46 protein-coding genes and 3 rRNA genes (2 of these 49 cut by a window edge) are annotated in these 57,671 nt (G+C 71.9%); 13 read left to right on the forward strand and 36 right to left on the reverse strand.

Features of this window, described 5'->3' with window-relative positions:
* The 11 genes from PZB77_RS13180 to PZB77_RS13230 all read right to left on the reverse strand — a co-directional run.
* On the reverse strand, positions 1-1,030 hold the 5' portion of the coding sequence (locus tag PZB77_RS13180; protein WP_275492789.1) for an acetoin utilization protein AcuC. The gene continues 143 nt to the left of window position 1, outside the view; 1,030 of the gene's 1,173 nt are visible here — the first part of the coding sequence; the start codon lies at positions 1,028-1,030; its stop codon lies off the left edge, out of view.
* Positions 999-2,204, reverse strand: coding sequence for an MFS transporter (locus PZB77_RS13185; protein ID WP_275492790.1), 1,206 nt, complete (start codon positions 2,202-2,204; stop codon positions 999-1,001). The genes PZB77_RS13180 and PZB77_RS13185 overlap by 32 nt, the downstream gene beginning before the upstream one ends.
* A 41-nt stretch (positions 2,205-2,245) precedes the next feature.
* A complete protein-coding gene (locus PZB77_RS13190) occupies positions 2,246-2,890 on the reverse strand; it encodes an HAD family hydrolase (protein WP_275492791.1) in 645 nt (214 codons plus the stop codon).
* A gap of 71 nt (positions 2,891-2,961) precedes the next feature.
* Positions 2,962-3,078 (reverse strand): 5S ribosomal RNA (gene rrf / locus PZB77_RS13195).
* A gap of 74 nt (positions 3,079-3,152) precedes the next feature.
* Positions 3,153-6,278 (reverse strand): 23S ribosomal RNA (locus tag PZB77_RS13200).
* A 297-nt stretch (positions 6,279-6,575) separates the two neighbouring features.
* Positions 6,576-8,101: ribosomal RNA gene (locus PZB77_RS13205) — 16S ribosomal RNA — on the reverse strand.
* Together the 16S, 23S and 5S rRNA genes form the textbook arrangement of a ribosomal RNA operon.
* An 872-nt stretch (positions 8,102-8,973) precedes the next feature.
* The gene (gene proC / locus PZB77_RS13210; protein ID WP_275492792.1) at positions 8,974-9,783 is read right to left on the reverse strand and encodes a pyrroline-5-carboxylate reductase; all 810 of its coding nucleotides are present in this window, start codon (positions 9,781-9,783) and stop codon (positions 8,974-8,976) included.
* A gap of 97 nt (positions 9,784-9,880) precedes the next feature.
* The gene (locus PZB77_RS13215; RefSeq protein WP_275492793.1) at positions 9,881-10,672 is read right to left on the reverse strand and encodes an ABC transporter permease; all 792 of its coding nucleotides are present in this window, start codon (positions 10,670-10,672) and stop codon (positions 9,881-9,883) included.
* Entirely contained in the window at positions 10,669-11,490 is an 822-nt protein-coding gene (locus PZB77_RS13220; RefSeq protein WP_275492794.1) for an ABC transporter ATP-binding protein, read from the reverse strand. Before PZB77_RS13220 ends, PZB77_RS13215 begins: the two co-directional genes overlap by 4 nt.
* Positions 11,491-11,786: 296 nt before the next feature.
* The gene (locus PZB77_RS13225) at positions 11,787-12,293 is read right to left on the reverse strand and encodes a hypothetical protein (protein ID WP_275496045.1); all 507 of its coding nucleotides are present in this window, start codon (positions 12,291-12,293) and stop codon (positions 11,787-11,789) included.
* A gap of 121 nt (positions 12,294-12,414) precedes the next feature.
* Positions 12,415-12,831: an SH3 domain-containing protein gene (locus PZB77_RS13230; RefSeq protein WP_275492795.1), complete on the reverse strand. Its 417-nt coding sequence runs from the start codon at positions 12,829-12,831 to the stop codon at positions 12,415-12,417.
* A 124-nt stretch (positions 12,832-12,955) separates the two neighbouring features.
* Here PZB77_RS13230 and PZB77_RS13235 point away from each other — a divergent pair, with 124 nt between their 5' ends.
* Positions 12,956-15,217, forward strand: a complete 2,262-nt coding sequence (locus tag PZB77_RS13235; protein WP_275496046.1) for a PQQ-binding-like beta-propeller repeat protein — start codon at positions 12,956-12,958, stop codon at positions 15,215-15,217.
* A 111-nt stretch (positions 15,218-15,328) separates the two neighbouring features.
* Here the strand turns inward: PZB77_RS13235 and ilvD are convergent, their stop codons facing one another.
* The 4 genes from ilvD to PZB77_RS13255 form a co-directional block, all read right to left on the reverse strand.
* Positions 15,329-17,179, reverse strand: a complete 1,851-nt coding sequence (gene ilvD, locus PZB77_RS13240; RefSeq protein WP_275492796.1) for a dihydroxy-acid dehydratase — start codon at positions 17,177-17,179, stop codon at positions 15,329-15,331.
* A 222-nt stretch (positions 17,180-17,401) separates the two neighbouring features.
* Positions 17,402-18,061 carry a TetR family transcriptional regulator gene (locus PZB77_RS13245; RefSeq protein ID WP_275492797.1) on the reverse strand — a complete coding sequence of 220 codons (660 nt, stop codon included), beginning with the start codon at positions 18,059-18,061 and terminating at the stop codon, positions 17,402-17,404.
* Entirely contained in the window at positions 18,058-18,882 is an 825-nt protein-coding gene (locus PZB77_RS13250; RefSeq protein WP_275492798.1) for a sugar phosphate isomerase/epimerase, read from the reverse strand. The genes PZB77_RS13245 and PZB77_RS13250 overlap by 4 nt, the downstream gene beginning before the upstream one ends.
* A gap of 202 nt (positions 18,883-19,084) precedes the next feature.
* Entirely contained in the window at positions 19,085-20,032 is a 948-nt protein-coding gene (locus PZB77_RS13255) for a Ppx/GppA phosphatase family protein (RefSeq protein WP_275492799.1), read from the reverse strand.
* A gap of 110 nt (positions 20,033-20,142) precedes the next feature.
* On the opposite strand from PZB77_RS13255, the gene PZB77_RS13260 reads away from it, so the two are divergent.
* Entirely contained in the window at positions 20,143-20,952 is an 810-nt protein-coding gene (locus tag PZB77_RS13260; RefSeq protein WP_275492800.1) for a maleylpyruvate isomerase N-terminal domain-containing protein, read from the forward strand.
* A 113-nt stretch (positions 20,953-21,065) separates the two neighbouring features.
* Positions 21,066-21,914 (forward strand): hypothetical protein, encoded by an 849-nt coding sequence (locus PZB77_RS13265; RefSeq protein ID WP_275492801.1) that lies wholly within the window; start codon positions 21,066-21,068, stop codon positions 21,912-21,914.
* A gap of 175 nt (positions 21,915-22,089) precedes the next feature.
* Here PZB77_RS13265 and PZB77_RS13270 read toward each other — a convergent pair whose 3' ends face one another.
* Both PZB77_RS13270 and PZB77_RS13275 read right to left on the reverse strand, forming a co-directional pair.
* A complete protein-coding gene (locus PZB77_RS13270; RefSeq protein WP_275492802.1) occupies positions 22,090-24,246 on the reverse strand; it encodes a hypothetical protein in 2,157 nt (718 codons plus the stop codon).
* A gap of 293 nt (positions 24,247-24,539) precedes the next feature.
* On the reverse strand, positions 24,540-25,403 hold the full coding sequence (locus tag PZB77_RS13275; protein ID WP_275492803.1) for a class I SAM-dependent methyltransferase: 864 nt from the start codon (positions 25,401-25,403) through the stop codon (positions 24,540-24,542).
* A gap of 107 nt (positions 25,404-25,510) precedes the next feature.
* On the opposite strand from PZB77_RS13275, the gene radA reads away from it, so the two are divergent.
* On the forward strand, positions 25,511-26,923 hold the full coding sequence (radA, locus tag PZB77_RS13280; protein WP_275492804.1) for a DNA repair protein RadA: 1,413 nt from the start codon (positions 25,511-25,513) through the stop codon (positions 26,921-26,923).
* An 80-nt stretch (positions 26,924-27,003) separates the two neighbouring features.
* Positions 27,004-28,128 (forward strand): DNA integrity scanning diadenylate cyclase DisA, encoded by a 1,125-nt coding sequence (gene disA / locus PZB77_RS13285; RefSeq protein WP_275492805.1) that lies wholly within the window; start codon positions 27,004-27,006, stop codon positions 28,126-28,128.
* Between the two features lie 130 nt (positions 28,129-28,258).
* Here the strand turns inward: disA and PZB77_RS13290 are convergent, their stop codons facing one another.
* Positions 28,259-29,104, reverse strand: a complete 846-nt coding sequence (locus PZB77_RS13290) for a hypothetical protein (RefSeq protein WP_275492806.1) — start codon at positions 29,102-29,104, stop codon at positions 28,259-28,261.
* A 242-nt stretch (positions 29,105-29,346) separates the two neighbouring features.
* Between PZB77_RS13290 and PZB77_RS13295 the strand changes: the two genes are divergently transcribed.
* Entirely contained in the window at positions 29,347-30,252 is a 906-nt protein-coding gene (locus tag PZB77_RS13295; RefSeq protein ID WP_275492807.1) for an A/G-specific adenine glycosylase, read from the forward strand.
* Between the two features lie 124 nt (positions 30,253-30,376).
* Here PZB77_RS13295 and PZB77_RS13300 read toward each other — a convergent pair whose 3' ends face one another.
* Positions 30,377-31,081, reverse strand: coding sequence for a M23 family metallopeptidase (locus tag PZB77_RS13300; RefSeq protein WP_275492808.1), 705 nt, complete (start codon positions 31,079-31,081; stop codon positions 30,377-30,379).
* Positions 31,082-31,557: 476 nt separating this feature from the next.
* On the opposite strand from PZB77_RS13300, the gene PZB77_RS13305 reads away from it, so the two are divergent.
* Together PZB77_RS13305 and PZB77_RS13310 are read left to right on the forward strand one after the other, a co-directional pair.
* Entirely contained in the window at positions 31,558-31,917 is a 360-nt protein-coding gene (locus PZB77_RS13305) for a trypco2 family protein (RefSeq protein WP_275492809.1), read from the forward strand.
* Positions 31,914-35,219, forward strand: a complete 3,306-nt coding sequence (locus PZB77_RS13310) for a serine protease (protein ID WP_275492810.1) — start codon at positions 31,914-31,916, stop codon at positions 35,217-35,219. Before PZB77_RS13305 ends, PZB77_RS13310 begins: the two co-directional genes overlap by 4 nt.
* An 85-nt stretch (positions 35,220-35,304) precedes the next feature.
* Here the strand turns inward: PZB77_RS13310 and PZB77_RS13315 are convergent, their stop codons facing one another.
* The gene (locus PZB77_RS13315) at positions 35,305-37,833 is read right to left on the reverse strand and encodes an ATP-dependent Clp protease ATP-binding subunit (protein WP_275492811.1); all 2,529 of its coding nucleotides are present in this window, start codon (positions 37,831-37,833) and stop codon (positions 35,305-35,307) included.
* A 473-nt stretch (positions 37,834-38,306) separates the two neighbouring features.
* On the opposite strand from PZB77_RS13315, the gene PZB77_RS13320 reads away from it, so the two are divergent.
* Complete coding sequence (locus tag PZB77_RS13320; protein WP_275492812.1) at positions 38,307-38,990, forward strand: SCO3374 family protein; 684 nt, start codon at positions 38,307-38,309, stop codon at positions 38,988-38,990.
* Here the strand turns inward: PZB77_RS13320 and PZB77_RS13325 are convergent.
* From PZB77_RS13325 to PZB77_RS13370, 10 genes are all read right to left on the reverse strand, one after another.
* Entirely contained in the window at positions 38,969-39,310 is a 342-nt protein-coding gene (locus tag PZB77_RS13325; protein ID WP_275492813.1) for an Lsr2 family protein, read from the reverse strand. The genes PZB77_RS13320 and PZB77_RS13325 overlap by 22 nt on opposite strands.
* Positions 39,311-39,466: 156 nt before the next feature.
* Positions 39,467-40,036 (reverse strand): amino-acid N-acetyltransferase, encoded by a 570-nt coding sequence (locus tag PZB77_RS13330; protein WP_275492814.1) that lies wholly within the window; start codon positions 40,034-40,036, stop codon positions 39,467-39,469.
* A gap of 9 nt (positions 40,037-40,045) precedes the next feature.
* Entirely contained in the window at positions 40,046-40,561 is a 516-nt protein-coding gene (locus PZB77_RS13335) for a BlaI/MecI/CopY family transcriptional regulator (RefSeq protein WP_275492815.1), read from the reverse strand.
* Between the two features lie 625 nt (positions 40,562-41,186).
* Entirely contained in the window at positions 41,187-41,366 is a 180-nt protein-coding gene (locus PZB77_RS13340) for a hypothetical protein (RefSeq protein WP_275492816.1), read from the reverse strand.
* 94 nt (positions 41,367-41,460) lie between these two features.
* Positions 41,461-42,045, reverse strand: a complete 585-nt coding sequence (locus PZB77_RS13345) for a hypothetical protein (RefSeq protein WP_275496047.1) — start codon at positions 42,043-42,045, stop codon at positions 41,461-41,463.
* Between the two features lie 160 nt (positions 42,046-42,205).
* Complete coding sequence (locus PZB77_RS13350; protein ID WP_275492817.1) at positions 42,206-43,003, reverse strand: type III pantothenate kinase; 798 nt, start codon at positions 43,001-43,003, stop codon at positions 42,206-42,208.
* Complete coding sequence (gene nadC / locus PZB77_RS13355; RefSeq protein ID WP_275492818.1) at positions 43,003-44,049, reverse strand: carboxylating nicotinate-nucleotide diphosphorylase; 1,047 nt, start codon at positions 44,047-44,049, stop codon at positions 43,003-43,005. Before nadC ends, PZB77_RS13350 begins: the two co-directional genes overlap by 1 nt.
* A 64-nt stretch (positions 44,050-44,113) precedes the next feature.
* Positions 44,114-45,796: an L-aspartate oxidase gene (locus PZB77_RS13360; protein WP_275492819.1), complete on the reverse strand. Its 1,683-nt coding sequence runs from the start codon at positions 45,794-45,796 to the stop codon at positions 44,114-44,116.
* Entirely contained in the window at positions 45,793-46,836 is a 1,044-nt protein-coding gene (panC, locus tag PZB77_RS13365) for a pantoate--beta-alanine ligase (protein WP_275492820.1), read from the reverse strand. Before panC ends, PZB77_RS13360 begins: the two co-directional genes overlap by 4 nt.
* Positions 46,833-47,891 (reverse strand): DUF2520 domain-containing protein, encoded by a 1,059-nt coding sequence (locus PZB77_RS13370; RefSeq protein WP_275492821.1) that lies wholly within the window; start codon positions 47,889-47,891, stop codon positions 46,833-46,835. The genes panC and PZB77_RS13370 overlap by 4 nt, the downstream gene beginning before the upstream one ends.
* A 183-nt stretch (positions 47,892-48,074) precedes the next feature.
* Here PZB77_RS13370 and PZB77_RS13375 point away from each other — a divergent pair, with 183 nt between their 5' ends.
* Positions 48,075-49,220 carry a beta-eliminating lyase-related protein gene (locus PZB77_RS13375; RefSeq protein ID WP_275492822.1) on the forward strand — a complete coding sequence of 382 codons (1,146 nt, stop codon included), beginning with the start codon at positions 48,075-48,077 and terminating at the stop codon, positions 49,218-49,220.
* Between the two features lie 32 nt (positions 49,221-49,252).
* Here the strand turns inward: PZB77_RS13375 and PZB77_RS13380 are convergent, their stop codons facing one another.
* Positions 49,253-49,429, reverse strand: coding sequence for a hypothetical protein (locus PZB77_RS13380; RefSeq protein ID WP_275492823.1), 177 nt, complete (start codon positions 49,427-49,429; stop codon positions 49,253-49,255).
* A 104-nt stretch (positions 49,430-49,533) separates the two neighbouring features.
* Between PZB77_RS13380 and PZB77_RS13385 the strand changes: the two genes are divergently transcribed.
* The gene (locus PZB77_RS13385; RefSeq protein ID WP_275496048.1) at positions 49,534-50,646 is read left to right on the forward strand and encodes a DUF5937 family protein; all 1,113 of its coding nucleotides are present in this window, start codon (positions 49,534-49,536) and stop codon (positions 50,644-50,646) included.
* A 44-nt stretch (positions 50,647-50,690) separates the two neighbouring features.
* Here PZB77_RS13385 and PZB77_RS13390 read toward each other — a convergent pair whose 3' ends face one another.
* Together PZB77_RS13390 and PZB77_RS13395 are read right to left on the reverse strand one after the other, a co-directional pair.
* A complete protein-coding gene (locus PZB77_RS13390; RefSeq protein ID WP_275492824.1) occupies positions 50,691-51,362 on the reverse strand; it encodes a response regulator transcription factor in 672 nt (223 codons plus the stop codon).
* 72 nt (positions 51,363-51,434) lie between these two features.
* On the reverse strand, positions 51,435-52,634 hold the full coding sequence (locus tag PZB77_RS13395) for a sensor histidine kinase (protein WP_275492825.1): 1,200 nt from the start codon (positions 52,632-52,634) through the stop codon (positions 51,435-51,437).
* Positions 52,635-52,789: 155 nt separating this feature from the next.
* Here PZB77_RS13395 and PZB77_RS13400 point away from each other — a divergent pair, with 155 nt between their 5' ends.
* Both PZB77_RS13400 and PZB77_RS13405 read left to right on the forward strand, forming a co-directional pair.
* Positions 52,790-53,761, forward strand: a complete 972-nt coding sequence (locus tag PZB77_RS13400) for an SAM-dependent methyltransferase (RefSeq protein ID WP_275492826.1) — start codon at positions 52,790-52,792, stop codon at positions 53,759-53,761.
* Positions 53,762-53,829: 68 nt separating this feature from the next.
* Positions 53,830-54,972, forward strand: a complete 1,143-nt coding sequence (locus PZB77_RS13405) for an NADH-quinone oxidoreductase subunit D (protein WP_275492827.1) — start codon at positions 53,830-53,832, stop codon at positions 54,970-54,972.
* Between the two features lie 60 nt (positions 54,973-55,032).
* On the opposite strand, the gene PZB77_RS13410 is transcribed toward PZB77_RS13405, so the two are convergent.
* The 3 genes from PZB77_RS13410 to PZB77_RS13420 form a co-directional block, all read right to left on the reverse strand.
* On the reverse strand, positions 55,033-56,157 hold the full coding sequence (locus PZB77_RS13410; RefSeq protein WP_275492828.1) for a hypothetical protein: 1,125 nt from the start codon (positions 56,155-56,157) through the stop codon (positions 55,033-55,035).
* 211 nt (positions 56,158-56,368) lie between these two features.
* On the reverse strand, positions 56,369-57,346 hold the full coding sequence (locus PZB77_RS13415; RefSeq protein ID WP_275492829.1) for an ABC transporter substrate-binding protein: 978 nt from the start codon (positions 57,344-57,346) through the stop codon (positions 56,369-56,371).
* Positions 57,347-57,458: 112 nt separating this feature from the next.
* Positions 57,459-57,671, reverse strand: partial view of an ABC transporter permease gene (locus PZB77_RS13420; RefSeq protein WP_275492830.1) — the 3' portion only. The gene runs 465 nt beyond the window's last position; the window shows 213 of its 678 coding nt (coding positions 466-678); its start codon lies beyond the right edge, outside the window — the gene reads right to left on this strand; the stop codon is at positions 57,459-57,461.

The raw sequence follows: 57,671 nt of genomic DNA on the forward strand, positions 1-57,671 counted from the left end.
GGCCGGTGAGTGCGTACACCTCGTCCCGCCAGGACGCCGGGACCACCGTCTCCGGGTCCACCGGCCGGTGCGCGGCGATCCCCACGAGGTGGGTCCAGGAGCGCGGCACCACGTCGACGACCGCGTATCCGCCGCCGCCCAGCGCCACCCACCGGCCGTCCTGCGCGTACGCGTGCGCGAGGTCGTGGCAGGCCTCCATGACGGCCCGCTGGGCGTCGAGCGAGACCGCCAGATGGGCGAGGGGATCCTCGGCGTGGGTGTCCGCCCCGTGCTGGCTCACGAGCACCTGTGGCCGGAACTCGGCGATCAGCTCCGGCACCACGGCGTGGAAGGCCCGCAGCCACCCCGCGTCGCCCGTCCCGGCCGGCAGGGCCACGTTGACCGCCCCTCCCTCGCCGGCCGGCCCGCCGGTCTCCTCGGGGAAACCGGTGTGCGGGAAGAGCGTGCGCGGGTGCTCGTGCAGCGACACCGTCAGCACGCGGGGGTCGTCCCAGAACGCGGCCTGGACGCCGTCGCCGTGGTGGACGTCGACGTCCACGTAGGCGACGCGCTCGGCACCGAGCTCCAGCAGCCGGGCGATGGCGAGCGCCGGGTCGTTGTAGACGCAGAAACCGGCGGCGGCCCCGGGCATGGCGTGGTGCAGCCCGCCGGTGAAGTTCACCGCGTGCGCGCTCTCGCCCCGCCACACCGCCTCGGCCGCTCCCACGGAGAGCCCGGCGATGAGCGCGGAGACCTCGTGCATCCCGGCGAAGGCGGGGTCGTCCAGGGTGCCGAGGCCGTACGCGGGGTCGGCACCGCGGGGATCGGCCGAGGCGGCCCGTACCGCCGCCACGTAGTCCGCCCGGTGCACGAGCCGCAGCGTGGACTCCCCGGCCGCCTTCGCCGACGTCACGTCCACGGCCGTGTCCAGCCCGAACGCCCGTACCAGCCCCATCGTCAGGGCGAGCCGGACCGGATCCATCGGGTGGCTCTCCCCGAAGTCGTATCCCTCTACTGCGTCATCCCACATCAACTGTGCGCGGCCGCTCATGCCCGCCACCGTATCGGGCACCGTCCCCGGCGAACGACCGGGCGTACACGAGCGTCACCAGCACCAGGACCATCGGCACCAGCATCGCCCCGCGGTAGCTCCACGCGTCGCCGAGCGCCCCCACGAGCGGCGAACCGACGAGGAAACCGACGTAGTTGAAGACGTTCAGCCGGGCGACCGCGACATCGCTGGCGCCGGGGAACATCCGCCCCGCCGCCGCGAAGGTCTGCGGCACGATCACGCAGAGCCCGAATCCGAGCAGGGTGAAACCGGCCATCCCGGTCCAGGGATCGGGCGCCACCGCCACCACCCCGAACCCGGCGGCCGCCAGCACCGAGCCGAACCGCACCACGGCCTGCGCCCCGACCCGCCGCACCCCGTAGTCCCCCACGGCCCGCCCCAGCAGCGTCGTCACCATGTAGACGTTGTACGGGACCGTCGACAGCTGCTCGGAACTGCCCAGCACGTCCTGGAGGTACTTGGCGCTCCAGTTGGAGACCGTGGAGTCACCGATGTACGCGAAGCACATGACCAGGCAGAGCGGCAGCAGCAACCGGAACGGCACCGACGGGGAGGCCGCCCCGCCGTTCCCGGCGGGGGCGAGCTCCTGTGCCGTGCCCTCCGCGTACCACCGGCTCCCGATCAGTGCGGCCGGCGGCAGGACGACGACCGCCGGGAGGTAGGAGACGAGGAGGGAGAGGTCCCAGTGCGCCCCGGCCCAGGAGAGCGAGGCCCCGAGGATCCCGCCGAGGCTGAACGCGGCGTGGAAGCCGAGCATGATGCTGCGGCCGTACGCCCGTTGGAGGCTGACGCCCATCATGTTCATGGAGGCGTCGAGCGCCCCCACCGAGAGCCCGAAGAGAGCGAGCGCGACGGCCGCGTGCCACACCGCGTCGCCCGCCCCGACCGCGAGCAGGGCCAGCATGACGAGCGGCTGCGCCACCCGCAGGACGGTCCCGGGCCGCACCCGCGCGACCACCTTCTCGGTGAGCACGCTGCCGACCCCGGCGAGGATCGGCACGGCGGCGAGGAAGACGGGCAGCAGCCCGTCGGATATCCCGTACTGGTCCTGGATGGCGGGGATACGCGTCACCAGCAGTGCGAAGGTCACCCCTTGCACGAAGAAGCTGAACGCCAACGAACCCCTGCCGTGCCGCAACCGCGCTTCTGTCATGGCGGGAGCGTAGAGCCGGGAGCTACCCAGGGGTAGATGGATCAGGCGAGCAATGTGGGCAGCTGCGCCATGTCGGAGAAGTGCCCGGTCACTCCGGTGAGCCGGTCCGCCGGCATCATCGAGGTGAAGCCGTAGACGTCCATCCCCGCTGCCCGGGCCGCTTCGACGCCGAGCGGGCTGTCCTCGACGACGACGCACCGCTCGGGGGCGACGCCCATCGAGCGCGCCGCGTGGAGGAACAGGTCCGGCGCCGGCTTCCCGCGGCCGACGTCCTCCGCGCTGAAGATCCACTCCTCCTCGAACCACTGGTCGAGCCCCGTCTTCCTCAGGCTGACGCGGATCCGCTCGTGACTGCTGGAGGAGGCAACGCAGTAGGCGACTCCGTCCGCGACCAGTTCGCCCAGCACGTCTTCGACTCCGGGGACGACGACGAGCTCTTCCTGGAAGGCCGCGAACAGCCTGGCGTTGAGCGTCGTCTCGAAGTCGTCGGGCAGCTTCCCGCCCGTACGCTCCAGGACCAGGTCGTGCACCCGGTGCACGGCGGACCCCATGTAGTCGCGGAGGGATTCCTCGTACGAGGTGGGGTGACCGAGCTCGGTGAGGTACGCGGCGAGGATCGTGTTGGAGATCGGCTCACTGTCGACGAGCACGCCGTCGTTGTCGAAGATGACCAGTTCGTAGCGCATGGTTCGAGCCTAGACGCTCAGAACGCAGAAAACCCCCGTGCCACAAGGCACGGGGGTCTCCCGGAAAAATTGTTCGGCGGCGTCCTACTCTCCCACAGGGTCCCCCCTGCAGTACCATCGGCGCTGAAAGGCTTAGCTTCCGGGTTCGGAATGTAACCGGGCGTTTCCCTAACGCAATGACCACCGAAACACTATGAAATCAACCAACCGGAAAAACACAGCGGATTGTTATTTCAGAACAACACAGTGGACGCGAGCAACTGAGGACAAGCCCTCGGCCTATTAGTACCAGTCAGCTCCACCCGTTACCGGGCTTCCACATCTGGCCTATCAACCCAGTCGTCTACTGGGAGCCTTAACCCCTCAAAGGGGGTGGGAATACTCATCTCGAAGCAGGCTTCCCGCTTAGATGCTTTCAGCGGTTATCCTTTCCGAACGTAGCCAACCAGCCATGCCCTTGGCAGGACAACTGGCACACCAGAGGTTCGTCCGTCCCGGTCCTCTCGTACTAGGGACAGCCCTTCTCAATATTCCTACGCGCACAGCGGATAGGGACCGAACTGTCTCACGACGTTCTAAACCCAGCTCGCGTACCGCTTTAATGGGCGAACAGCCCAACCCTTGGGACCGACTCCAGCCCCAGGATGCGACGAGCCGACATCGAGGTGCCAAACCATCCCGTCGATATGGACTCTTGGGGAAGATCAGCCTGTTATCCCCGGGGTACCTTTTATCCGTTGAGCGACAGCGCTTCCACAAGCCACTGCCGGATCACTAGTCCCGACTTTCGTCCCTGCTCGACCCGTCGGTCTCACAGTCAAGCTCCCTTGTGCACTTACACTCAACACCTGATTACCAACCAGGCTGAGGGAACCTTTGGGCGCCTCCGTTACTCTTTAGGAGGCAACCGCCCCAGTTAAACTACCCATCAGACACTGTCCCTGATCCGGATCACGGACCGAGGTTAGACATCCAGCACGACCAGAGTGGTATTTCAACGGCGACTCCACAACCACTGGCGTGGCCGCTTCAAAGTCTCCCACCTATCCTACACAAGCCGAACCGAACACCAATATCAAACTGTAGTAAAGGTCCCGGGGTCTTTCCGTCCTGCTGCGCGAAACGAGCATCTTTACTCGTAGTGCAATTTCACCGGGCCTATGGTTGAGACAGTCGAGAAGTCGTTACGCCATTCGTGCAGGTCGGAACTTACCCGACAAGGAATTTCGCTACCTTAGGATGGTTATAGTTACCACCGCCGTTTACTGGCGCTTAAGTTCTCAGCTTCGCCGACCCGAAAGTCAGCTAACCGGTCCCCTTAACGTTCCAGCACCGGGCAGGCGTCAGTCCGTATACATCGCCTTACGGCTTCGCACGGACCTGTGTTTTTAGTAAACAGTCGCTTCTCGCTGGTCTCTGCGGCCACCCCCAGCTCATGGAGTAAATCCAATCACCAGTGATGGCCCCCCTTCTCCCGAAGTTACGGGGGCATTTTGCCGAGTTCCTTAACCATAGTTCACCCGAACGCCTCGGTATTCTCTACCTGACCACCTGAGTCGGTTTAGGGTACGGGCCGCCATGAAACTCGCTAGAGGCTTTTCTCGACAGCATAGGATCATCCACTTCGCCACAATCGGCTCGGCATCAGGTCTCAGCCTTAATGTGTGACGGATTTGCCTACCACACGGCCTACACCCTTACCCCGGGACAACCACCGCCCGGGCTGGACTACCTTCCTGCGTCACCCCATCGCTTACCTACTACAAGTCTGGTTCATCGGCTCCACCACTACCCTCAACTCCGAAGAGATCGGGCCGGCTTCACGGACTTAGCATCGCCTGATTCAGTACTGGGCGTTTCAAAGCGGGTACCGGAATATCAACCGGTTGTCCATCGACTACGCCTGTCGGCCTCGCCTTAGGTCCCGACTTACCCTGGGCAGATCAGCTTGACCCAGGAACCCTTAGTCAATCGGCGCACACGTTTCTCACGTGTGTATCGCTACTCATGCCTGCATTCTCACTCGTGAACCGTCCACAACTCGCTTCCGCGGCTGCTTCACCCGGCACACGACGCTCCCCTACCCATCCACACAGGCGTTGGCCCTATATGTGTGAATGACACGACTTCGGCGGTACGCTTGAGCCCCGCTACATTGTCGGCGCGGAATCACTTGACCAGTGAGCTATTACGCACTCTTTCAAGGGTGGCTGCTTCTAAGCCAACCTCCTGGTTGTCTCTGCGACTCCACATCCTTTCCCACTTAGCGTACGCTTAGGGGCCTTAGTCGATGCTCTGGGCTGTTTCCCTCTCGACCATGGAGCTTATCCCCCACAGTCTCACTGCCGCGCTCTCACTTACCGGCATTCGGAGTTTGGCTAAGGTCAGTAACCCGTTGGGGCCCATCGCCTATCCAGTGCTCTACCTCCGGCAAGAAACACACGACGCTGCACCTAAATGCATTTCGGGGAGAACCAGCTATCACGGAGTTTGATTGGCCTTTCACCCCTAACCACAGGTCATCCCCCAGGTTTTCAACCCTGGTGGGTTCGGTCCTCCACGAAGTCTTACCTCCGCTTCAACCTGCCCATGGCTAGATCACTCCGCTTCGGGTCTAGAGCGTGCAACTCAATCGCCCTGTTCGGACTCGCTTTCGCTACGGCTTCCCCACACGGGTTAACCTCGCTACACACCGCTAACTCGCAGGCTCATTCTTCAAAAGGCACGCAGTCACGACTGCATGTGCAAGCACATACAGCGACGCTCCCACGGCTTGTAGGCACACGGTTTCAGGTACTATTTCACTCCGCTCCCGCGGTACTTTTCACCATTCCCTCACGGTACTATCCGCTATCGGTCACCAGGGAATATTTAGGCTTAGCGGGTGGTCCCGCCAGATTCACACGGGATTTCTCGGGCCCCGTGCTACTTGGGTGTCTCTCAAACGAGCCGTTGATGTTTCAGCTACGGGGGTCTTACCCTCTACGCCGGACCTTTCGCATGTCCTTCGCCTACATCAACGGTTTCTGACTCGTCTCACAGTCGGCAGACTATGAAAGAGAGATCCCACAACCCCGCATGCGCAACCCCTGCCGGGTATCACACACATACGGTTTGGCCTGTTCCAGTTTCGCTCGCCACTACTCCCGGAATCACGGTTGTTTTCTCTTCCTGAGGGTACTGAGATGTTTCACTTCCCCTCGTTCCCTCCACACTGCCTATGTGTTCAGCAGTGGGTGACAGCCCATGACGACTGCCGGGTTTCCCCATTCGGAAACCCCCGGATCAAAGCTAGGTTGACAGCTCCCCGGGGACTATCGTGGCCTCCCACGTCCTTCATCGGTTCCTGGTGCCAAGGCATCCACCGTGCGCCCTTAAAAACTTGGCCACAGATGCTCGCGTCCACTGTGCAGTTCTCAAACAACAACCAGCCACCCGTCACACATCACTACGTGATGCTTCACCGGGACCGGACTGAAGGCAGCCTTTCGGCCGTACCCTCAGATACCCAACAACGTGCCCGACACGATCGATCCATCATTACTTTCCACGCCGAAGCAGTACTCGCAACAACCAACCAACCGTGCCGAATAGTCAACGTTCCACCCATGAGCAACCAGCACCGAACATTCGCCGGTGTACTGGCCTCTGACCCAGCCGAAACCGGGTAAGAAATGCTCCTTAGAAAGGAGGTGATCCAGCCGCACCTTCCGGTACGGCTACCTTGTTACGACTTCGTCCCAATCGCCAGTCCCACCTTCGACAGCTCCCTCCCACAAGGGGTTGGGCCACCGGCTTCGGGTGTTACCGACTTTCGTGACGTGACGGGCGGTGTGTACAAGGCCCGGGAACGTATTCACCGCAGCAATGCTGATCTGCGATTACTAGCAACTCCGACTTCATGGGGTCGAGTTGCAGACCCCAATCCGAACTGAGACCGGCTTTTTGAGATTCGCTCCGCCTCGCGGCATCGCAGCTCATTGTACCGGCCATTGTAGCACGTGTGCAGCCCAAGACATAAGGGGCATGATGACTTGACGTCGTCCCCACCTTCCTCCGAGTTGACCCCGGCAGTCTCCTGTGAGTCCCCATCACCCCGAAGGGCATGCTGGCAACACAGAACAAGGGTTGCGCTCGTTGCGGGACTTAACCCAACATCTCACGACACGAGCTGACGACAGCCATGCACCACCTGTATACCGACCACAAGGGGGGCACCATCTCTGATGCTTTCCGGTATATGTCAAGCCTTGGTAAGGTTCTTCGCGTTGCGTCGAATTAAGCCACATGCTCCGCTGCTTGTGCGGGCCCCCGTCAATTCCTTTGAGTTTTAGCCTTGCGGCCGTACTCCCCAGGCGGGGAACTTAATGCGTTAGCTGCGGCACCGACGACGTGGAATGTCGCCAACACCTAGTTCCCAACGTTTACGGCGTGGACTACCAGGGTATCTAATCCTGTTCGCTCCCCACGCTTTCGCTCCTCAGCGTCAGTAATGGCCCAGAGATCCGCCTTCGCCACCGGTGTTCCTCCTGATATCTGCGCATTTCACCGCTACACCAGGAATTCCGATCTCCCCTACCACACTCTAGCTAGCCCGTATCGAATGCAGACCCGGGGTTAAGCCCCGGGCTTTCACATCCGACGTGACAAGCCGCCTACGAGCTCTTTACGCCCAATAATTCCGGACAACGCTTGCGCCCTACGTATTACCGCGGCTGCTGGCACGTAGTTAGCCGGCGCTTCTTCTGCAGGTACCGTCACTTTCGCTTCTTCCCTGCTGAAAGAGGTTTACAACCCGAAGGCCGTCATCCCTCACGCGGCGTCGCTGCATCAGGCTTTCGCCCATTGTGCAATATTCCCCACTGCTGCCTCCCGTAGGAGTCTGGGCCGTGTCTCAGTCCCAGTGTGGCCGGTCGCCCTCTCAGGCCGGCTACCCGTCGTCGCCTTGGTAGGCCATTACCCCACCAACAAGCTGATAGGCCGCGGGCTCATCCTTCACCGCCGGAGCTTTTAACCCCGTCCCATGCGGGACAGAGTGTTATCCGGTATTAGACCCCGTTTCCAGGGCTTGTCCCAGAGTGAAGGGCAGATTGCCCACGTGTTACTCACCCGTTCGCCACTAATCCACCCCGAAAGGCTTCATCGTTCGACTTGCATGTGTTAAGCACGCCGCCAGCGTTCGTCCTGAGCCAGGATCAAACTCTCCGTGAATGTTTTCCCGTAATCGGGATCACAACACGAGAGCGGAACGACCAGGTCGGAATATGACCGGTCGTTCACAGCGTCCTCGCTGTTGTTGCCCACCGGACCGTTAAGTGCCGGCAGGACTTTTCAAAGGAACCACCAACCTGCCGAAGCAGGCCGGGGTATCAACATATCTGGCGTTGACTTTTGGCACGCTGTTGAGTTCTCAAGGAACGGACGCTTCCTTCGGTCCCGTTTCACCGGGGCCCTCCGGGCGCTTCCCTTCGTTCTTGCGTTTCCGACTCTATCAGACGCTTTCGTGTCTGTTTCCCGGTCGAAGCGGGAGGAACATTCTCGCTTTCCAGTTCTTCGCTTTCGCGTTTCCCTTTCCGGCGAGTCCGACTCTATCAGAACGTTTCCGGCCTGATTCCCAGTCAGTGGGGCTTGTCCTCGGGGCCGTTCGGCCCTTCCGACGAGTGAGACATTAGCGGATTGCCGGCCCCCGATGCCAATCGGGGCTGTTCTCTCGAACGCGCGATCCTCATTTCACACAACCACGCGGAAAGGCGCCCGACCGAGAGTCGGGGCCTCGTTGTGTGGTGGTGCGGAATGGCTGTCCGGGGACCGACCGGGGTCGGCGCTCACGTCGGACAACTCGGAGCACAATACGGAGCGGGCAGCTACGTGTCAACCCCGGGCCGGAGGCGGCGTCAACGCCTGATCGGGGGCTGTCGGACGGTCTGTCGGACGGCCGTACCGGATGGCCGCACCCACCGGTCCCCGCGTCCGGCCGTCCCGCGTCGTTCCGCGTCCCCCGTGCGGCACGACGGGGCCCGGCCTCCCGCTTGCCGCCGTACGGATCAGGCAACCGGATCAGGCGACCGGATCCGCCGTACGGGTCAGCCCTGGCCGGAGGCCAGCTCGCGGCTGCGGTCGCGGGCCGCTTCGAGGGCGGCGATCAGGGCGGCCCGCACGCCGTGCTTCTCCAGCTCGCGGATGGCGCTGATGGTGGTGCCGGCCGGGCTGGTGACGGCCTCGCGGAGCTTGACCGGGTGTTCGCCACTGTCGCGGAGCATCACCGCGGCGCCGATGGCCGCCTGCACGATCAGGTCGTGGGCCTGGGCCCGCGGCAGGCCCAGGAGGATGCCGGCGTCGGTCATCGCCTCGACCAGGAAGTAGAAGTACGCCGGGCCCGAGCCGGAGAGCGCGGTCGCCGCGTCCTGCTGGGACTCGGGGACGCGGAGTGTCTTGCCGACCCCCCCGAAGATCTCCTCGGTGGTGACGAGGTGGTCGCCGGTCGCGTGGCTGCCGGCCGAGAGGACGGACATCCCCTCGTCGACGAGGACGGGGGTGTTCGGCATGACGCGGACCACCGGGGTGCCGGACGGCAGCCGGTCCTCGATGAACGCCGTGGTGATGCCGGCGGCGGCGCTGATGACGAGGCGGTCGGCGGTGAGGTGGGGGGCGAGCTCGTCCAGCAGAGCTCCCATGTCCTGCGGCTTCACCGCGAGGATGAGGATGTCCGCGCTCTTGGCCGCCTCGGCGTTGCCGACCGGCTCGACTCCGTAACGGCTGCGCAGTTCCTCGGCGCGCTCGGCCCGGCGGCTGGTGACCAGCAGGTCCGCCGGGCGCCAGCCGGCTCGGATCATCCCGCTGAGGAGCGCCTCGCCGATCTTGCCGGTACCGAGGACTGCGACTGTCTGGGTCATGCGGTTCACCCTCCGGGCTGTGCTCACGGTTCTCGGCACGCGGTGTGCTCCGGGTTTCGTCCCGTGCTCGTCGCCGTCATCCTCGCACCGGCCCCGTTCAGGCGGTGCGGCGGCGGAGGGTGGCCGCACCGAGGCCGAGGACGAGCAGGGCGCTGCCGCCGACGACGGCGAGGTCCCGGACGAAGTCGCCGGTGGCCTCGGGGTGGTGGAGCACCTGGTTCATGCCGTCGACGGCGTACGACATGGGGAGGACGTTCGACAGGGCCTCCAGGACCGGGTGCATCTGGTCGCGGGGAGCGAAGAGTCCGCAGAGCAGGAGCTGCGGGAAGATCACGGCCGGCATGAACTGGACGGCCTGGAACTCGGAGGCGGCGAACGCCGAGACGAAGAGGCCGAGTGCCGTGCCGAGCAGCGCGTCGAGCAGCGCCACCAGCAGGAGCAGCCAGGGCGATCCGACGACGTCGAGGCCGAGGAGCCAGACGGAGACGGCCGTGGCCAGCAGGGACTGGACCAGGGCGACGGCGCCGAAGGCGAGGGCGTAGCCGGTGATCAGGTCGCCCTTGCCGAGTGGCTGGGCGAGGAGGCGCTCCAGGGTGCCAGAGGTCCGTTCGCGCAGGGTGGCGATCGAGGTCACCAGGAACATCGTGATGAGCGGGAAGATGCCGAGCAGCGAGGCACCGACGGAGTCGAAGGTCTGCGGGCTGCCGTCGAAGACGTGGCGGAGCAGGGTGATCAGGACGACGGGGATCACCAGCAGCAGGGCGATGGTGCGGGGGTCGTGCCGGAGTTGGCGCAGCACCCGGCCGGCTGTGGCGACCGTGCGCGCCGGGGTGAGGGGCTTGGCGGGCGACGGGGCGGGGGTGGCGGCGGGAAGGGTGTCGCTGCTCATCGCGGGGTCTCCTCGAAGGGCGGTTCGGGCCGGGCTTCGTCGACGAGGCGGAGGAAGGCTTCCTCCACGGTGGTGCTCGCGGTGCGGGTGCGCAGTTCCTCGGGGGTGCCGGTGGCGAGGAGGGCGCCTTCGCGCATGAGGAGCAGCCGGTGGCAGCGCTCGGCCTCGTCCATGACGTGGGAGGAGACCAGGATCGTGGTCCCCCGGTCGGCGGCGAGGGTGTGGAAGAGGTTCCACAGGTCGCGGCGGAGGACGGGGTCGAGGCCGACGGTCGGCTCGTCCAGGACGAGGAGTTCGGGCTCCCCGAGCAGGGCGACGGCGAGCGAGACGCGGCTGCGCTGGCCGCCGGAGAGGCGGCCGGCCAGGACCTCGGCGTGGGAGGCGAGGTCGACGTCCTCGATGGCGCGGGCGACGGCGGCGCGGCGGGTACCCCGGTGGGCGCGGCCGGGGAGGAGGACGGCGGCGAAGTAGTCCAGGTTCTGCCGGACGGTCAGGTCGGTGTACACGGAGGGAGCCTGGGTGACGTAGCCGACCCGTGAGCGGAGGCCTGGGTGGCCGGCGGGGGTACCGAGGACGTCGAGGACACCGGTGACCTGGGCCTGGGTGCCGACGAGGGCGCGCATCAGGGTGCTCTTGCCGCAGCCGGAGGGGCCGAGCAGACCGGTGATCCTGCCGGGTTCGACGGTGAAGCCGAGGTCGCGCAGGACGGTGCGGTCGCCCCGTACGACGGTGAGGCCCGCGGCCCGTACGGCGGCGGGCGGCGGGCCGGGATGCGGTGGTGCGGGGGCCGCTCCGGTGGTGCGCTCCATATTCATCATGTGATGAATATGGAGCGTCGCGGATCCCGCGTCAAGACGTGCGGAAGCCCGGGGTCCCTGGGGATCCCGGGCTTCGACCGTGCGGCCGGAGGGCGTCGTACGCGGGGGCGGTGGGCGTCGTACGCGGGGGCGGTGGGCGTCGTGCGCGGGGGCGGTGGGCGTCGTGCGCGGGGGCGGTGGGCGTCGTGCGCGGGGGCGGTGGGCGTCGTGCGCGGGGGCGGTGGGCGTCGTACGCGGGGGCGGTGGGCGTGCGGCGTGCCACGCGAGCGGGGGGTGCCCGCGCGCGGGCGGGCGTCCTACGGGCGCTTACGGGTCTTGCGCACGGCCGGGTTCCCGGTGCGGGTCGTGCGGCGCTTGGCGTACCGGGCGAGGGCGGTCTCGTACTCGGTGCGCAGCACGCCCTCGCCGGGCGCTTCGCGGAGCGAGCGGACGAAGTAGGCGAGCAGGGAGCCGATGAAGCCGATCGTCTTGAGGCCCCGCAGGCTGTCCTCGCGCCCCGGGTCCGCGGGACGGCTCCGGAAGCCCTCCCAGGTCTTGCGGTACGCGACGGCGCTGCAGACGGCGAACATCAGCACGACCAGGATGTTCAGGGAGTTGCCGGTCCCGGCGATCTCCAGGCCGTCGAAGGCGAAGCGCAGGACGACGCAGGAGGCGACGGCGGCGGCCAGTGATCCGGCGGCGACGCCGACGCGCCGCAGCGCGTACCGGCCGTCGTGGTCGACCCAGGTCGTGCCGAAGAAGCGGAGCGGCTCGGGCTGCGGACCGGGGGCGGTCGCGCCGTGCGGGCCCGTACCGGTGGGCAGCGGCCCGGGGGCCGGGGGTCCGGCGGGCGGGGCTGCGGTGGTGTCGCTGTTCTCGCTCACGCCGTCGATTATTCCGCGCGGTCCGGCCGGTGGGCCGACCCACCGGCCGCCGGTGGGTCGCTCAGGCGCAGCGGGTGGCGACGTACCCGTCGCTGCCGGTGTGCACGTACGCGTCCGAGACGAACTCGCCGTTCGCGATGCAGTCCCAGAGGTTCGAGGAGCCGTACGGGCCGGTGACCCGCTCGCCGGCCTTCTGGCAGTAGATCGGCACGATCGCGCCGTAGGGCATCAGCCGGATGACGCCGTACGAGGTGCCCGGTCCGTTGCGGACATAGACGCGGTACCCCGGTGCGACCGGGTAGCGGCCGACCTCGTAGGTGGCGCCGAGCGTCGCGGCGCCGACCGGCTCGACGCTCAGGGTGGCGGCGGTCGCCGGCACGACCGGTGCCGGGCCGGCCTCCACGACGACCGGCTCCGCCGGCGCGGCGCCGACGTCCGTGGGCGCGGGTGCTTGGACGGTGTTCTCTTCTACGGCCATGAGGCCCTCCCCCGGGTCGGATCGGTACAGGTGACGCGCAGGCTAACAACCCTTGCGCGGCAAGGGTGAAGCATCGAATAAGCTCCGTGCGTCGCGCTTGCGGTCGAACACACGGGGGTGGGTGATGGCACCGCTGCGGGAAGCCGGTCCGGGTCCGGAAGCGGAACATCCCGAGTACGCCGGCCGGTACCGCCTGGAGGCGCGCCTCGGCGAGGGCGGCATGGGCGTGGTCCACCTCGCCACGTCCGCGTCGGGCCTTCCGCTGGCGATCAAGATCGTGCACCGGCAGTACGCCGCCAACCCCGAGTTCCGGGCGCGTTTCCGGCAGGAGGTGGGGGCCGCCCGGCGGGTCAGCGGAGCCTTCACCGCGCCCGTCGTGGACGCCGATCCGGACGCCCCGCTGCCCTGGATGGCGACGCTGTACGTCCCCGGGCCGACGCTCGCCGCCCAGGTGAAGCGGAACGGCCCGATGAACCCGGCACAGCTGCGGCGGCTCACGGCCGGGCTCGCCGAGGCGCTGCGGGACATCCATCGGGCGGGGGTCATCCACCGCGATCTGAAGCCGAGCAACGTGCTGCTGCCGGACACCGGGCCGAAGGTCATCGACTTCGGGATCTCCCGCCCGTACGACAGCGAGCTGCGCACCGAGACCGGGAAGCTGATCGGTTCGCCGCCCTACATGGCGCCCGAGCAGTTCCAGCGGCCGCGGGAGGTCGGGCCGGCCGCCGACGTGTTCGCGCTCGGCGCGGTGCTGGTCCACGCGGCGACCGGGCGGGGACCGTTCGACTCGGACAGCCCGTACCTGGTGGCGTACCAGGTGGTGCACGACGAGGCCGACCTGACCGGGGTGCCGGCCGACCTCACCGCGCTCGTCGGCCAGTGCCTGGCGAAGGACCCCGCGCTGCGGCCGACGCCCGACGAGATCATGGCGGCGCTGCTGCCCCCGTCGTACGACGCGGCGGCCTTCGTCCCCGCGCCACGGCGGCCGGCCCCGGCGGAACCCGCGGAAGACGGCCCGGCGCCGCTCCCGCACGCCACCGCCCCGGAGCGCGACACGCCGGAGGCGGGTGCACCTTCCGGTGAGCCGCTCTCCGGGCCCCGGTCCGCCGGTGCGCCTCCCGGCACCGAGTCGACGCACGTACGGGACGCGCCCTCGGCGCCCCGGCGGTTCCGGTCGCGGCGCGCCGGGTGGGTGGCGGCCTGCGCGGCGCTGCTGACCCTCGCGACCGGGGGCGCGGTCTACGCGGTGGTGGGTTCGGGTGCCGCGACCGGCCCGGTGACGGAGGCGGGCGGCGGTGCCCCCGGCGCGGCGGCCTTCGCCCCGTGGCGGACCGCCCTGGCGGGGGCCGCCGGCTCGACCCCGTACTGCTTCACGGCCCCCGCCTCCGCGGGCGGCGACGCGGCGCTCTACTGCTCCGCGTCCGGTTACGGCACCGCCCGCATCGACCCCGCCGACGGGCACCTCCTCTGGACGCACCGGGACTCCTCGCGGAAGGCGCAGGCCCAGGCGCCGGGGAGCGGTCCGGTCGTGGTGGCCGAGCCGGGCGTGGCCCTGCGGGCGTACGGCGCCCGGGACGGCGAGCGGGTCTGGTCGATCGGCGCGCCCACCTCCTTCGGCGTCCCCCGGAGCGCCGGGGAGACGCTGCTCCGGGTCGGTGGCGACGGCACGGTCGAGGGCATCGACACCGCGACCGGGTCGCTCCGCTGGAGCCACCGCTTCACCGGGCACGCGCTGCCGTCCCTCGGCATCCACGATCCGGCGTCCGGCCTCTCCTATCTCTACGAGGGCGCGGCGGACGGGTCCACCACCCTGGTGACGGCGCTCGACGCGGAGAGCGGCGGCGTCCGGTGGCGACGGCGGCTCGACGGGGCGCTGACGCCCGTCGGCGCCTCGGACGGATCGCTGGTGCTGAAGGCGGCGGGGGCGAGCGCGCTGACGGACGCCCTGGTGCGGTACGACCCCGGGACGCGGACGGCGGAGCGGATCGCACTGCCGTTCCGCATGGGCGAACCGAACGTGGTCGTCGACGGCGACACCGCGTACCTGCTGGCCCCCGGCGGCACCCTGGTGGCCCTCGCCATCCGCCCTCCGGCCGGCGGCGGGAGCGCCGAGCGGTGGCGGCTGGAGACCGCGGTGGGGCTGACCTCGTCCCCCGTACTGGCGTCGGGCGACCGCCTGTACTTCTCGGCGGCGGACGGCCGGCTGCTCGCGGTGGACACCCGGCGGGGCACGCTGCTCGGGCAGACGGCCCCCCGGCTGCGGGAGGGGAAGCTCGAACTGGCCTCCTGGCTGCCCGCACCCGCCCCGTCCGGCCGGTGGGTCGTCGGGACGGCACCGGACGGGTCCGTCTTCGCGGTGGACGGCCGCGATCCGGCCGCCTGGTGAGAACGGCCGGCCCCGGCGGGGGCGGTGGACGCAAGGCCGCCCGGCCGCCCCTCGCGGGGTGACCGGGCGGCCTTGCCCGTCCCGTGCGTCCAGCCGCCGGGCGGGGCGGTGTCAGCCGAGCTTGGAGACGTCGCGCACGGCGCCCCGGTCGGCGCTGGTCGCCATCGCCGCGTAGGCGCGGAGCGCGGCCGAGACCTTGCGCTCGCGGTTCTTCGGGGCGTACACGCCGTTCAGCGCCTCGCGCCGGGCCGCCAGTTCGGCGTCCGGGACGAGCAGCTCGATGGAGCGGCTCGGGATGTCGATGCGGATCCGGTCACCGTCCTCGACCAGCGCGATCGTGCCGCCGGACGCCGCCTCGGGGGAGGCGTGGCCGATCGACAGACCCGAGGTGCCGCCGGAGAAGCGGCCGTCGGTGACCAGGGCGCACGCCTTGCCGAGCCCGCGGCCCTTGAGGTAGGAGGTCGGGTAGAGCATCTCCTGCATGCCGGGGCCGCCCTTGGGGCCCTCGTAACGGATGACGACCACGTCGCCCTCCGCGATCTGCTTCAGCAGGATCTTCTCGACGGCCTCCTCCTGCGACTCGCAGACGACGGCCGGGCCCTCGAAGGTCCAGATCGACTCGTCGACACCGGCGGTCTTCACGACACAGCCGTCCACCGCGAGGTTGCCCTTGAGGACGGCGAGGCCGCCGTCCTGGGAGTAGGCGTGCTCGACGGAGCGGATGCAGCCCCCGGCGGCGTCCGTGTCGAGGGTGTCCCAGCGCTCGGACTGCGAGAAGGCGGTGGCGGAGCGGACGCAGCCGGGGCCCGCGTGCCACAGCTCGACGGCCTCGGGCTCCGGCGAACCGCCGCGCACGTCCCAGCTCTTGAGCCATTCGGCGAGGGACGCGGAGTGGACGGAGTGGACGTCCTCGTTGAGGAGTCCGCCGCGGTGCAGCTCACCGAGGATGGCGGGGATGCCGCCGGCGCGGTGGACGTCCTCCATGTAGTACGTGCGGTTCTTGGCGACGTTCGGCGCGACCTTGGCGAGGCAGGGGACGCGACGCGAGATCTCGTCCATCTCCGGCAGCCCGAAGTCGAGCCCGGCCTCCTGGGCGGCGGCGAGGAGGTGCAGGATCGTGTTGGTGGAGCCGCCCATGGCGATGTCGAGGGCCATGGCGTTCTCGAACGCGGCGCGGCTCGCGATGGCGCGGGGCAGGACGGTGGCGTCGTCCTGCTCGTAGTGGCGCTTGGTGATCTCGACGATCGTGCGGCCCGCGTTCTCGTAGAGGGCGCGGCGGGCGGTGTGGGTCGCGAGCGTCGAGCCGTTGCCGGGGAGGGCCAGTCCGATCGCCTCGGCCAGGCAGTTCATGGAGTTGGCGGTGAACATGCCGGAGCAGGAGCCGCAGGTGGGACAGGCGTTCTCCTCGATACGGAGCATGTCCGCGTCGGAGATCTTGTCGTTGACCGCGTCGGACATGGCGTCGACCAGGTCGAGGGTGCGGACCGTGCCGTCGACGAGGGTGGCCCGGCCGGACTCCATGGGCCCGCCCGAGACGAAGATCGTCGGGATGTTGAGGCGGAGGGCCGCCATCAGCATGCCGGGCGTGATCTTGTCGCAGTTGGAGATGCAGATCAGCGCGTCGGCGCAGTGCGCCTCGACCATGTACTCGACGGAGTCGGCGATCAGGTCGCGCGAGGGCAGGCTGTAGAGCATCCCGCCGTGGCCCATCGCGATGCCGTCGTCGACCGCGATCGTGTTGAACTCGCGCGCCACCGCGCCCGCGGCGTGGATCGCCTCGGAGACGATCCGGCCGACGGGGGCGAGGTGGGTGTGGCCCGGGACGAACTCGGTGAAGGAGTTGGCGACGGCGATGATCGGCTTGCCGATGTCCTCGCTCGCTACGCCCGACGCCCGCATGAGGGCGCGCGCGCCCGCCATGTTGCGACCGTGGGTGACAGTGCGGGACCTCAGCTGCGGCATCGTCGCTCGCTCCTTCGACAGGTAAGAAAGGCTGTCCGGTTCGACGGAAAAGACTGTTCCGAGCGTACGCCCCGACTCCAGGATCTGGACAGTCCGTCCGGATAGCGGGACGCGATGCTCACGGAGCGGTGGGCGGAGTGGCGGGCGGAGTGGCGGGCGGCGCCGGGCCCGTCGTCGGAGCCGGCCGGTCCGTCCGCGCCGGGGCCCGACCGCCGCAGCCGGTCAGTCCGCGGGGGCCGGCCCGTCCGCCGCGCCCCTGGCCAGGTAGCTCTGGATGCTCGGCGCCACCAGGGCGATGATCCGCTCGGGATCGGCCGAGGCGAGCGGCTCCGCCCGGACGACGTACCGCAGGATCGCGATGCCGACCATGTGCGAGGCGGCCAGCTCGGCGCGGAAGGTCGGATCGGGTACGTCCAGCTCCGCCGCGATCCGCTCCAGCAGCTTGTGCAGCAGGAAGCCGCGCAGCACCTCGGCCGCCGCCTCGTGGGTGAGCGCGGACCGGACGATCGCCAGCAGCGGTGCCCGGCTGACCGGGTTCTCCCACACCGAGATGAAGTAGCGCGCCATCCGCTCCCCCACCCCCTCCACCGGACCGCCCAGGATCTGCGGGACGACCAGGGCGGGTTCGAAGGAGAGCTCCACCGCCGCCGCGAACACCCCGTCCTTCGACCCGAAGTAGTGGTGGACCAGGGCCGCGTCGACACTGGCCGCACGGGCGACGGAACGCATCGACGTCCTGTCGTAGCCGCGCTCGGCGAATTCGGTGCGGGCCGCCCGCAGGATGCGGGTCCGGGCGTCCGGCCCGTCCGGGGTCCCGGCGCGCGAGGGGCGGCCCCGGCGGCGGGGGGCGGCCGGCCCTTCCGGGGTGGAACGGGAGGTCACGGCCGGGGCGTCCGCTTGGCCGAGGCGAGGTGGAGACGGGTGAAGGCGAGGGCCTCGGCGAGGTCGGCCTCGCGTTCCGCGGACGACATGGCCCGGCGGGTGTTGACCTCCAGGACCACGTGGCCGTCGAAGCCGTCGCGCGCCAGCCGCTCCAGCAGCTCGGCGCAGGGCTGGTCGCCCCGGCCGGGTACCAGGTGCTCGTCCTTGGCGGAGCCCTTGCCGTCCGCGAGGTGGACGTGGGCGAGCCGGTCGCCCATCCGGTCCACCATGGCCAGCCCGTCCGTACGCGCCGTCGAGGTGTGCGAGAGGTCGACCGTGAAGTGCCGGTAGTCGTCGTGGGTGACGTCCCAGTCGGGGGCGTACGCCAGCATCTCGCGGTCCCGGTAGCGCCACGGGTACATGTTCTCGACCGCGAACCGGACGTCGGTCTCGTTCGCCATGCGCCAGATCCCGTCGACGAAGTCGCGGGCGTAGTGGCGCTGCCACCGGAACGGCGGGTGGACGACGACCGCGGAGGCGCCGAGCCGCTCGGCGGCGGACCGCGCGCGCTGGAGCTTGACCCAGGGATCGGTGGACCACACCCGCTGGGTGATCAGCAGACAGGGCGCGTGCACGGCGAGGATCGGGACCTGGTGGTAGTCGGAGAGGCGGCGCAGCGCCTCGATGTCCTGGCTGACCGGATCGGTCCACACCATGACCTCGACACCGTCGTACCCCAGGCGCGCGGCGATCTCGAAGGCCGTCGCCGTCGACTCCGGGTAGACCGAGGCCGTCGACAGGGCGACCTTCGCACCGGGGATGCGCACCGCTGGATCTGCCACCTGGACAGCGTACGGGCCCGTGGGCGCGGGGCCGAGAGGACGGGAGCGAAAGTGAGAAGGGCCATGGACCGCCACCGGCCTGCGGAGAAGGCGCCCGGGGCGCGCCCCGGCCGGGCTCCGTACGGCGGCGCGACCGGCACCCGTACCGCCGCCCGGGGAAGCCGTACGGGCCCCGGTGCGGGCCCGTACGTGCGGCCGGCCGTCAGCTCAGCGCGGTCCGTTCCGCCGGCAGGTGGTCGAGGCGGCGCAGGATGACGCCCTCGCGGAGCGCCCAGGGGCAGATCTCCAGCTCGGTGATCCCGAAGAGGTCCATCGCGCCCTCGGCGACGAGCGCCCCGGCGAGCAGCTGGCCGGACCGCCCCGGGGAGACGCCGGGGAGGTGGCCGCGCTCCTCGGCGGTCATCAGCGCCAGCTTGGGGACCCACTCCGCGAGGGCCGCGGCGGTGAGGGTCCGCGGGGCGTACACCCCGTCCGCCGAGCGCGCCGCGCCGGCTATCCGGGCGAGCTGCTTGAAGGTCTTCGAGGTGGCGACCACGCGGTCGGGCCCGCCGAGGCGGCTGAACTCGCCGACCGTACGGGCGATCCGGGCCCGGACGTACCGGCGCAGCTCCCGTACTTCCTCCGCCCCGGCCGGGTCGCGCGGCAACCAGCCGGCGCTGAGGCGTCCGGCGCCGAGCGGCAGCGACACGGCCGCGGCGGGCTCCTCGTCCAGTCCCAGGGCGATCTCCAGCGAGCCGCCGCCGATGTCGAGCAGCAGCAGCTTCCCCGCCGACCAGCCGAACCAGCGCCGGGCGGCCAGGAAGGTCAGCCGCGCCTCCTCCTCGCCGCTGAGCACCGCGAGGTCCACGCCGGTCTCGTCGTGCACCCGGGCGAGCACGGCGTCCGCGTTGGTGGCGTCCCGCACCGCCGAGGTGGCGAACGCCAGCACCTCCTCGCACCCCTTGTCCTCGGCGGCGACGACCGCGTCGGCCACGGTGGCGACCAGCCGGTCGACGCCCACCGGGCCGATCGCCCCGTCCGCGTCGAGGAGCTGCGCGAGGCGGAGCTCCACCTTGTGCGAGTGCGCGGGCAGCGGGCGGGCGCCGGGGTGCGCGTCCATCACCAGCAGATGAACCGTGTTCGACCCCACGTCGAGGACTCCGAGTCTCATGGCCGGAACGCTACGCCGAAAGTGGCGCCGCCCCGCCCCGCCCGGAAGAACCGGGGCCCGCCGGGAAAAACGTCTGTCGGACGGGCGGCTCGCGGTGATAGAGACACCGGGTGACCACCACCCCTGACTTCGCCGGCCTGCTGCACCTGATCGACGACCGGTCGAGCGCCTTCCGCGCCGCGGTCGCCTCCGCACCCGCCCTCGACGTACGGGTGCCCACCTGTCCCGGGTGGACGCTCTTCGACCTGGTCGAGCACCTGGGCGGAGGGGACCGCTTCTGGGCCGCCGTCGTCGGGGCGGGCCCCGCCGACGTGCCCCCGGCCGACGCCCTGGCCGTGCGTGCCGCCGTGGCGGCACCGGCGGAACGTGACGCCCTGCTGGCCTGGTCGGCCGAGTCGACGCGGCTGCTGCTGGACACGCTCCGGGAAGCGGGCCCGGATCGCGGCTGCTGGACCTGGTGGGGCCGGTCCCTGACGCCGCGGAACGCGGGCGGGGTGGCCCGGCACCGGGTGCAGGAGACCGCCGTGCACACCTACGACGCCCTGGTCTCGTGGAGCGCGCCGCAGCCGCTGCCGGCGAAGACGGCGCTCGACGGCGTCGACGAGTTCCTGTCCACGTGCGTCGCCACGCCCGCCGCCTGGCCGCACCGGCCCGCGACCTTCGACTTCCACGCCGCCGAAGGCATCTCCTGGCGCCTCACCGTGGACGGCGCCGGAGCGCGCCACCTCCGTCTGCCCGCGCCCGGGGAGACGTCCGCCGGCCCTGCCGGGCAGGACCGCGCCGCGGCCGACGTGTCCGTCTCCGCTTCCGCCGGCGAGCTGGTCCTCTTCCTGTACGACCGTCTCCCGGCCGGTGGCCTGCGGATCGACGGGGACGGGGAGCTGCTCGACCTGCTGCGCGCCTGGGAGCCCGAGGAGTAGGCCTGCCCCGGCCTCCTCCCGGCGGGCCCGGGGGATCCGGCCGTGCGGGGTACCCGGGTCGCGGCGCCGACCGCCGTGCCGGTCTTCTCCGGCCCCGGACTTACTCTTGGCGCGTGTCGAAGACGAACAAGGCGAAGCCGGGCAAAGCAACGAAGAAGCAGAAGATGATCCGGGGGAGTCGGCCGACGGAACGGAGCGGACCCGACCCGTCCGACGAGAAGGGCATCGATTTCGCCCGGGCCTGGGTGGAGTTCCCGGACCCGGCCGACGACGAGCAGGTGTTCCGCTGCGACCTGACGTGGCTCACCTCCCGGTGGACCTGCATCTTCGGCAGCGGCTGCCAGGGCATCCAGGCGGGCCGGGCGGACGACGGCTGCTGCACGCTCGGCGCGCACTTCTCGGACGAGGACGACGAGCAGCGGGTGGCCGGCCACGTCGAGCGGCTGACCCCGGACATCTGGCAGTTCCACGACGAGGGCACGTCCACGGGATGGGTGGGCATCGACGAGGACGGTGAGCGCCAGACACGCCGCTGGAAGGGCTCCTGCATCTTCCAGAACCGTCCCGGCTTCGCCGGCGGCATGGGCTGTTCGCTGCACATCCTGGCCCTGAAGGAGGGCAAGGAGCCGCTGGAGACGAAGCCCGACGTCTGCTGGCAACTGCCGGTCCGGCGTACGTACGACTGGATCGACCGGCCCGACGACACCCGGGTGCTCCAGGTGTCCATCGGCGAGTACGACCGCAGGGGCTGGGGCCCGGGCGGTCACGACCTGCACTGGTGGTGCACCTCGGCCACCTCCGCGCACGGCGCCGGCGACCCGGTCTACGTCTCCTACCGCCCCGAGCTCACCGAGCTGATGGGCAAGGAGGGGTACGCACGGCTGGTCGAGCTCTGCGAGCAGCGGCTCGCCTCCCTGCTGCCGATGGCCCCGCACCCGGCCGACCCGGTGACCCCCGCCTGACGCGGGGGGCTCGGGGTCGGGGCCTCGAACCTTCCCGTCCCGTGCCTTCCGGCCGTGAAGGCGGGGGCGGCGGAGCGCGGGACGCTTGGGCCGCGGCCACGGCGGGGCAGCCGGGAACCGTGACGCTGCCGCCCGCCGGGGGCGGGGCCGCTCGGGCCGCCGCGTCCGGATCGCTTCACCCCGTCGGGCCGCGGACACCGGTGTCCGCGGGCGGGGCGGACGGGCCCGGTGGCGGGGGCGAGGGGTGCGACGGCTCCGGGGCACTCGGACCGGCCGGCGGGGACGGATCCGCCGGCCCGGTCTCCGCCGGCCCGGTCGGCGCCGGTGACGTGCTCGGCGGTCCGGCGGAACCCGACGGGCCCGGAGTCGGTGCGGTCGGGGCCGGGGCGGGTGGGCCCGCGAGGGCCGGCGTGGGAGCGGCGGACGTGCCGGGTGCGTCCGGAGCGGTGGGGCCGGGCGGTTCGGAGGACATCACGGCACGGACGGGCCCGCCGGCCGGGAAGCCGGTGAACGCCGGGGTCCGCCCGCCGCGCCCTGCGATCCGTACGTCCGAGGCGCCGGGCGCCAGCACGATCCGGGCCCGCCAGGCGTGGCGCGGCTCCCGGGCACGGTCCACCAGGACGTGCACGGTGACGCTCTGCCCCGCCGCGAGCAGGCCCGAGGACCGGCTGAGCCGGAGCCAGCGCGCGTCGGTGCGGGCCGTCCAGACGACGGGGCCGGCCGCGGAGGCCGTCAGCCGGAGCGCGGTGACACCCCCGGAGGTCCGCGCGGCGACGGTCAGCGTGCCGGGCCCGTGGGCGCCGCCTCCGGCGCGGATCACCGCGGCGGTGACGTCCGCGACCGCCGCCCCGTCCGGCGAACCGTCCCCGCCGTCGGCGCCGGGGTCGCCCCGGTGCGCGTCCGGTCCGCCTCCGCCGTGCCGGCCGTCCTCCTCGTCGCCGTACCCGTCGGCGCCGTCCGCTCCGTCGTACGGGCCCGGGAAGGCTCCGGCCGCGGCGCCCGCCTCGTCCCGCCCGGTCGCGGCGGCGGAGGCGCCCTCGTGGGTGTCCCCCGTGGAGGGGGCACCCCGGTAGGCGGCCGCCCACAGGGCGATGACCGGGGCGGCGACCACCGTCGCGACCACCGTGGTCGTCATCACCCGGGCGCGCAGCCGGTCCCGTCGGGCGGCGTGGTCCTTCGGATCGAGCGGGTACCCGGACCGGTCGAAGCGCGGAGAACCGGTGCGGGAGCGCTGCGCGTGCACCATCGCCACGCGCACGGACGGACGGGGCGCCTGGACGACGGGCAGCCCCGCGGCCGGGGGGACGGCCACCCCGGGCCACGGTCCGGCGGCGCCCGCCCGCTCGGCGGCGCGCCGGCAGCGCGGGCAGTCGTCGACGTGACGGACGATCTCGCGGCGCAGCGGTGCGGAGAGCAGCGCCTGGCGGTTCCTGGTGAGACGGGCGGCGGCCGAACAGGTGCCGTCCTCCGCGACGGCGAGCGCCGCCCGGGTCCGCTCCAGCTCGCAGGCGGCGGCCGCGAGGAGTTCGCGCGCGGTGGCGGGTTCCAGTCCGAGTACGGAGGCAACGGCGCGGGGGGTGAGGCCGTGCCGTACGGAGAGTTCGAGGGCCTCCCGCTGCTCGGGCGTGGTGCCGGCCGCCTCCGGCCAGGCCAGCTGGGCGAGTTCGCGGCGGCGGGCCTCCGCGGCGGGGGACTCCGCTACCGGCGGGACGGCGGCTTCCTCGGGGGTGGCCCGAGAAGTGCGGTCGGTCTCCGCCACGCGTCCTTGCGCCCCTTTCACACCTGCATCGCCCCGGTCACCCGGAGCGGCGGCCCCGGCCGGAGCGGTGGCGGCGTCTTCGGCAGGTGTCCCGGTCCCGGCCCTCACCGGCGGGGCCGCCGGGGCCGCCGGCGCGGGAGTGCCGGGGAGGGCGGCGGCCCGCTCGCCGGGCGCCTGGCGGCCGGCGTCCCGGGGCGTCCTGCGGTGGTTCTGCGGGCCGCGCTTGCGCTCGGCGAGCACCCGCAGGCACATCCATCTGGCCAGCGCGTACAGCCAGGATTTACGTTCCTCCTGGCCCGTCGGGCAGCGGCCGTCCTGGCGTTCCGCGACGGCGAGGACGGCGCCGAGCGCGTCCGTGGCGGCCTCGTGGTCGCAGAGCACGGAGAGGCAGTAGGTGAAGAGGCCGTCGAGGTACGGCTCGTAACGTGCGGGCGGTCGCTGCGCCGGGAGGTGGGGGGCGCGACGGTGCGATCGGTGTGCGCCGGTGGTGTGCGCGGTGGGCTCCAGCCTGCTGCTCGTCACCTTGCGACCGTAGGCAGAGGAGGGCGCGCCCTCGGCGTCCCTTCCGGACATTTAACCCTTATGGGTGAACGTAACGCTCGAAACGCGACAGGAAACCCCATTCCGCCACGCGCGCCGTTGTGCGCCCCCGCGCTTCCGGACGGCCCCCGCAGCCAAGGCGCTCCCGTGCGCCCCCGGGTTTCCCCCCGGTGGGGCGCACGGCCTCCCTCCCCGCCACGTGCCCGGGCTCCCTCTCCGCGAGGCGCCCGGGCTCCCGTACGCAACGCACTCAGGAGCACCCGGGCCCACCGCTCCGCGCAGCCCCGCACCAGCCGCTCCACGCCACCGGAACTACGCCACCCGGCCTACACCACCCGGCCGGACGCCAGCAACGCCCGGTGCGGCAGAGCCAGCACTCCCGCGCCGCTCGCCCCGTTCCCGCCACCGTCGACGCCGTCACCGCCGGGGCTCGCGAACTCCGCGCTGAGCCGGTCGTAGTGGCGTTTGATCTCCGCCACCGTCTCGGGCGTCTGGGCGGTCACGATGCGGCCGATGCTCGCCACGCCGGCGGCGGCCCCGCTCCACCACTCCTCGGCCGTCGCCCGGTGGTCCCACGCCAGGGCCGTGCAGGAGACGTCCACCAGCCCCGCTGCCGCCAGCAGGGCGGCGAGGCCCTCCGGGGTCTGCTCGAACGCCTCCTCCGGGGCGAGCGGGGGCACCTCCGGCGGTCGGAGCGCTCCGGCGGCGGCGACCGCCCGGCCGAGCAGCCGCTGCCCGGTGCCGGCGTCGGCCCCCCAGATGGTGACCGCTATCCGGCCGCCGGGGCGGGTCACCCGGCGCAGTTCGGCGAGCGCCTTCCGAGGGCGTCCGACGTGGTTGAGCACGAAGTTCGCGGCGACCGCGTCGAACTCACCGTCCGCGAAAGGAAGTTCGGGCAGCAGGGCGACGCGTACGTCCGCCGCCGGCGCGGCCTTCGCGGCGCTCTCGACCATGTCCGGTTCCGCGTCGACGGCCGTGACCACGGCGCCCCGGTCGCACGCGGCGACGGCCACGGCCCCGGTGCCGGTCCCCACGTCCAGGACCCGGGTGCCCCCGTCCACGCCCGCCGCGTCCAGCAGGTCGGGCACGGTGCGGGCGCAGAGCCGGGCGAAGGTCGCGGCGTAGACGTCGGCCAGGCCGGCCCACTTCAGGCGCTCGGCCTCGTCGAACGGTGTGGTGCTGCTGGTCATGCGGTCCCCTTCCGTGCGGGTCATGCGGTCCCCTCCCATGGTGCGGCCGCGGTCCTCCGAAGCCCTCCGAAAACCCCATTGTCGTAGGCGGGTTATACGGTGGCGTCATGGCTGCCCGTACGAAGACCGCGAAGGACCGGCCGTCCTACCGTTGCACCGAGTGCGGGTGGACGACCGCCAAGTGGCTCGGCCGCTGCCCCGAGTGCCAGGCGTGGGGCACCGTCGAGGAGTTCGGCGGCGCGCCCGCCGTGCGCACCACCGCGGCCGGCCGCGTCTCCACCGCGGCCGTGCCCATCGGTCAGGTGGACAGCCGGCAGGCGACCGCACGCTCGACCGGTGTCGGTGAGCTGGACCGGGTCCTCGGCGGCGGGCTCGTCCCGGGCGCCGTGGTGCTGCTGGCCGGGGAGCCGGGGGTCGGGAAGTCGACCCTGCTGCTCGACGTGGCCGCGAAGGCCGCGAACGCGGAACACCGCACCCTCTACGTCACGGCGGAGGAGTCCGCGAGCCAGGTCCGGATGCGCGCCGACCGGATCAAGGCGATCAACGACCACCTCTACCTCGCGGCCGAGACCGACCTCTCGGCCGTCCTCGGCCACCTCGACGCGGTCAAGCCCTCCCTGCTGGTGCTGGACTCGGTGCAGACGGTCGCGTCCCCGGAGATCGACGGCGCGCCGGGCGGCATGGCGCAGGTCCGTGAGGTCGCCGGCGCGCTCATCCGCGCCTCCAAGGACCGCGGGATGGCGACGCTGCTGGTGGGCCACGTCACCAAGGACGGCGCCATCGCCGGGCCCCGGCTGCTGGAGCACCTCGTCGACGTGGTGCTCTCCTTCGAGGGCGACCGGCACGCCCGGCTGCGGCTGGTCCGCGGCGTCAAGAACCGTTACGGCGCGACCGACGAGGTCGGCTGCTTCGAGCTGCACGACGAGGGGATCACCGGTCTCGCCGATCCGTCCGGCCTCTTCCTGACCCGGCGCGACGAGCCGGTGCCCGGCACCTGTCTGACCGTCACCCTGGAGGGCAAGCGGCCGCTGGTCGCCGAGGTGCAGGCGCTCACGGTCGACTCGCAGATCCCGTCGCCCCGCCGTACCACCTCCGGTCTGGAGACCTCGCGGGTCTCCATGATGCTGGCGGTGCTGGAGCAGCGGGGCCGGATCAGCGCGCTGGGCAAGCGGGACATCTACAGCGCGACGGTCGGCGGGGTGAAGCTCACCGAGCCCGCCGCGGACCTGGCCATCGCGCTCGCGCTGGCGAGTGCGGCGAGCGACACCCCGCTCCCGAAGAACCTGGTCGCCATCGGTGAGGTGGGTCTCGCCGGGGAGGTGCGGCGGGTCACCGGCGTGCAGCGCAGACTGGCCGAAGCGCACCGTCTGGGGTTCACGCACGCCTTGGTTCCGCGCGATCCGGGGAAGGTCCCGGCCGGTATGAAGGTCACGGAAGTCGCCGACATGGGCGATGCTCTCAGGGTGCTGCCGCGCCGGTCTCGTTCGGAGGCACCACGGGAGGACGGCGCGCGCCGGTAGACTTTGCCCTGGTCTCGCCCGCTCGCACGCGCGGCACGAGCGCCGCAAGGGCACCGCAAACCTGTGACCGGAGGAGTGCAGTGGCAGCCAACGACCGGGCATCATCGCCCGGAAAGTCCGGCCAAGGCACCGGTAACGAAGCGCTCATGCGCGCTTCGCTGAGCGCGGTCGCGCCCGGAACGGCCCTGCGCGACGGACTGGAACGCATCCTGCGGGGGAACACCGGCGGGCTGATCGTGCTCGGCATGGACAAGACCGTCGAGTCGATGTGCACCGGTGGCTTCGTGATGAACGTCGAGTTCGCCGCGACGCGTCTGCGCGAGCTCTGCAAGCTCGACGGGGCGCTCATCCTGGACAAGGACATCACCAAGATCCTCCGGGCGGGTGTGCAGCTCGTCCCGGACGCCGCGATCCCCACCGAGGAGACCGGCACCCGCCACCGCACCGCGGACCGCGTCTCCAAGTCCTGTGGTTTCCCGGTGGTCTCCGTCTCCCAGTCGATGCGTCTGATCGCGCTCTACGTCGACGGTGAGCGGCGGGTCCTGGAGGAGTCGTCCGCGATCCTCTCCCGCGCCAACCAGGCCCTCGCCACGCTGGAGCGGTACAAGCTCCGCCTCGACGAGGTCGCCGGCACGCTCTCCGCGCTGGAGATCGAGGACCTGGTGACGGTCCGGGACGTGACGGCGGTCGCGCAGCGGCTGGAGATGGTGCGCCGGATCGCGACGGAGATCGCGGAGTACGTGGTCGAGCTCGGCACCGACGGACGTCTGCTGTCGCTCCAGTTGGACGAGCTGATCGCGGGGGTGGAGCCGGAGCGCGAGCTGGTGGTCCGCGACTACGTCCCCGAGCCGACCCCGAAGCGGTCGCGCACGGTCGCGGAGGCGCTGACCGAGCTGGACGCCCTGAGCCACTCCGAGCTGCTCGAACTCGCCGTGGTGGCACGCTCGCTGGGGTACAGCGGTTCGCCCGAGACGCTGGACTCCGCGGTCTCGCCGCGGGGTTTCCGGCTGCTGGCGAAGGTCCCGAGGCTCCCCGGCGCGATCATGGAGCGGCTGGTGGAGCACTTCGGCGGCCTGCAGAAGCTGCTCGCGGCGAGCGTGGACGATCTCCAGGCCGTGGACGGCGTCGGGGAGGCGCGGGCGCGGAGCGTCCGGGAGGGCCTCTCCCGGCTGGCCGAGTCGTCGATCCTGGAGCGGTACGTCTGACCGTTCGCGGTCGGACGTACGGGGCCGGAGCGAGGATCCGGACCCCGGGGACGCGGGTCCGCCGGGGACGCGGGTCCGCCGGGGACGCGGGTCCGCGGCGGACCGGGACCCGTCCCGGCTCCTGCGGGACTCAGTCCTTGGCGAGGACGAAGGAGGCGCGCTGGAGCGGCTCGCCCGGGGCCTTCGCTTCCAGGAGGTACGTACCCGGGGCGGCTTTTCCGGCCGGCGGGGTCGCGCAGTTCGGGGCGCTCTTGGCCCGGTTCCAGTCGACCGTGCGGATCACCGTCGCCCCCGCCGGGACCTTGAAGAAGAGGCTGCCCGAAGCGGTCGGGCAGTCCTTCGAGGACCAGACCGGGTCGTCGTCGCCGGCGCTGGCGTCGGTGACCGTGAGCACAGCGGTCCGGGGCCCGAGATCGGCCTTGCAGTCACCGTTCGAGGTGTTCTTGGCGATCAGCTCGAACTTCGGGGTCTCCTCGGGGCCGTACGTCACCTTGCTCCGCACGCTCAACTGGAGCGCGGCGGGACGGCAGTCGGGGAGCGCGGAGCCGGCCGGCACCTGTTGGCCCGCCGGGCCGCCGCCCGAGGCGGCGGAGCCCGCGTCCGGGTCCGAGGAGGCGCCGGCACCGGGCGAGGCGCTCGCCCCGGTGTCGCCGTCACCGTTCGCGTCGTCGCCCGACGCGCCGCCCGCCCCGCCGTCGGAGCCGTCGCCGCCTTCGCCGGTGCCGCCCGACTCGTGGCGGCCGCCCGGCTGTTGGCTGATCGCCGGGCCGGACTCGGCCGGGCCGGGGGTGATGGACCGCACGGGCGCGGAGGTGCCGGGCTTGGCGTCGGACGGGCTCTTCCGGCCGGCGCCGCCGGGCAGGAAGAGCCAGGCGAGCAGCGCCACGAGGAGCGCGACCAGAATCGCCGCTACCACCCTCCGTCGCCAGTAGATGCTGGAGGGGAGCGGACCGACCGGTTTGCGCAGAGATCCCACGTCGCAAACTGTACGAGAGAACGTGACCAACTCCCGCCCCACCCGCCGCTCCGATCGTGATCTTTTGCGGATCATCATTCCGGGAGCGCCTGTTGGGCGACGCGCACAGCGGACGAAGTCCGGGGAGAACGGGGCAGAGAGGACAGAACGGGTGGCGTTCTCCGTCCAGAGGCCGCCCGCGGGGGCGACACCCCCGCACCCGTGACCGGCGCCGGGCCTTCCGTGTCAGGATCGTAGGTGCGATGACTGCCACGACTTCCACACACACGCCCCCCGTCTCCCTCCTCCACACCCCCGTCATCGGGTGGTTCGAGCAGCACGCCCGCGATCTGCCCTGGCGCCGCCCCGAGGCGGGCGCCTGGGGCGTGATGGTGAGCGAGTTCATGCTCCAGCAGACCCCGGTCAACCGGGTTCTCCCGGTGTACGAGCAGTGGCTGGCCCGCTGGCCACGCCCGGCCGACCTGGCCGCCGAGGCGCCGGGCGAGGCGGTCCGCGCCTGGGGCCGGCTCGGTTACCCGCGCCGCGCGCTGCGCCTGCACGGCGCGGCCCAGGCCATAACGGAACGCCACGGCGGCGACGTGCCCCGTGAGCACGCCCAACTGCTGGCGCTGCCCGGGATCGGTGAGTACACGGCGGCGGCCGTCGCCTCGTTCGCGTACGGGCAGCGGCACGCGGTGCTCGACACCAACGTCCGCCGGGTGTTCGCACGGGCGGCCACCGGCATCCAGTACCCGCCGAACGCGACCACCGCCGCCGAGCGCAAGCTCGCCCGCGCGCTGCTCCCCGACGAGGACGAGCGGGCCGCGGCCTGGGCCGCGGCGACGATGGAGCTCGGGGCGCTGGTGTGCACCGCGAAGAACGAGGACTGCTCGCGCTGCCCGATCGCCTCGCAGTGCGCCTGGCTGCTCGCCGGGAAGCCCGCGCACCAGGGGCCGGCCCGTCGCGGCCAGACGTACGCCGGTACGGACCGGCAGGTGCGCGGGCGGCTCCTGGCGGTGCTGCGCGACTCCGTCGCGCCGGTGCCGCAGGCGGCCCTGGACGCGGTGTGGGACGAGCCGGTGCAGCGGGCCCGCGCCCTGGACGGCCTGGTGGCCGACGGACTGGTGGAACCGCTCTCCAGCGGGCTCTACCGCCTGCCGCTGACCTGACCCCGTCGGCGCCCGGAGCCTCCGGGCGGTGCGGCGGGCACCGGACACGGCGAAGCCCCGGGACCGTGGAGTCCCGGGGCTTCGTGGATCAACCGGGGAGAACGCCCGGCGGTGTCCCGGTCGGTCAGACCGACACGTGGACGGCCCGCAGGAAGTTGACCGGGTTGATCGCCGAGCCGTAGTTGGCGGTGGTCCGGACCTCGAAGTGCAGGTGCGGGCCGCTGGAGTTGCCGGTGTTGCCGGAGAGGCCGATCTCCTGGCCGGTCTTCACGGCCTGGCCGATCCGCACGTCGATCTTCGACAGGTGCGCGTACTGCGTGAACTTGCCGTTGGAGTGCTTGATCACGATGGCGTTGCCGTACGCGGGGCCGTCGCCGCCACCGTTCGGGCCGGCCTTGACGACCGTACCGGTGTGGGCGGCCTCGACCTTGGTGCCGATCGGCACGGCGAAGTCCTGGCCGGAGTGCTTGTGGGCCCAGCGGTCGCCGCCGGTGCCGTAGGTGGCGCTCAGCGTATAGTGGCCCACCGGGACCTCCCACGCGCGGGCGTTCTTCTTCGCGGCGGCCTTCTTGGCGGCAGCGGCCTTCTTGGCGTGGGCGGCCTTGTCCGCGGCAACCTTCTTCGCGTGGACGGCGGCCTTGCTCTGCGCGGACGCCTGCTGGGCGACCGAGTCGGCGGTGGCACTGGTGAGGGCGACGGTGCCCGTGGTGCCGGAGGCGAACGCCGCGCCAGCACCCAGGACCATCGACGCTCCCAGACCGGCGGCCAGGACGGCGCCGCGGACACGGGAGGTGGACGGGCGGGTGGGGGTCGTAACGCGCTTCGACATACGAGTAAGTCCTCCGAAGATGGGGGGCTCCCCGGTCGTTCCCGTCCGGGGGAAACCCGGTCGTTTGTCCGGGCTTGCTCCACATTGGTAACCCGCCCCGGAGCGATGCTCAAGTACCCCTTCTACGAGGAAAAGCCGTAGATCGGACACCGGGAATCGAGTGCGGGACGCCCCCTCGGTGAGGGCCGGACGAGTCCCGGAAGCCGGTCGGCCCCCGCCCGGAAAGCCCAGGTCGAGCGGGTCGGGACACGACAGGGCCCCGGAATCCCGGCAGATCGTTTCGCCGTTCGAAGGTCCCGGCCGCCCCCGGGACCAAAGACCTTCGGGTGAACCCGAGCGCCGCTCCTAAGCTGCCTAGTAGGCTCGAAATGGCCTGTGCGCCTTGTCACCGCCGGTGGGACCAACGGATGTCCGCTTCGGGACCTTCGGCACGCCACGTCTATGTGCCGCCGGACAGGCGGCTCCGGGGGACTGCCATGAGTACGGACGAAACGCACGCCTTGGACCGGATCGAACTGGCTGACGCCGTCGAGTCGGTCCGCGATCAGCTCATCGAAGCCGCCGCCCGCGCCACCGGCCGGCCCGTGGTCTTCGCCGTGAGCGACATCCAGATGGAGTTCACGGTCGAACTCCGCAAGGAGGCCAAGGCCGGTGCCAAGGTCAGGGCGTGGGTCGTGGAGGCCGGCGCCGACACCTCCCGCACTACCGGGACCACGCACAAGGTCGCCTTCACCCTCAGCCCCCGCAAGGCCGACGGCTCCGGCCCGCTGGAGATCGGCAACGACGCGCCGGGTGGCAGCACCGCCCACTTCGGCCGGGGACGCGGCGGGGCGTGAGCGCGCGTCCCCGCCCCGTACACCCCGCGGACCGCACCGTCGTCGTCCACTCCGCCCGCCAGGGCAGCGGGGTACTGCTCACGGACCGGTTGGTGCTGACCTGCGCGCACGTCCTCGGGGGCGAGGCGAGCGCATCGGTCGCCCACCCGGACCTGCCGGAACCCGTGACCGGCCGCATCCTCTGGGTCAGTGCGCAGCAGGACGCGGCACTCCTGCTGGCAGACGGTCCGCTGGTGCCCGTACCGCCGGTGCGCCTCGGTGTGCTCGCCTCGGCCCAGTCCCTCCCCGGCTGCGAGATCACCGGCTTCCCGGAGGTCCAGCGGTACGGCTCCGAGCGTCATCTGGAGGCCGACCAGTACACCGCCACCGTGCTGCCCATGGCGGGTCTCCTCCGGGATCTCCTGGTCTGCGTACTGGACAGCCCGCCCCCGGCCACGGACGAGGACGACGAGGCCCTGCTGAGCGGCCTCTCCGGTGGTCCGGTCTTCGCCGGGGCGGTCCTCCTCGGCCTCGCCCGCCGGATACCGCCCCGCCGCGACGGACTACGGGTGGAGTGCGTCTCGTTGCGGCCCGTGCTGGAGTCGGCGGGTTTCCGCCAGGCGTACGAGCGGGCCACCGGGTCGGAGCCCCGTACGGAACGGGTCCACGGCGCCCACCCGGCCGACCTCCGGTACGAGGAGGAGTACGCGGACGCCCTCGGCGCGGCCTACCGCCGCACCCGGATCTTCGGGCTGGACGAGCTGGGGCGCCGCGACGACAACTGGGACCTGGACACCGCGTATCTGAGCCTGGAGGCGGAGACGGGCGGCCGGTGGATCACCGGCGGGGTCCGCCTCCCCGCGGCCCGGACCGCTCCCCGCCGGGTCGACGAGTTGCTGACCGACCGTCCCCGGGTGCTGCTCCGGGGCGACGCGGGAGCCGGGAAGACCACCCTGCTGTGGTGGCTGGCCGCCCACGCCGCCGCAGGAACGCTGCCGCCCCGGCTGGCGGCCCTCGACGGCCTCGTCCCCTTCGTCGTCCCGCTGCGCACGCTCCGGGCCCGCGACGAGCCGTTGCCCGCCCCCTCAGGCCTCCCGGGGGCCGCCCGGCTGGCGGTGGACACCGCTCCGGACGGCTGGGCCGGGCGCGTGCTGGAGTCGGGCCGCGGCCTCCTTCTGGTCGACGGCCTGGACGAGGTGCCGTCCGGGGAGCGGGAGGAGGCGTACACCTGGCTCTCCGGCCTCCTCGCCCGCTTCCCGGAGACCCGCTGCGTGGCCACCGTCCGCCCGCTCGCCGTCGAACCGGACTGGCTGGCCGCCGAGGGCTTCGAGGAGCTGCGGCTGCTGCCCCTGCGGAATGAGGACATACAGGCGTTCGTGGCGGCTTGGCACCGGGCCGCACGGCTGGACGACCCCGACCATCAGCGCCTGCGTGAGCTGGAACACGACCTCACCAGGCAGTTCCGCACCAACCGCACGCTGAGCGACCTGGCGCGTACGCCCCTGCTGTGCGCGGTGATCTGTGCCCTGCACCGCCGACAGGAGGGTTTCCTCCCGAACACCCGGTGGAAGCTCTACCGGTCCTCACTCGACATGCTCCTGGGCAACCGGGACCAGCGGCGGGGTATCGGAGGCCCTGAGGGCATCACCATGGAAGTCGAGGAGCAGGCGCTGCTCCTCCAGCGGATCGCGGTCTGGCTGGTGCGCGAGGGCCAGACGGAGTTCTCCCGGGAGCAGGCTCTGCGCCAGCTGGACCGGGCGCTGGCGAGCATGGAGCGGGTACGGAAACAGGGGACGGCCGACGCGATCCTGACCCACCTGCTCAATCGCAGCGGCCTTCTCCAGGAGCGCGCCGAAAATCTCTACCAGTTCACCCACCGCACTTTCCAGGACTACCTGGCCGCAGCGGAGTTCGTCGAGTCGGATCAGATCAACGAACTGCTCCGGTCCGCCGAGGACGAATCGTGGGCGGACGTGATCGAACTGGCGGCCGGCCATTGCGGCCGACGCGAGATCGGCGAGCTGATCAACGGCCTGCTGGACCGGGCGGAGAGGTACGCCCCCGGCGTCCTCGCCCTCGATGCCGAGCTCGCCCCGAAGACCCGTGTGCTGGCCGCCCTCTGCGCCCAGCACGCCACGCTGCTGGACGACGGGACGCGGCGCAGGGTGCGTACCGCGCTCGCCGGGCTCTTCCCGCCCCGCCTGAGCTCCATGGTGAAGCTGCTCGGGTCCCTCGGTCCTGATGCGCTGACCTACCTGCCGGATCCCTCCGCCATCCGGTCCGACGCCATCGGCAACGAGTCCGTCGCCCAGTTGCTCGGCGAGGTCGGCGGACCGGAGGCCCTGTCGTACGCCCGCGACTGGGTCGCGGCCTCCCCCAGGTCGGCCCACATGCTGGCCCCCAGCTGGAAGAGCTTCCCCACCGAGGAATTCGCGAAGGACGTGCTGGGCAAGGGAGATCTCAGCGGGGCGTTCCTGACCATCCGCAGCCGTGCCGAATTGATGGCACTGCCTCATCTCGGCCCTCTCGGGCCCCTGGTCGCCGTCACCCTCGGCGGCCCGTTCGCCGACGCCGACCTGCGGCGTGGGCTGTCCGGGGCCTCTCCCGGAATCCTGGGCCACCTCGGAAACCCACTGCTCCGCGACCTCACGACGCTGCGCAACAGCGAAAACCTCAGGCATCTCACCGTCGACGGGTGCCCCGGGGTCACCGATCTCTCCCCGCTCGGGGGATGGCCCGCCCTCCGGGAGGTCAACCTCGATGTCAGCCACCTCCCGTGGGACCGGCTCGCCGCTCTGGGGGACGTGGCGAGTCTGGACACGCTGGAACTCCGCTCCCCGACAGGACGCCTGAGCGACCTCCCGCCCCTCCCCCACCTCCGGCATCTGGCCCTGCTGCGGAGCGGTCCGATGGAACTCGGCGATCTACGGGGGTGGTCCTCGCTCCAGTCCTTGCGGTTGCCCACGGTGGCCTCGCTGACCTCGCTGGTCGACTCGCTCCGCACCGCCCCGAGCATGAGGGGGGTCGAAGTGACACAACCCCGTGTCGAGACGTGGCCTCGGCACGCGGAGCCGGTCACGCGCCTACGTACGCTCTCCTTCGGGGTCGGCCCGGGCCCCGGTAGCGACCTGCGGCCGCTCCCCCGCCTGTTTCCGTCCCTCCGGTCCCTCACGCTGACCTGCCACACGGAGGCCCGGATCGACCTGGCACCCCTGCGCGAGCTGCCCGGGCTGAACGTGAAGGTGTTCTGGCTGACAGCCAGGGGGCAGCTCTTCAACGCCGAGCACCTGGGCGACCGCCTGTCCGTCGAGGGCCGCTTCTGAATCCCCTGCTCCCCGCACAAGAAAAGCTGCCCCGGACCGAAACCGGTCCGGGGCAGCCCCTTCACTCACTCACGCCGTCCTGGAACTACGACGCGTCCTTCGTCATGTTCGGACCGCCGCCGGCGGCCGACTCGATCGGCGGGACGTCGGGCAGAGCCGCCTTCTCCTCGCCGCGGAAGGTGAACTTCTTCTCTTCACCCTCGCCCTCCGTGCCGACGACCACGATGTGGCCGGGGCGCAGCTCGCCGAAGAGGATCTTCTCGGAGAGGATGTCCTCGATCTCGCGCTGGATCGTCCGGCGCAGCGGCCGGGCGCCCATCACGGGGTCGTAACCCTTCTTCGCGAGCAGGTTCTTCGCCTCCGTGCTGAGCTCGATGCCCATGTCACGGTCCTTGAGACGCTCGTCCACCTTGTCGACCATGAGGTCGACGATCTGGATGATGTCTTCCTGGCTGAGCTGGTGGAAGACGACGGTGTCGTCGACGCGGTTCAGGAACTCGGGCCGGAAGTGCTGCTTGAGCTCTTCGTTGACCTTGACCTTCATCCGCTCGTAGTTCGTCTTGACGTCGCCCTGGGCGGCGAAGCCCAGGTTGAAGCCCTTCGAGATGTCCCGGGTCCCGAGGTTGGTCGTCATGATGATGACCGTGTTCTTGAAGTCCACGACCCGGCCCTGGGAGTCGGTCAGGCGACCGTCTTCCAGAATCTGGAGCAGGGAATTGAAGATATCGGGGTGGGCCTTCTCGACCTCGTCGAAGAGGACGACGGAGAACGGCTTGCGGCGCACCTTCTCGGTGAGCTGGCCGCCCTCTTCGTAGCCCACGTAACCGGGGGGCGAACCGAAGAGGCGGGACACCGTGTGCTTCTCGCTGAACTCCGACATGTCGAGGGAGATCAGCGCGTCCTCGTCGCCGAAGAGGAATTCGGCGAGCGTCTTGGAGAGCTCGGTCTTACCGACACCGGACGGACCGGCGAAGATGAACGAACCACCGGGGCGCTTCGGGTCCTTGAGGCCGGCCCGCGTACGGCGGATGGCCTGGGAAAGGGCCTTGATGGCGTCCTTCTGGCCGATGACGCGCTTGTGGAGCTCGTCCTCCATGCGCAGCAGACGGGAGGACTCCTCCTCCGTCAGCTTGAAGACCGGAATGCCGGTCGCGGTCGCCAGGACTTCGGCGATGAGCTCGCCGTCGACCTCGGCGACGACGTCCATGTCGCCGGCCTTCCACTCCTTCTCGCGCTTGGTCTTCGCGGCCAGCAGCTGCTTCTCCTTGTCGCGGAGGGAAGCCGCCTTCTCGAAGTCCTGGGAGTCGATCGCCGACTCCTTGTCGCGGCGGACGCCCGCGATCTTCTCGTCGAACTCACGGAGGTCCGGCGGCGCGGTCATCCGGCGGATGCGCATCCGGGAGCCGGCCTCGTCGATCAGGTCGATCGCCTTGTCCGGGAGGAAGCGGTCCGAGATGTACCGGTCGGCCAGGGTCGCGGCCTGGACCAGCGCCTCGTCCGTGATGGAGACCCGGTGGTGGGCCTCGTAACGGTCGCGCAGGCCCTTGAGGATCTCGATGGTGTGCGGCAGCGACGGCTCCGCGACCTGGATGGGCTGGAAGCGGCGCTCGAGGGCGGCGTCCTTCTCCAGGTGCTTGCGGTACTCGTCGAGCGTGGTCGCACCGATGGTCTGGAGCTCACCGCGGGCCAGCATCGGCTTGAGGATGCTGGCGGCGTCGATCGCGCCCTCGGCGGCACCGGCACCCACGAGGGTGTGGAGCTCGTCGATGAACAGGATGATGTCGCCGCGGGTGCGGATCTCCTTGAGGACCTTCTTCAGGCGCTCCTCGAAGTCACCGCGGTACCGGGAGCCGGCCACCAGGGCGCCGAGGTCCAGGGTGTAGAGGTGCTTGTCCTTGAGGGTCTCGGGCACCTCGCCCTTGACGATCGCCTGGGCCAGGCCCTCGACGACGGCCGTCTTGCCGACGCCGGGCTCGCCGATGAGGACCGGGTTGTTCTTGGTCCGGCGGGACAGCACCTGCATGACCCGCTCGATCTCCTTCTCGCGCCCGATGACCGGGTCGAGCTTGGATTCGCGGGCCGCCTGGGTGAGGTTGCGGCCGAACTGGTCCAGCACCAGGGAGGTGGAGGGGGTGCCCTCGGCGGGGCCGCCGGCGGTGGCGGACTCCTTGCTGGTGGAGTAACCGGAGAGCAGCTGGATGACCTGCTGCCGCACCCGGTTGAGGTCGGCACCCAGCTTCACCAGAACCTGCGCGGCGACGCCTTCGCCCTCGCGGATCAGGCCGAGCAGGATGTGCTCGGTGCCGATGTAGTTGTGGCCGAGCTGGAGGGCCTCGCGGAGCGACAGCTCCAGGACCTTCTTGGCTCGGGGAGTGAAGGGGATGTGGCCGGACGGGGCCTGCTGGCCCTGACCGATGATCTCCTCCACCTGCTGGCGGACCGCCTCGAGCGAAATCCCGAGGCTCTCCAGGGCCTTAGCGGCGACACCCTCACCCTCGTGGATAAGGCCCAGGAGAATGTGTTCGGTGCCGATGTAGTTGTGGTTGAGCATCCGGGCTTCTTCCTGAGCCAGGACGACAACCCGCCGCGCGCGGTCGGTGAACCTCTCGAACATCGTTAATCGCTCCTCAGAGCGGTCAGGCAGTTAGGGGTCGGTCCCCTCCCTGTCCTTCCGCAGCTTAGTCCCGCAAGCGGGGACCGCTCATTCCAACTGCCGACCGGATCACCCCCGCAGCAGCGAGGAAACCATGCCGATCAGCCGACACCTGCTCCAACCCGATGGTGCGAGACGATGTTCCCGCAGGCCAGGCAGATACCCCTGTCAGCACTACGCCGGTGGCGAACGTGAGACGCCCCGGTTCGTTCGTCGCCCCTTCCCACCAGTCATCTCTTACCCGCAATTACAGACGGTCCATGCGGCGCGCGCCCGTTCCCTCCGCTACGGGCGAACAACCGCGTGGCGCCCGACGCTCCCGCACCCGCCCTTGACGCGGACCCTCGGTGACGTACCGCACACGGTGCGCGACATCCCGGACGGCCGCCCCACGGTCGGCGTAACCCGGAAGGCGGTCCGGCGGTTCACCGCACATGAGTCCCATCGTCCCGCCACCCCGCGTCCCGCAGCCGGCCGACACGTCGGCACCGGTCCCGTCGGGTCGCCGTCCGGACCCGGACGCGCGCACCGGCCGGAACGCCTCCCCAGCCACCGGGAGCGCCGGAGCCGCCGCGGCCGCCGAACGGTTCTACGAGGACGTGCTCGGCTGGAGGACCGACCGGGGCCGCCCGCTGGGGCTGCTGACCGGGTTGCGGTTCGACGTGCTCGAACTGCCCGCCGCCGCCGGCCGCGCGGTGCTGCGCAGGTACGGGCGCACCGGCCCGGTGGCGGTCGCGGAAGGGCGCATGCGACTGCTCGTGGCGGCCGGGAGCGCGGAGGAACTGCCCGCGCTGCTGGAGTGGCTGGAATGGGGCGGCATCGGCCTGGATCTCGTGGGCGTCGGGGCCGGCGGCAGGATCACCGCACCGGCACCGGACCGGGTACCGCCTCCGTGTTCGCCGGGGGCCGCTTTCTGGCTGCGGCCCCCCGAGCCGCCGCGGGGTCCGGATCAATTCCTTCCGGCCCTCGCGGGTTTCGGGAGCAGGGGTGGGGATACTCCCGATCTCGTACGGCTGGTGGATATGGCCGCGACCGAATGCCACCGGGTCCGGTTGAGGCGTTCCCGGATCCGTCCGTCCGCCGGCCGGCCGTCGGGTCAGGCGTTGGCCTGCTCGTAGGCCTCGCGGACTCCGGCCGGAACGCGTCCGCGGTCGTTCACTTCGAGGCCGTTGTCACGGGCCCACTTGCGGATTTCGGCGGTGTCCTTGCTCCCGCCCGTACCGGCACCGAGCGCACGGCCCTTACGGCCCGTGGCGGCGCGGCCGCCGGTGCGGCGTCCGCTCTTGGTGTACGGCTCGAGAAGTCCACGGAGCTTGTCCGCGTTGGCCGTGGTGAGGTCGATCTCGTAGGTCTTGCCGTCGAGTGCGAACGTGACGGTCTCGTTCGCCTCGACGCCGTCGAGGTCGTCAACAAGAAGGACCTGAACCTTCTGCGCCACGAGATATCCTTTCATCGAAAATGCAGTACGCGGAAAGGAAACCGCTTTTCCCCGGAAAACACAAACCCCCGGCAGAGGTTCGGGAGCCCGGGAACGCGGGAAACGGGCGCGTATCGGACATAGGGATCGGCTGCGGGATCCACGTACTTCCGCCGATCACAGGTGCAGAAGCATCCGGCTGTTGCCCAAGGTGTTCGGCTTCACTCGTTCGAGACCGAGGAACTCGGCGACACCCTCGTCATAGGAGCGCAGCAGCTCACTGTAGACATCTGTGTCGACGGGCGTCTCACCGATCTCCACGAACCCGTGCTTCGCGAAGAAGTCGACTTCGAAGGTCAGGCAGAAAACCCGGCGGACCCCGAGCCAGCGTGCGGTCTGCAACAGCTTGCCGAGAACCTGGTGGCCCACTCCGCTGCCCCTGACACGGTGGTCGACGGCGAGAGTCCGGACTTCGGCGAGGTCTTCCCACATCACGTGGAGCGCGCCGCATCCGACGACCCGGGCGTCCTCGTCGCGTTCCGCCACCCAGAACTCCTGGATGTCCTCGTAAAGGGTGACCGTCGCTTTGTCCAGGAGGATGCCCTCGGTCACGTATCCGTCGAGCAGCCGGCGGACGGCACCCACGTCGGTGGTCCTGGCACGGCGAACGGTGATGGCGGCCTTTTCGACCGCCGGGTCGGTTTCACCTTCGGTTTGCGACTGGCTTTGCGTCAGGTCTGCAGACATGTGCCGACGCTATCGCCCGCCCTCCCCGGCCGTGCCGTCGGCCGGGCCCGACGGACCTTCCGGGGCCCGCGGCGCATCCTCCACGACAGCGGAGGGCTCCTGCGGCCGGGCCCTCGGATCCTCCTCCGCCGCCGTGTCGTCCCGCCCGGTGGGCGGGGCGCCCGTTCCGGGAGAAACGATCCGCACGGCGTCTCTGAGGGCTTCGCGCTGTTCGGCGGACATCATGCCGAAGAAGGCGACGAGGGCGGCGGCGGGGTTGTCGCTCCGCGACCACGCTTCGTTCATCAGTGCGGCCGCGTAGGCGGCGCGCGTGGAGACGGCCGTATATCGATAGGCCCGGCCGTCGACTTCCCGGCGGACCCAGCCCTTCTGGTGAAGATTGTCCATAACCGTCATGACGGTGGTGTAAGCGATCGAGCGTTCCCGCTGCAGGTCTTCGAGGACTTCCCGCACGGTGACCGGGCGGTTCCATTGCCAGACGCGCGTCATCACGGCGTCTTCCAGCTCTCCCAATTGACGGGGCACACCGTCACCTTAATGCCAGATGTCCGAAATGAGTAGTTACTTTTCGGGAACGCGAGGGGGAGACCGCCGAGAGAGCGTGGAGGGCGAAAACCCTGAACGGCCGGAACGGCCCCGAACGCCCCACCGGACACCGGAACCGCCCGGACGCCCGGCGGAAAAGTCCGGGTCCGGCAGGACCCGCGCTGCCGCCGCGACCGCCGGCACGAAAAAGGCGCACGGCTCGGTCGAGTCGTGCGCTCATCGGAGTGCGCCGGGTTGTGCACGCGTCACGGGGGGCGTGAATTGCGCGCCGCGCGCCGTTCGGGGTGGCCATAACCGCCCACACGGTCCGTTGCACGGAGGGCGGAAACCCGTAAACCCGGAGCCGCCGGCCCGTTCCGCGCGAAGAATCCGGGCGCCCCGAGCCCTGCGACTACAGGAACCCCGGAACTCCGGAACAGGAGAAAGGATGCCGGACGGGCTCGCGCGGAGGAGCGGCTCACGGGAGGGGACTCCCGGAAGGGGCCGGCGCGCGGAAGGTCCGAGCCCCCGGAAAGGCGCCGAAAGCCCTCGGAAATCAGGAGCGCCCCCGAAGGACCGTACGACCGCGGGAATCCGGCGGCCGGCCGTCGTTCCGGGGGATCGGTCAGAGGTTCTTGGCGGCCGGGGCCTGCTGCACGGCCTCGGCCTGGGCGAGGGCGGCGTCGACGGCCGCGTCCTCCTTGCTCTTGTTCGGCCCGCCCTGGCTCTTCACCATCGTCACGACGAGAACGATGAAGAAGGCGGCCATCACGACGGGCGGAACGAGCGCGGCTACGTAGTCCATGACGACCAGAGTAGCGATGCCGGTACGGCGGCCCGAGGCACCCTCCCGGTGGGTCGGGCCGGGCCGCCGTGCGAACGGAGGACGGACGGGCCGGTCAGCCGGCCTCGCGGTGCTCCTCCGGCGGCGGCGCGGGGCGGCGGCGCGGCGGGAAGACCTCGGAGGGCTTGGGCATCGGGCGGTCGCCCGGCGCGGGGGGCCCTGCCGGGGTCGCCGGACGGGCGGGCGGCCGGGGCTCCGCCGCCGAAGCCCGGCCGCCGGGCAGGGCCAGCAGGCGGCTGCGGGGGCCCGGTGCGGTGAGCACGGCGGCACGGCCCGCCAGCCGGGCGCGCACCGAGCGTTCGGCGAGCACCTGGCAGCGCTCCAGGAGTGCCGCCGCGACCGGCCTGCCGCGCAGCGCCCGCAGCGCGGCGAGATCGTCCGGCCGTGGGTCGTAACCGGCAGCCAGGGCGTCCTGGAGGAGTTCCAGGTAGCCGCTGACGGAGCCGGGGAGTGCGTCGCGGTAGCGGGCGAGGTCGGCGAGGAGGAACGCGCGGAGCCGGCCCGCCTCGCCGACCGCCTCGTCCACCGCTCCCGCGAGCCGCAGGCAGTCCTGGACATCCTCGTCGGGCAGGGGCATGGGGTGCAGGGCAACGGCGATGGCGCGGCGGAGCACCCGCAGCTCGTCCGCACCGAACGCCATGCCGCCTCGTGATCCGTAGGGCGTGGGCATGGGGCGACATTACGTGCTAAAGGGACAAAATCGTCTTAACTGGTCACCTGTGGCGCGGCGCGCTCCGGGGCCGCCGCGCCGCCGCCGTCGCGCGTCGTCGCAGGTGCGCCCGGGGTGCGCCGCGTACGGGTCACATCCGGGAGACGTTGCGCTCGTAGACCAGCCGCAGCCCGATGAGGGTGAGCCAGGGCTCGTGTTCGTCGATGACGGAGGCCTCGCCCAACACCATCGGAGCAAGGCCGCCGGTCGCGATGACGGTCACGTCGTCGGGGTCGTCCGCCAGCTCGCGCTTCATCCGCGTGACCACGCCGTCCACCTGGCCGGCGAAGCCGTACAGGATGCCCGCCTGCATGGCCTCGACGGTGTTCTTGCCGATGACGCTGCGCGGGCGGGCGAGTTCGATCTTGCGGAGCTGGGCTCCCTTGACGCCGAGCGCCTCGACGGAGATCTCGATGCCCGGGGCGATGACACCGCCGGTGTACTCGCCGCGCGCGGAGACGGCGTCGAAGGTGGTGGCGGTGCCGAAGTCGACGACGATCGCCGGGCCCCCGTACAGCTCGACCGCCGCGACCGCGTTGATGATGCGGTCGGCGCCGACCTCCTTGGGGTTGTCCATCAGGATCGGCACGCCGGTCTTGATGCCGGGCTCCACGAGGACGGCGGGCACGTCGCCGTAGTAGCGGCGGGTGACCTCGCGCAGCTCGTGCAGGACGGCCGGCACCGTGGAGCAGATCGCGATGCCCTCGATGCCGTCGCCCAGTTCGACGCCGAGCAGCGGGTGCATGCCCATCAGCCCCTGGAGGAGCACGGCCAGTTCGTCGGCGGTACGCCGGGAGTCCGTGGAGATCCGCCAGTGCTCGACGATCTCCTCGCCGTCGAAGAGGCCGAGGACGGTGTGGGTGTTGCCGACGTCGATGGTGAGCAGCATCAGGCGTCGGCCTCGCCGGTGGTGGCGGCCTCGCGGAAGTCCAGGCCGATGTCGAGGATCGGCGAGGAGTGGGTGAGCGCGCCCACCGCGAGGTAGTCGACGCCCGCGTCGGCGTAGGCGCGGGCGGTGTCCAGGGTGAGCCGGCCGGAGGACTCCAGGAGGGCGCGCCCGGCGACCAGGGCGACGGCCTCCTCGGTCTCGCCCGGGGTGAAGTTGTCCAGCAGGATCAGGTCGGCGCCGGCCTCCAGCACCTCGCGGACCTGCTGGAGCGTGTCGACCTCCACCTCGATGGCGAGGTCGGGGAACTCCTCGCGGACCCGCTTGAACGCCTCGGCGACCCCGCCGGCCGCGATCACGTGGTTGTCCTTGACCAGGGCCGCGTCGGAGAGCGACATGCGGTGGTTGACGCCGCCGCCGCAGCGGACCGCGTACTTCTCCAGGGCACGCAGCCCCGGGGTGGTCTTGCGGGTGTCGCGGACCTCGGCCTTCGTGCCCTCCAGGACGTCGGCCCACGCGCGGGTGGCGGTGGCGATGCCGGAGAGGCGGCAGAGGAGGTTGAGCGCGCCGCGCTCGCCGGTGAGCAGGTCGCGGGTGCGGGTGGTGACCGTCAGCAGCTTCTGGCCGGCGGTGACGCGCTCGCCGTCCTCGACGTGGCGCTCGACCTCGAAGTCGTCGGTGCAGACGATGGAGAGGACGGCCTCCGCGACGCGCAGGCCCGCGACGACACCCGCTTCGCGGGCGGTGAAGTCGCCGGTGGCGACGGCGTCCTCGGGGACGGTCGCGACGGTGGTGACGTCCACCCCGCCGTCCAGGTCCTCCTCGATCGCGACGTGCGCGACGTCCTCCACCTGGACGGGGTCGAGCCCGGCCTCCGCCAGCAGCTCGGCGAGGGCGGGGTCGAGCCCGCACTCCAGGGCGTCCGGGTCGTACCCGTCCGAGGCGCAGCCGCAGTCGTCGCCGCAGCCGCCCGCGGACGGTGCGGGCGCCCCGATGTGGATCAGCGGGACGTCCACCGGTGTCGGGCGGTTCTCTTCGGGCGTGCTCACGGTTGCGGCTCCTCGGGGGCGTCGGGCGGTGCGATGTGCTGCGGTGGTGCGGGCGGGGCGGGGTTCAGTCTGCGGGGTGCGCCGGACTCACGGAGTCGAAGTCGGCGCTCTCCGTACGGCGTACCGACAGCGTCCGGTCCTCGCCGACGCGGACGACCAGGTGGGCGCGCCAGTCGGCATCGTCGCGGTCGGGGTGGTCCTCGCGCCAGTGGCAGCCCCGGGTCTCCGCGCGGGCGCTCGCCGCCGCGACCAGGACCCGGGAGACCAGCAGGAGGTTGGTGGTCTCCCACGCCTCGACCCCCGGTACGGCGGCCTTCGCGTCGGCCACCCCGGCACCCGCGTGCAGCGCCTCCAGCTCCCGGGCGGCGCCGGCCAGGCTGTCGGCGGAGCGCAGGACGCCGGCGCCGCGGGTCATGGTCCGCTGGATCGACGTACGGACCTCGGGCGACTGCAGTACGGAGCGGGGACCGCCCTCGGGCCGGACCGCATCGGTGCGCGCGGGGCGCCGCTCGGCGATGTCCGCCGCGATGCGCTCGGCGAAGACGAGCCCTTCCAGCAGGGAGTTGGAGGCGAGGCGGTTGGCCCCGTGCACGCCGGTGCAGGCGGTCTCCCCGCAGGCGTACAGACCCGGCACGGTGGTGCGTCCGCGCAGGTCGGTACGGACGCCGCCGGAGGCGTAGTGCGCGGCGGGCGCGACCGGGATCGGCTCGGTGACCGGGTCGATGCCGTGCTCGCGGCAGGCGGCCAGGATGGTGGGGAAGCGCTGCTCCCACATCTCGGCGCCGAAGTGCCGGGCGTCGAGGTACATGTGCTCGGTGCCGTGCAGCTGCATCTGGCGGGTGATCGCCTTGGCGACGATGTCGCGCGGGGCGAGTTCGGCCAGCTCGTGCTGCCCGGTCATGAACCGGGTGCCGGCGGCGTCGACGAGGTACGCGCCCTCGCCGCGCACCGCTTCCGAGACCAGCGGCTGCTGGCCCTCGGAGTCGGCGCCCAGGAAGAGGACCGTGGGGTGGAACTGGACGAACTCCAGGTCCGAGATCTCGGCTCCGGCCCGCAGCGCGAGCGCCACGCCGTCGCCGGTGGAGACCGGCGGGTTGGTGGTGGCGGAGAAGACCTGGCCCATGCCGCCGGTGGCGAGCACCACGGACGGGGCGCGGACCGCACCGACGCCGTCGTGCTGGCCCTCGCCCATGACGTGCAGGCTGACCCCGGCCGTACGGCCCTCGGCGTCGGTGAGCAGGTCCAGGACCAGGGCGTTCTCGACGGTGTGCAGCGCCCGGGTGCGGACCGCCTCCACCAGGGCGCGGGAGATCTCGGCGCCGGTGGCGTCGCCGCCCGCGTGCGCGATCCGGCGGCGGTGGTGGCCGCCTTCGCGGGTGAGGGCGATGTCGCCGTTCTCGGTGGTGTCGAAGTGCGCGCCCGTCTCGATGAGCCGGCGCACCGCGTCGGGGCCTTCGGTGACCAGGGCGCGGACGGCCCGCTCGTCGCAGAGTCCGGCGCCCGCGACCAGGGTGTCGTCGAGGTGCTGCTCGGGGGTGTCGCCCTCGCCGAGCGCGGCGGCGATGCCGCCCTGGGCCCAGCGGGTGGAGCCGTCGTCCAGGCGGGCCTTGGTGACGACGACGGTGTCGAGTCCGGCGGCGACGCAGCGCAGGGCGGTGGTGAGCCCGGCCACGCCGGAGCCGACGACCACGACGTCGGCGTCGATGGACCAGCCGGGTTCGGGGGCGGTCAGCCGTATTCCGGTCACGAGAGGGCTCCGAGGTTCAGGGGGATGTTGTCGATCAGCCGGGTGGCGCCGACGCGGGCGGCGACGGCGAGGACGGCCTCGCCGCCGTCCCGGTCGTCGGGGATCTCGGTGAAGTCGGCCGGATCCACCAGGGCGAGGTAGTCGAGGTCGAGCGGCACCGTCGCGTGGGCGGCGTCGTCCAGCACGGCGCGCGCGGCGGCCCGGACGGCGGCGGCCGTGCTGCCGGGCAGGGCGAGCGCGACCGCCTGGGCGTCGGCGGCGAGCCGGGGCTCGCCGAGCGCGTTGAGCCCGGCGGCCCGCTCGGTGCCGGGGTGCGCCGGGCTCTGGCCGCCACCGGTCGCCAGCGCGCGCTCGCGCAGCGTCTGCTGGGCGGCCAGCCGGTCGCGGGCGGCGAAGAGCGCGCCCGACAGGGCGAGGGCGGTACGGCGTTCGAGCGGTGAGAGGAACCGGTTGCGGCTGGAGAGCGCGAGACCGTCGGGGTCCCGGACGGTGGGGACGGCGGTGATCTCGATGCCGAAGTCGAGGTCGCGGACCATCCGGCGGATGAGGGCGAGCTGCTGGACGTCCTTCTGCCCGAAGAACGCCTCGTCCGGGCGGGTCAGGTGGAGGAGCTTGGCGACGACCGTGAGCATCCCGTCGAAGTGCCCGGGGCGCGAGGCGCCTTCGAGCCGCTCGCCCATCGGACCCGCGGAGATGCGTACCTGCGGATCGCCGCCCGGGTACACCTCGTCGACGGAGGGAGCGAAGACCGCGTCCGCGCCGGCCGCGGTGGCCACCGCGAGGTCGGCCTCCAGGGTGCGCGGGTAGCGGTCCAGGTCGGCGGCCTCGCCGAACTGCAGGGGGTTCACGAAGACGCTGACCACGACCTGACCGTCCGGTCCGGCGGCTGCGCGCGCGGCACGGACCAGCGTGGCGTGGCCGTCGTGCAGCGCGCCCATCGTCATGACGACCGCCCGGCGGGCGCCCGTCGGACGGGGCAGCGCTTCGAGGGCGGCGGCGGTGTGGAGGAGGGCGGCGGTGCCGGCGGGGGTGGTGTTCATCGGGGGTCCCCCGGTTCGTCGTCGTTGCCGGCACCGGTGGAGCCGTCGGTTTCGCCGTTACCCGGGAAACCCGTGGAGTCGGGGGAGCCGCCCGCGCCGCCGGGACGGGACGGACCGGCCTGGCCCGTCGCGGGGCCCGGGTCGGTGGTGCCGGCGAGGACGCCGAGGAGGTCCTCGGCCGACTCCGGCTTGAGCAGGCCGTGCGCGAGGGCCCGGTCGGCGGTCGCGCGGGCCATCGCGAGGTACCCCGCCACCATCTGCGGCGCGTGGCGGCGCAATTCGGCGACGTGCGCGGCGACCGTGCCCGCGTCGCCGCGCGCGACCGGCCCGGTGAGGGCGGCGTCGCCGGAGCGCAGGGTGTTGTCGAGGGCGGCGCCGAGGAGCGGCCCGAGCATCCGGTCGGGGGCCGAGACCCCTGCCGCGGCCAGCAGTTCCATGGCTTCGGCGACCAGGGTGACCAGGTGGTTCGCGCCGAGCGCGAGCGCCGCGTGGTAGAGCGGGCGGGCCGCCTCCTCGATCCACTCGGGCTCGCCGCCCATCTCGATGACGAGGGCCTCGGCGGCGAGCCGCAGCTCCTCGGGCGCGGTGATCCCGAAGGAGCAGCCGGCCAGCCGCTGGACGTCCACGGGGGTGCCGGTGAAGGTCATCGCGGGGTGCAGGGCGAGGGGGAGGGCCCCGGCGCGCAGCGCGGGGTCCAGCACGCGGGTGCCGTACCGGCCGGAGGTGTGGACGAGGAGCTGGCCGGGCCGGACGGCGCCGGTCTCGGCGAGGCCCTCGACCAGGCCGGGCAGGGTGTCGTCGGGGACGGTGAGCAGTACCAGCTCGGCACGGGCGAAGACCTCGGCGGGCGTCACCAGCGGGACGTCCGGCAGCAGGGCGGCGGCCCGGCGCCGGGAGGCGTCGGAGACGCCGGAGACGGCCACCGGGCGGTGCCCGGCGAGCTGGAGCGAGGCGGCGAGGGCGGGGCCGACGCGGCCCGCTCCGACGACGCCCACGGTGAGGCGGGCGGGGCGGTCCCGGGCGTCGAGAGGATCCCTCGGAGATGTGGTGTGCACGCGGCTAAGGCCTTCCGTTCCAGTCCGCGGGGGGTACCGGACGATTCCTCTGCATGCTACGCCAGCGCCCCGCCCCGGCTCCGCTCCGTCCACAGCCTGTGGGTAACTCCCGGCGCTCCACGACCCAGCGGCAACCCCCCCCCCCCGGTGGGCGGCCCCGGCCGCGCGGGCGATGATCGTCGCATGGCAGCAACGGACGAACAGACGACGCGGCGGCGCGGGCCGGCCGCCTGGCGGGCCTCGCACCGCATCCTGGCCCGCACGTCCTCGGACGGCACCCTCGGCGAACAGCTGGCCGCGCTGACTGCGGGCGCCGAAGCGGTGTACGGCACCGACAAGCCCCTCGACCACTACGGCGACGGGGTCGTCGCGGAGGTCGAGGAGCGGGTGGCCGGGCTGCTCGGCATGGAGTCGGCCGCCTTCTTCCCGACCGGCACGATGGCCCAGCAGGTCGCCCTGCGGTGCTGGGCCGCGCGCACCGGCAACGCCGCGGTCGCGCTGCATCCGCTCGCCCACCCCGAGCTGCACGAGGAGGGCGCGCTCGGCGCGGTGAGCGGGCTGCGGACGGTGTACCCCACGACCGAGCCGCGGCTGCCCACCGCGGAGGAGATCGAGGGCTTCGCGGAGCCGTTCGGCACCCTGATGCTGGAGCTTCCGCTGCGGGACGCCGGCTTCGTCCTGCCGTCCTGGGAGGAGCTGACCGGGGTCGTGGCGGCGGCCCGGGAGCGGGACGCGGTGGTGCACCTGGACGGGGCCCGCCTCTGGGAGTGCCCCCCGCACCTCGGGCACGGCCTGGCCGAGATCGCGGGCCTCGCGGACAGCGTCTACGTCTCCTTCTACAAATCGCTCGGCGGTATGTCCGGCGCGGTCCTCGCCGGGCCCCGGACGCTGATCGAGGAGGCCCGCTCCTGGCGCCACCGCTACGGCGGCCAGCTCTTCCAGCAGTACCCGGCCGCGCTCTCGGCCCTCGTCGGCCTGGAACGGGAGCTGCCCCGGCTGCCGGAGTACGTGGCCCACGCCGCCGTGGTCGCCGGGGCGCTGGCGGAGGGTTTCGAGGCGTCGGCGGTGCCGTGGTTCCGGGTGCGCCCCGAGCCGCCGCACACCCACCAGTTCCAGCTCTGGCTGCCGTACTCCACCGACGTACTGGACGAGGCCTCGCTGCGCCAGGCCGAGGAGACGGGCGTGACGCTCTTCCGCCGCTGGTTCACGGGCCCCCAGCTGCCACCCGGCATCGCGTACACCGAGGTCACGGTGAACGCGGCGGGGCTGGAGTGGACGGCGCGGGAGGTACGGGACGCGGTGGGCGACTTCGTGTCCCGCCTGGTCTGAGCGGAGCGCCCCGGCGGCGGGCGCCCGCCGCCTCACCACCGGGGCCACGCCTCCCCGCGTCCGCGCGCACCGGCCCGGCGGCGGGACCGGTACCGGCCCCACAGGCCGCGCAGGACCTCCCGGTCGTGGGTGCCGGGCAGGGGCGGCGGGCGTTCGCCGCTCCGGACGGCGCGCCAGGCGTCGTACATCTGCTGCTGTATCGCGTCCATGGATCCAGCGTGCGCGGCCCCGCCCGCCGCCGCGCGCCGATTGACGGCCCCCGTCAAGCGGGGTGCACGCGGGGGCGCGCACCCCGCACCATGGTCGGGTGAGCGTGACCATCGACATCGCCGGGCTCCCCGCCGACCGCATCGTTTTCGAGACCTCGCCCCTGGCCGAGCTGGGGACGGCCCTGCACGCCCTCTCGGAGCCGGGGCACCACCCCGGGCTGCACGGCTGGGCGACCGCCACCACTGCGGCGCTCCCGCCGGACCTCGCGGACCGGCTGCACGAGGGGGAGTTCCTGTGGCGGAGCACCTTCTCCGACATCTTCCTGCCGTTCACGGGAATCCCGGGCGGCGACGGCAGGGCCGGCGCCACCCTCGCCGAGGACCTGGACACCCTGGACCGGCTGAGCGACGAGCGGTTCGTCTCCGCCGCCCTGGAGTTCACCTCGTGCACGTTCCACGGTGCGTGCACGGGGTCCCCGCTCGACGACGGGGTGGCGCGCGGTCGGGCCCGTGAGATGGCCGCCGCGCGCGGCCCGCGGCAGACCGCGTTCACCGAGCGGCTGCTGGCCGACCCCGGCGCGGTGCGCGGCTGGCTCCGGCGGCTCTTCGAGGACTGCGAGGAGGCGTTCTTCGCCGACACCTGGAACCGTGCGCGCGTCCCGCTGGTCGCCGACGCCCGGCACAAGACGGAGGTGCTCCGCCGCAAGGGGATCGGTGAGGCGGTCGCCGCCGCCTCGGCGGCGCTCTCGCTGAGCGAGGACGGCGAGCGGATCGTGGTCGACAAGCTGAACGCGGCCCGGTCGACCGCGACGGGCCCCGGGGTGGAGCCCGGCATCACCCTCGTCCCCACCGGCTTCGGCTGGCCGCACCTGATGATCGGCCACGCCCCCGGCTGGCGGCCGGTGATCCTCTATCCGGTGCACCGGCCGGAGCTGCCCTCGCCCGCCTCGGTGGAGTCCGTCCGGCTGCGTCTGGAGGCGCTGGCCCATCCGCTGCGGCTGCGGCTCTGCCGCAATCTGGCCCGTTCCCCGCACACCACCGGCGAACTGGCCGACGCGCACGGCATCACGTCCCCCGAGGTCTCCCGGCACCTGTCGGTGCTGAAGAAGGCCGGCCTGGTCACCACCCGGCGGCGCGGCCGGTACGTCCTGCACCAGCTGGACCTGACCGTCGTGGCGCGGCTCGGCAGCGACTTCATCGAAGGCGTGCTGCGCTGACCCGTTCGGGGGGCCCGGGGCCCGCTGTCCGGCGCGCTCCCGGGTCAGCGGCCGCCGCCGGCCCGGACCAGTCCCGACTCGTAGGCGAGGACGACGACCTGCACCCGGTCGCGCAGACCGAGCTTGGTGAGGATGCGGCCGACGTGGGTCTTCACCGTCGCCTCCGAGAGCACCAGGCGGCCCGCGATCTCGCCGTTGGACAGTCCCTGGGCGACCAGCAGCATCACCTCGCGCTCCCGCTCGGTGAGCCGCTCGACGCGTTTGTCGCCGGGCTCGGAGGTGGTGCTCGGCAGCAGCGGGGAGAACCGGTCCAGCAACCGCCGGGTGGTGGACGGGGCGACGACGGCGTCCCCGCTGTGCACCGAGCGGATCGCGTTCAGCAGCTCCCCGGGCGGCACGTCCTTGAGCATGAATCCGCTGGCCCCCGCCTTGAGCCCGGTGAACGCGTACTCGTCGAGGTCGAAGGTGGTCAGGATGAGCACCTTCGGCGGGTTCTCCCCCGCGCAGATACGGCGGGTCGCCTCCACCCCGTCCAGCTTCGGCATGCGGACGTCCATCAGTACGACGTCGACGCGGGTGGCGCGGAGCACGTCGATCGCCTCGGCCCCGTCGCCCGCCTCGGCGACCACCTCCATGTCGGGCTGCGCGGCGAGCACCATGCGGAAACCGGTGCGCAGCAGGGCCTGGTCGTCGACGAGCATCACGCGGATGGCCATGGGGAGGGTCCTGTCCTGTGGTTGGGCCGAGAAGGGTCGGGAGAGGCGCGAGGGGTGGCATCGCCCCGGTCGTCAGGCGGCCGGTTTCAGCGGGAGCAGGGCGCTGATCCGGAAGCCGCCGCCGGGGCGCGGGCCCGCGTCGAGCGTGCCGCCGACCATGCCGACCCGTTCCCGCATGCCGATCATGCCGTGGCCGGCACCGTCCGCTCCACCGTCCGCGTAGAGCTCCTGCGGGGCGCCGCGGCCGTCGTCCTCCACGAGCAGCCCGAGACCGTCGTCGAAGTAGACCAGCCGCACGCTGGCCCCGGCGTCGGGGCCGCCGTGCTTGCGGGTGTTGGTGAGCGCCTCCTGCACGATGCGGTACGCGGTCAGCTCCACCCCGCTGGGCAGCGGGCGCGGCGTGCCCTCGACGGTGAAGTCCACCGCGAGGCCCGCCTTGCGGACCTGTTCGACGAGTTCGTCGATCTGCTCGACGTCGGGCTGGGGGACGTACTCGCCGCTGGTCTCGGCGTCTCCCGTGCGCAGCACCCCGAGCAGCCGGCGCATCTCGGCGAGCGCCTGCCGGCCGGTGGTCGAGATGGTCGCCAGGGCCTGGCGGGCCTGATCGGGTGCCGCGTCCATGACGTACGCCGCACCGTCCGCCTGGACCACCATCACGGAGACGTTGTGGGCGACGACGTCGTGCAGTTCGCGGGCGATCCTGGCGCGTTCGGCGGCGACGGCGACCTTCGACTGGGCCTCGCGTTCGCTCTCCAGCCGGGCGGCCCGCTCCTCCAGCGCCCGGAAGTACGCCTGCCGGGTCCGCAGCGAGTCACCGAGCACCCAGGCCAGCACGAACGGCACGGTCAGCACGACCACCACGACGATCTGCTGGGTCCAGCCGCCCTCCTCCTCGGGCCAGCGCGCCTGCGAGACCGCCGAGGCGAGGAGACCGCAGGCCAGCGCGAGCCGGGAGGCCCAGCGCTTCCCGGCGGCGGCGACGGTGTAGATGATCACCAGCAGGGCGAAGTCGGCGATGCCCGTCTCGATGCCCAGAGCCACCTGCGCCACCCCGATCCCGAGGGCGAGCAGCAGCATCCGCTCCGGCATCCGGCGGCGCAGCGCCACCACGGTGCAGAGGCCCAGGATCACCGGCACCGTGAAGAGGCGCTCCCGCGTCCCGCCGGTGGGCCCGGTCACGAAGGCCACACCGGAGAGCCCGAGCAGGACGACGGCCCAGAAGCAGTCGACGCCCGTCGGGTGTCTGCGGAGGAATGCGTAGAGGCGCTGCACTGTGCCAGCGTAGGGAAGCGCGCGGGTGACCGGGTCAACCGGAGGGCCGATCCGCTCCGGCGGCCCGTACTCCCCAAGGTGGAGACGTACCGGGCGCGGGCCGGCGGAGGCGGGGCGGACGGTCCGGGCCGCGGGCATGGCGGAGACTGGGCCCCGTGACGGACCAGTGGCTCGGATGGGGTGCGGCGGCGCGGGCGGCGCTGTACGGCGACAGCGGCTTCTACCGGAGACCGGAGGGTCCGGCCGGGCACTTCCGCACCTCGGTGCACGCCTCGCCGCTCTTCGCCGCGGCGGTGGCCCGGCTGCTGGCCCGTACGGCGGCCGAGCTGTCCACGGAGACCGTCGCCCTGGTGGACATGGGGGCCGGGCGCGGGGAGCTGGCCGCCGGGGTGCTGGCAGCCGCTCCGGCGGGGCTCCGGATCACCGCGTACGCCGTGGAGCTCGCCGACCGCCCGCCGGGCCTGGACGAGCGGATCGCCTGGTGCGCCGAGCCGCCGCAGGGGGTCACCGGGCTGCTCTTCGCCAACGAGTGGCTGGACAACGTGCCGGCCGACGTCGCGGAGGTGGACGAGGACGGGGCCTGGCGGTACGTCCTGGTCCGCGTCCCGGACGGCGCCGAGCGCCTCGGCGGCCCCGTGTCCGGCGCGGACGCGCGGTGGCTGGAGCGCTGGTGGGCGCCGGCCGGGCCCGGCGACCGGGCCGAGATCGGGCTCCCCCGCGACCTGGCGTGGGCCGGGGCGGTCGGCTCGCTGGCTGCGGGGCGCGCGGTGGCGGTGGACTACGCCCACGTACGCGGCGCCCGACCGCCGTTCGGCACGCTCACCGGCTTCCGGGCCGGCCGCGAGGTGCCCCCGGTGCCGGACGGCTCCTGCGACCTCACCGCCCACGTGGCCCTGGACGCCTGCGCCGCCGCGGGCCGGCCGGCCGGCGGCGCGGCGCCCGAACTGCTGGACCAGCGCACCGCCCTGGCCCGGCTCGGCGTCACCGGGGGCCGGCCACCGCTGGCCCTGGCCTCCACCGACCCGGCCGGGTACCTCAGGGCGCTGGCGGCGGCGGGCGAGGCGGCCGAACTCACCGCGCGCGGCGGCCTCGGCGACTTCGGGTGGCTGGAGCAGCGGGTGGGATGAGCGGCCTCGGCGGCCGCGCGGGGACGGCCGCGCGTGCCCCCGTCCGCGGGCAGGGAATACTGGGCCGCATGACGGAGACGACGGTCGGCATCGGTGGCGCGGCGGAGAGCACCGACATGGTGCTCAACATCGGTCCTCAGCACCCCTCCACGCACGGTGTGCTCCGGCTGCGCCTGGTCCTGGACGGCGAGCGCATCCTGAGCGCCGAGCCCGTCATCGGGTACATGCACCGGGGCGCCGAGAAGCTCTTCGAGGCCCGCGACTACCGGCAGATCGTGATGCTCGCCAACCGTCACGACTGGCTGTCGGCCTTCTCCAACGAGCTCGGGGTGGTGATGGCCGTCGAGCGGATGCTGGGCATGGAGGTCCCCGAGCGCGCCGTCTGGACGCGGACCCTGCTGGCGGAACTGAACCGGGTCCTCAACCACCTGATGTTCCTCGGGTCGTACCCCCTCGAACTCGGCGGCATCACACCGGTGTTCTACGCGTTCCGGGAGCGCGAGGAGCTGCAGGCCGTGATGGAAGAGGTCTCCGGCGGCCGGATGCACTACATGTTCAACCGGGTCGGCGGCCTCAAGGAGGACCTTCCGGCGGGCTGGCTCGGCCGGGCCCGCGACGCGGTCGCCTCGGTGCGGTCGCGGATGGGCGTGTACGAGGACCTGGTGCTCGGCAACGAGATCTTCCGGGGACGCACGCGCGACGTCGGGGTGCTCTCCCCCGAGGCGGTGCACGCGTACGGGGTGTCCGGACCGATCGCCCGCGCCTCGGGCGTCGACTTCGACCTGCGGCGCGACGACCCGTACCTCGCGTACGCGGAGCTGGCGGACGTACTGAAGGTGGTCACCCGGACCGAGGGCGACTGCCTGGCCCGCTTCGAGTGCCTGCTGGAGCAGACGGTCAACGCGCTGGACCTCGCGGACGCCTGCCTGGACCGGATGGACGGGCTCGCCCCCGGGCCGATCAACCAGCGCCTCCCCAAGGTGCTCAAGGCCCCCGAGGGCCACACCTACGCCTGGACCGAGAACCCGCTCGGCGTCAACGGCTACTACCTCGTCTCCAAGGGCGAGAAGACGCCGTACCGGCTCAAGCTGCGCTCCGCGTCGTTCAACAACATCCAGGCGCTGACGGAGCTGCTGCCGGGCACCCTGGTCGCCGACATGGTCGCGATCCTGGGTTCGCTCTTCTTCGTCGTCGGGGACATCGACAAGTAGGACCGTGCGGACGGCCGGCGGCCCCCGCGCGCCGGGGCGGGACCCGGGGCCGTCGGCCCGTCAGGAAGCCGCGCCCCGCACGTCGGCGGGGCCGGGGCGGCTCTGGCCGTCCGGCTGGGTGAGGTCGATGACCTTGCCGACGGCACGCGGGTCGCCGACGCGGCTGCGGTGCACGGCGAGCGCCTCCTCACCGACCACGTCCGCGAGGTCCTCCTCCGACGCGCCCGCCGCGGGAATTGGGGCCCCCACCCCGTCGGGCTGGGCGCCGAAGAAGTCGAAGCCGCCCTGCGGCACCCGCGCCCGGCGCGGGCCGGTGTACGGGACCACCGCCGAGGCGGCCGGGACGGTCCGGGCCGTCCGCGCCGGGGCCGACGACGGGCCGGCCGTCCGGGGCGCGGGCAACGCGGTCTGCGGGCCGGGCCGCCGGGGTGTGCGCGGGGCGAAGTCCGCCAGGTGCCCGCCGGTGTCGTGATCCCGGTGGCCGGCGGGGTGAGCGCCCGTGCGGTCGGCGTGGGCGCCGGTCCCGGCGTGACGGCCCCGCGGGCCGTCCGCCTCGGCGGCCGACTCCCGGGCACGCTCGTCGAGAGCGTGCTGCCGGGTCCGCTCGGCGGTCCGGCGGGCCTCCTGGAGCGCGGCGTTGCGGGGCAGGTCGCGCAGGGCGCGGGCGGCGGCGAGGTAGGACGCCGCGGTGGGCGTGGAACGGGCGGGCGGCAGCGCGATCGGGGTGGCCGCCGCCTCGATCGCGAGCTGCCGGCGGCCCTCCAGCGCGCTGGCCCGCTCGGTCTCGGCGGTGGCGTACCGGCGCAGCAACCCGGCGTGCTCGCCGCGCAGTCCGGCGAGCTCCATCCGCTTGGAGCGCAGCTTGGCCTCCAGGCGGGCGCGCAACTCCCGCGCCTCCTCCAGCTCCTGTTCCAGTTCGGCCGTCCGCTCCTCGGCCCGCCACTCCGCACCCGCCTGGGCGCGCTGGAGCTCCGCGACCCGCAGTCCGGCGGCCTGGTCCCAGGTGCGCATCAGGTACGCGCCGACGAGACCGGTGGCCGCGGCCGCCGTCGCGAGCAGTCGCAGCGCGAGGGTGTCCAGGGGCAGCCACGCGCCGGCGGCCAGCGCGACCGACACTCCGGCCACCGCGGAGGGCGGCAACAACCTGTGCAGGGGTGGCGAATGACGATGGCGTCCACGTGGCATGGCTGGAAATTTACCGCGTGCGGTCACCGTGCGGGAGTCCGCCCGGCAATCTGTTCCCCTGCGGTTACCTGGCAGTGTTACCTGACACCGCGTCCAAGAACGCCGGCGGCAGCTATTTCCCGCATTCCGCCGGCCGGAGACTTCCCGGAGGAAATCCCCGGCGGGCGGAGGGCGGGCACCTCCGGGGCGGCGCCCGGAGACGCCCGCCGGGTCAGCCGATCAGGTTCTTCGACGTCAGGTACTCCTTGGCGACGTCGGAGGGCTTGGCCCGCTCGGCGTCGACCTTGCGGTTGAGTTCCGCGAGGTCCTCGGTGGTCAGAACGCCGGTGAGCTTGGCGAGGAGTGCGGCCACCTCCGGCGCTCCGGCGTCCTTGGTGTTCACCACGGGAAGGACGTTGTCGGCGTTCTGGAGGTGCTGGTCGTCCTCCAGGAACACCAGGTCGTAGGCGTCCAGGACGGCGTCGGTGGTGGTGGTCAGGACGAGCTGGTCCACCCCGTCCTTCACCGCCTGCTTCGCCTGCGGGGTCCCGACGCCCTTCGGGTCGATACCGGCCACGTCGATGCCGTACGTCGCTTTGAGACCGGGGGCGCAGAAGGGCCGGACCGCGCACTCGTCACCCGCCGCGATCTTCACCTTGATCTTGGACTTGCCCAGATCGGAAAGGGTCGTCAGCTTGTTCTTCTCGGCGAATTCCCTGGTCACCGCGAAGGCATTCTGGTCGACCGCGTCTCCGGGCGGAAGAGCCGTCAGACCGAGCGGTGTTGCGAGCTTCTGGAGGGCCGCGACGGTGGCCGCCACGTCACCGGAGGCGACCGGTGCCTTCTCCGCCTCCTTCGCCCCGTTCACCTTGGCGTTGAGGAATTCGGCCAGGGTCGCCGCGTATTCCGGGATGACGTCGATCTCGCCCTTCTCCAGGGAGGGTTCGTAGAGTTCCCGGTTCTCCACCGTGGTGACGGAGGTGCTCCAGCCGCCGCCGGCGAGGATCTGGGCGTACAGCTCGGCGAGCACCTTGGACTCGGTGAAGGCCGCCGAACCGACGACGAGCGAGCCCTTCTTCGCGTCCGCCGGCGCGGAGGAGCCGCTCGGGGCGTCGTCCTTCTCCAGGCTGTCGCCGCCGCAGGCCGCGAGCGACCCGGTCAGTGCGAGGGTTGTGATGACCGCACCCGCTATGCGCGAGGTTCTGCTCATGTTCCTTCTCCGTCCACGGATGATGGGTGATGACAAAAAGTGAGGGGGAGGGCGGGGGCCGTTCGCGAGCCGGCTCCACCCGGGGAGCGGGAGCCCGCACCCGGATCCGGGGTCACACGGCGCGCCCCCGCCGCCGCAGCGGGGAGAACAGCCGGTCCAGCGCCAGCAGCACGCCCTCCACCACCAGGGCGAGCAGGGCGACCAGGACCGCGCCCGCGAAGACCTGCGCGGTGTCGTACCGGTTGAACCCTGCGGTGATGACGCGTCCGAGTCCGCCGAGCCCGGCCATCGCCGCGATCGAGGCCGTGGCCACCACCTGGACGGC

The organism is Streptomyces sp. AM 2-1-1, from assembly GCF_029167645.1.
GTDB lineage: Bacteria > Actinomycetota > Actinomycetes > Streptomycetales > Streptomycetaceae > Streptomyces.

Excerpts from the sequence above, each read along its gene's own strand:
- PZB77_RS13185 (WP_275492790.1), bottom strand. The coding sequence starts at position 2,204 with ATGACAGAAGCGCGGTTGCGGCACGGCAGGGGTTCGTTGGCGTTCAGC.
- PZB77_RS13190 (WP_275492791.1), bottom strand. The coding sequence starts at position 2,890 with ATGCGCTACGAACTGGTCATCTTCGACAACGACGGCGTGCTCGTCGAC.
- proC (WP_275492792.1), bottom strand. The coding sequence starts at position 9,783 with ATGACCCAGACAGTCGCAGTCCTCGGTACCGGCAAGATCGGCGAGGCG.
- PZB77_RS13215 (WP_275492793.1), bottom strand. The coding sequence starts at position 10,672 with ATGAGCAGCGACACCCTTCCCGCCGCCACCCCCGCCCCGTCGCCCGCC.
- PZB77_RS13220 (WP_275492794.1), bottom strand. The coding sequence starts at position 11,490 with ATGATGAATATGGAGCGCACCACCGGAGCGGCCCCCGCACCACCGCAT.
- PZB77_RS13230 (WP_275492795.1), bottom strand. The coding sequence starts at position 12,831 with ATGGCCGTAGAAGAGAACACCGTCCAAGCACCCGCGCCCACGGACGTC.
- PZB77_RS13235 (WP_275496046.1), top strand. The coding sequence starts at position 12,956 with ATGGCACCGCTGCGGGAAGCCGGTCCGGGTCCGGAAGCGGAACATCCC.
- ilvD (WP_275492796.1), bottom strand. The coding sequence starts at position 17,179 with ATGCCGCAGCTGAGGTCCCGCACTGTCACCCACGGTCGCAACATGGCG.
- PZB77_RS13255 (WP_275492799.1), bottom strand. The coding sequence starts at position 20,032 with ATGAGACTCGGAGTCCTCGACGTGGGGTCGAACACGGTTCATCTGCTG.
- PZB77_RS13270 (WP_275492802.1), bottom strand. The coding sequence starts at position 24,246 with ATGTCCGGAAGGGACGCCGAGGGCGCGCCCTCCTCTGCCTACGGTCGC.
- PZB77_RS13275 (WP_275492803.1), bottom strand. The coding sequence starts at position 25,403 with ATGACCAGCAGCACCACACCGTTCGACGAGGCCGAGCGCCTGAAGTGG.
- radA (WP_275492804.1), top strand. The coding sequence starts at position 25,511 with ATGGCTGCCCGTACGAAGACCGCGAAGGACCGGCCGTCCTACCGTTGC.
- PZB77_RS13295 (WP_275492807.1), top strand. The coding sequence starts at position 29,347 with ATGACTGCCACGACTTCCACACACACGCCCCCCGTCTCCCTCCTCCAC.
- PZB77_RS13300 (WP_275492808.1), bottom strand. The coding sequence starts at position 31,081 with ATGTCGAAGCGCGTTACGACCCCCACCCGCCCGTCCACCTCCCGTGTC.
- PZB77_RS13305 (WP_275492809.1), top strand. The coding sequence starts at position 31,558 with ATGAGTACGGACGAAACGCACGCCTTGGACCGGATCGAACTGGCTGAC.
- PZB77_RS13315 (WP_275492811.1), bottom strand. The coding sequence starts at position 37,833 with ATGTTCGAGAGGTTCACCGACCGCGCGCGGCGGGTTGTCGTCCTGGCT.
- PZB77_RS13320 (WP_275492812.1), top strand. The coding sequence starts at position 38,307 with ATGAGTCCCATCGTCCCGCCACCCCGCGTCCCGCAGCCGGCCGACACG.
- PZB77_RS13330 (WP_275492814.1), bottom strand. The coding sequence starts at position 40,036 with ATGTCTGCAGACCTGACGCAAAGCCAGTCGCAAACCGAAGGTGAAACC.
- PZB77_RS13340 (WP_275492816.1), bottom strand. The coding sequence starts at position 41,366 with ATGGACTACGTAGCCGCGCTCGTTCCGCCCGTCGTGATGGCCGCCTTC.
- PZB77_RS13345 (WP_275496047.1), bottom strand. The coding sequence starts at position 42,045 with ATGGCGTTCGGTGCGGACGAGCTGCGGGTGCTCCGCCGCGCCATCGCC.
- PZB77_RS13350 (WP_275492817.1), bottom strand. The coding sequence starts at position 43,003 with ATGCTGCTCACCATCGACGTCGGCAACACCCACACCGTCCTCGGCCTC.
- panC (WP_275492820.1), bottom strand. The coding sequence starts at position 46,836 with ATGAACACCACCCCCGCCGGCACCGCCGCCCTCCTCCACACCGCCGCC.
- PZB77_RS13375 (WP_275492822.1), top strand. The coding sequence starts at position 48,075 with ATGGCAGCAACGGACGAACAGACGACGCGGCGGCGCGGGCCGGCCGCC.
- PZB77_RS13380 (WP_275492823.1), bottom strand. The coding sequence starts at position 49,429 with ATGGACGCGATACAGCAGCAGATGTACGACGCCTGGCGCGCCGTCCGG.
- PZB77_RS13390 (WP_275492824.1), bottom strand. The coding sequence starts at position 51,362 with ATGGCCATCCGCGTGATGCTCGTCGACGACCAGGCCCTGCTGCGCACC.
- PZB77_RS13405 (WP_275492827.1), top strand. The coding sequence starts at position 53,830 with ATGACGGAGACGACGGTCGGCATCGGTGGCGCGGCGGAGAGCACCGAC.
- PZB77_RS13410 (WP_275492828.1), bottom strand. The coding sequence starts at position 56,157 with ATGCCACGTGGACGCCATCGTCATTCGCCACCCCTGCACAGGTTGTTG.
- PZB77_RS13415 (WP_275492829.1), bottom strand. The coding sequence starts at position 57,346 with ATGAGCAGAACCTCGCGCATAGCGGGTGCGGTCATCACAACCCTCGCA.